Origin of the sequence: Pseudomonas sp. KK4 (assembly GCF_001984065.1) — a bacterium.
Classification (GTDB): Bacteria; Pseudomonadota; Gammaproteobacteria; order Pseudomonadales; family Pseudomonadaceae; genus Aquipseudomonas.
The window spans coordinates 1-42,172 of record NZ_LYVP01000049.1 but is presented as its reverse complement, the minus strand read 5'-3'; the positions used below and the strand labels follow the sequence as shown (position 1 = coordinate 42,172).

At 60.7% G+C, this 42,172-nt stretch carries 32 protein-coding genes; 19 read left to right on the top strand and 13 right to left on the bottom strand.

The window, feature by feature from the left end; all coding sequences use genetic code 11:
* Positions 1–169: 169 nt before the first annotated feature.
* The gene (gene acnA / locus B0W55_RS17335; protein ID WP_077047149.1) at positions 170–2,911 is read right to left on the bottom strand and encodes an aconitate hydratase AcnA; all 2,742 of its coding nucleotides are present in this window, start codon (positions 2,909–2,911) and stop codon (positions 170–172) included.
* A 224-nt stretch (positions 2,912–3,135) separates the two neighbouring features.
* Here acnA and rlmM point away from each other — a divergent pair, with 224 nt between their 5' ends.
* Both rlmM and tusA read left to right on the top strand, forming a co-directional pair.
* Positions 3,136–4,209 carry a 23S rRNA (cytidine(2498)-2'-O)-methyltransferase RlmM gene (gene rlmM, locus B0W55_RS17330; protein WP_077047148.1) on the top strand — a complete coding sequence of 358 codons (1,074 nt, stop codon included), beginning with the start codon at positions 3,136–3,138 and terminating at the stop codon, positions 4,207–4,209.
* 84 nt (positions 4,210–4,293) lie between these two features.
* Entirely contained in the window at positions 4,294–4,545 is a 252-nt protein-coding gene (gene tusA / locus B0W55_RS17325) for a sulfurtransferase TusA (RefSeq protein ID WP_077047147.1), read from the top strand.
* A 91-nt stretch (positions 4,546–4,636) separates the two neighbouring features.
* Here the strand turns inward: tusA and B0W55_RS17320 are convergent, their stop codons facing one another.
* Positions 4,637–6,043 (bottom strand): MATE family efflux transporter, encoded by a 1,407-nt coding sequence (locus B0W55_RS17320; RefSeq protein ID WP_077047146.1) that lies wholly within the window; start codon positions 6,041–6,043, stop codon positions 4,637–4,639.
* A 271-nt stretch (positions 6,044–6,314) separates the two neighbouring features.
* On the opposite strand from B0W55_RS17320, the gene pdxB reads away from it, so the two are divergent.
* Positions 6,315–7,457 (top strand): 4-phosphoerythronate dehydrogenase PdxB, encoded by a 1,143-nt coding sequence (pdxB, locus tag B0W55_RS17315; RefSeq protein WP_077047145.1) that lies wholly within the window; start codon positions 6,315–6,317, stop codon positions 7,455–7,457.
* 161 nt (positions 7,458–7,618) lie between these two features.
* On the opposite strand, the gene B0W55_RS17310 is transcribed toward pdxB, so the two are convergent.
* Positions 7,619–7,798 (bottom strand): PA1571 family protein, encoded by a 180-nt coding sequence (locus tag B0W55_RS17310; protein WP_077047144.1) that lies wholly within the window; start codon positions 7,796–7,798, stop codon positions 7,619–7,621.
* A gap of 265 nt (positions 7,799–8,063) precedes the next feature.
* Here B0W55_RS17310 and B0W55_RS17305 point away from each other — a divergent pair, with 265 nt between their 5' ends.
* Positions 8,064–9,851 carry an ABC transporter transmembrane domain-containing protein gene (locus tag B0W55_RS17305; protein ID WP_175645517.1) on the top strand — a complete coding sequence of 596 codons (1,788 nt, stop codon included), beginning with the start codon at positions 8,064–8,066 and terminating at the stop codon, positions 9,849–9,851.
* Positions 9,781–10,137 carry a Fic family protein gene (locus B0W55_RS31620; protein ID WP_371807276.1) on the top strand — a complete coding sequence of 119 codons (357 nt, stop codon included), beginning with the start codon at positions 9,781–9,783 and terminating at the stop codon, positions 10,135–10,137. Before B0W55_RS17305 ends, B0W55_RS31620 begins: the two co-directional genes overlap by 71 nt.
* Before the next feature lie 72 nt (positions 10,138–10,209).
* Here B0W55_RS31620 and B0W55_RS17295 read toward each other — a convergent pair whose 3' ends face one another.
* Positions 10,210–12,138: a transglycosylase SLT domain-containing protein gene (locus B0W55_RS17295; protein WP_077047142.1), complete on the bottom strand. Its 1,929-nt coding sequence runs from the start codon at positions 12,136–12,138 to the stop codon at positions 10,210–10,212.
* Positions 12,139–12,351: 213 nt separating this feature from the next.
* Here B0W55_RS17295 and B0W55_RS17290 point away from each other — a divergent pair, with 213 nt between their 5' ends.
* Positions 12,352–14,271: an ATP-binding cassette domain-containing protein gene (locus B0W55_RS17290; RefSeq protein WP_077047141.1), complete on the top strand. Its 1,920-nt coding sequence runs from the start codon at positions 12,352–12,354 to the stop codon at positions 14,269–14,271.
* A 197-nt stretch (positions 14,272–14,468) separates the two neighbouring features.
* On the opposite strand, the gene B0W55_RS17285 is transcribed toward B0W55_RS17290, so the two are convergent.
* On the bottom strand, positions 14,469–14,909 hold the full coding sequence (locus tag B0W55_RS17285) for a universal stress protein (RefSeq protein WP_077047140.1): 441 nt from the start codon (positions 14,907–14,909) through the stop codon (positions 14,469–14,471).
* Between the two features lie 104 nt (positions 14,910–15,013).
* Between B0W55_RS17285 and B0W55_RS17280 the strand changes: the two genes are divergently transcribed.
* The 7 genes from B0W55_RS17280 (at position 15,014) to B0W55_RS17250 (ending at position 23,646) form a co-directional block, all read left to right on the top strand.
* Positions 15,014–15,451, top strand: coding sequence for a hypothetical protein (locus B0W55_RS17280; RefSeq protein ID WP_077047139.1), 438 nt, complete (start codon positions 15,014–15,016; stop codon positions 15,449–15,451).
* A gap of 613 nt (positions 15,452–16,064) precedes the next feature.
* Positions 16,065–18,212 (top strand): fatty acid oxidation complex subunit alpha FadB, encoded by a 2,148-nt coding sequence (gene fadB, locus B0W55_RS17275; RefSeq protein ID WP_077047138.1) that lies wholly within the window; start codon positions 16,065–16,067, stop codon positions 18,210–18,212.
* A 33-nt stretch (positions 18,213–18,245) separates the two neighbouring features.
* Entirely contained in the window at positions 18,246–19,421 is a 1,176-nt protein-coding gene (gene fadA / locus B0W55_RS17270) for an acetyl-CoA C-acyltransferase FadA (RefSeq protein WP_077047137.1), read from the top strand.
* 98 nt (positions 19,422–19,519) lie between these two features.
* The gene (locus B0W55_RS17265) at positions 19,520–19,756 is read left to right on the top strand and encodes a DUF1653 domain-containing protein (protein ID WP_077047136.1); all 237 of its coding nucleotides are present in this window, start codon (positions 19,520–19,522) and stop codon (positions 19,754–19,756) included.
* Between the two features lie 114 nt (positions 19,757–19,870).
* Positions 19,871–22,498 (top strand): type I DNA topoisomerase, encoded by a 2,628-nt coding sequence (gene topA, locus B0W55_RS17260; RefSeq protein ID WP_077047135.1) that lies wholly within the window; start codon positions 19,871–19,873, stop codon positions 22,496–22,498.
* Positions 22,499–22,733: 235 nt separating this feature from the next.
* On the top strand, positions 22,734–23,258 hold the full coding sequence (locus B0W55_RS17255) for a DUF6586 family protein (protein ID WP_077047134.1): 525 nt from the start codon (positions 22,734–22,736) through the stop codon (positions 23,256–23,258).
* A 154-nt stretch (positions 23,259–23,412) separates the two neighbouring features.
* Positions 23,413–23,646 carry a hypothetical protein gene (locus tag B0W55_RS17250; RefSeq protein WP_077047151.1) on the top strand — a complete coding sequence of 78 codons (234 nt, stop codon included), beginning with the start codon at positions 23,413–23,415 and terminating at the stop codon, positions 23,644–23,646.
* 94 nt (positions 23,647–23,740) lie between these two features.
* Here B0W55_RS17250 and sulA read toward each other — a convergent pair whose 3' ends face one another.
* Positions 23,741–24,217: an SOS-induced cell division inhibitor SulA gene (gene sulA / locus B0W55_RS17245; protein ID WP_077047133.1), complete on the bottom strand. Its 477-nt coding sequence runs from the start codon at positions 24,215–24,217 to the stop codon at positions 23,741–23,743.
* A 10-nt stretch (positions 24,218–24,227) separates the two neighbouring features.
* Positions 24,228–24,836 carry a transcriptional repressor LexA gene (lexA, locus tag B0W55_RS17240; protein ID WP_077047132.1) on the bottom strand — a complete coding sequence of 203 codons (609 nt, stop codon included), beginning with the start codon at positions 24,834–24,836 and terminating at the stop codon, positions 24,228–24,230.
* A 229-nt stretch (positions 24,837–25,065) separates the two neighbouring features.
* Here lexA and B0W55_RS17235 point away from each other — a divergent pair, with 229 nt between their 5' ends.
* From B0W55_RS17235 to B0W55_RS17225, 3 genes are all read left to right on the top strand, one after another.
* On the top strand, positions 25,066–25,773 hold the full coding sequence (locus B0W55_RS17235; protein WP_077047131.1) for a TetR/AcrR family transcriptional regulator: 708 nt from the start codon (positions 25,066–25,068) through the stop codon (positions 25,771–25,773).
* 158 nt (positions 25,774–25,931) lie between these two features.
* Complete coding sequence (gene nagZ / locus B0W55_RS17230) at positions 25,932–26,942, top strand: beta-N-acetylhexosaminidase (protein ID WP_077047130.1); 1,011 nt, start codon at positions 25,932–25,934, stop codon at positions 26,940–26,942.
* A gap of 12 nt (positions 26,943–26,954) precedes the next feature.
* Positions 26,955–27,692, top strand: a complete 738-nt coding sequence (locus B0W55_RS17225; protein WP_077047129.1) for an S-methyl-5'-thioinosine phosphorylase — start codon at positions 26,955–26,957, stop codon at positions 27,690–27,692.
* A gap of 143 nt (positions 27,693–27,835) precedes the next feature.
* On the opposite strand, the gene B0W55_RS17220 is transcribed toward B0W55_RS17225, so the two are convergent.
* The 3 genes from B0W55_RS17220 to mfd are packed head-to-tail and all read right to left on the bottom strand — an operon-like array spanning position 27,836 to position 34,575.
* Positions 27,836–30,538 (bottom strand): DEAD/DEAH box helicase, encoded by a 2,703-nt coding sequence (locus tag B0W55_RS17220; protein WP_077047128.1) that lies wholly within the window; start codon positions 30,536–30,538, stop codon positions 27,836–27,838.
* A gap of 10 nt (positions 30,539–30,548) precedes the next feature.
* Complete coding sequence (locus B0W55_RS17215; protein WP_077047127.1) at positions 30,549–31,115, bottom strand: CsiV family protein; 567 nt, start codon at positions 31,113–31,115, stop codon at positions 30,549–30,551.
* 10 nt (positions 31,116–31,125) lie between these two features.
* Positions 31,126–34,575: a transcription-repair coupling factor gene (gene mfd / locus B0W55_RS17210; RefSeq protein WP_077047126.1), complete on the bottom strand. Its 3,450-nt coding sequence runs from the start codon at positions 34,573–34,575 to the stop codon at positions 31,126–31,128.
* 362 nt (positions 34,576–34,937) lie between these two features.
* Between mfd and B0W55_RS17205 the strand changes: the two genes are divergently transcribed.
* The gene (locus B0W55_RS17205) at positions 34,938–36,401 is read left to right on the top strand and encodes a glyceraldehyde-3-phosphate dehydrogenase (protein ID WP_077047125.1); all 1,464 of its coding nucleotides are present in this window, start codon (positions 34,938–34,940) and stop codon (positions 36,399–36,401) included.
* A 91-nt stretch (positions 36,402–36,492) separates the two neighbouring features.
* Here B0W55_RS17205 and B0W55_RS17200 read toward each other — a convergent pair whose 3' ends face one another.
* Entirely contained in the window at positions 36,493–37,791 is a 1,299-nt protein-coding gene (locus B0W55_RS17200) for an MFS transporter (RefSeq protein WP_077047124.1), read from the bottom strand.
* Positions 37,792–38,170: 379 nt separating this feature from the next.
* Here B0W55_RS17200 and B0W55_RS17195 point away from each other — a divergent pair, with 379 nt between their 5' ends.
* Positions 38,171–39,160 (top strand): FAD:protein FMN transferase, encoded by a 990-nt coding sequence (locus tag B0W55_RS17195; RefSeq protein ID WP_077047150.1) that lies wholly within the window; start codon positions 38,171–38,173, stop codon positions 39,158–39,160.
* A 207-nt stretch (positions 39,161–39,367) separates the two neighbouring features.
* Positions 39,368–40,762, top strand: coding sequence for a Si-specific NAD(P)(+) transhydrogenase (gene sthA / locus B0W55_RS17190; RefSeq protein WP_077047123.1), 1,395 nt, complete (start codon positions 39,368–39,370; stop codon positions 40,760–40,762).
* Between the two features lie 42 nt (positions 40,763–40,804).
* Here sthA and B0W55_RS17185 read toward each other — a convergent pair whose 3' ends face one another.
* Positions 40,805–41,527 carry a glycerophosphodiester phosphodiesterase family protein gene (locus B0W55_RS17185; RefSeq protein WP_003226579.1) on the bottom strand — a complete coding sequence of 241 codons (723 nt, stop codon included), beginning with the start codon at positions 41,525–41,527 and terminating at the stop codon, positions 40,805–40,807.
* A 14-nt stretch (positions 41,528–41,541) separates the two neighbouring features.
* Positions 41,542–42,123 (bottom strand): PilZ domain-containing protein, encoded by a 582-nt coding sequence (locus B0W55_RS17180; RefSeq protein WP_077047122.1) that lies wholly within the window; start codon positions 42,121–42,123, stop codon positions 41,542–41,544.
* Between the last annotated feature and the right edge of the window lie 49 nt (positions 42,124–42,172).

Genomic DNA, 42,172 nt, shown 5'->3' with positions numbered 1-42,172 from the left:
GTGTCAGTCAATGCATTTGTCGACTGACACGGCGCTTTCGCGAGCAAGCCCGCTCCCACAGGGATGATGTGTCGTGCATGACACCGTGTATTGAAGGGCAGGTGATTGTAGAGGGCCAATGCCCAAACAAAAACACCGCCCGAAGGCGGTGTCGTTGTCAGCGGTAGACTCAGGAAGCAATCAACTGCCGCAACACATAATGCAAGATCCCCCCCGACTTGAAGTACTCCACTTCATTGAGCGTATCGATTCGGCACAGCACCTCGATTTTCTCTTGCTGGCCGTTTTCACGGGTGATGACCAGGGTCAGGTTCATCCGGGGTGTCAGCTCAGTGCCGGTCAGGCCGAGGATATCCAGGGTCTCGGTGCCGCGCAGGTTGAGGCTCTTGCGGTTCTGGTCGAGTTTGAACTGCAACGGCAGCACGCCCATGCCCACCAGATTGGAGCGGTGAATGCGCTCGAAGCTTTCGGCGATGACCGCTTTGACCCCCAGCAGATTGGTGCCCTTGGCCGCCCAGTCGCGGCTTGAGCCGGTACCGTATTCCTGCCCGGCGATCACCACCAGCGGCGTGCCGGCGGCCTGATAGCGCATGGCGGCGTCGTAGATCGCCAGTCTCTCCCCGGTCGGGATATAGAGTGTATTGCCGCCTTCTTCGCCGCCGAGCATCTCATTGCGAATGCGGATGTTGGCGAAGGTGCCGCGCATCATCACTTCGTGATTGCCACGGCGCGAGCCGTAGGAGTTGAAGTCCCGCGGTTCCACGCCTTTTTCCCGCAGGTAGCGGCCCGCCGGGCTGTCAGCCTTGATGTTGCCGGCAGGGGAGATGTGGTCGGTGGTCACCGAATCGCCCAGCAGCGCCAGGATTCGTGCACCTTTGACATCGGTGATCACCGGCGGCGGCCCGCCGATGTCATCGAAAAACGGCGGATGCTGGATGTAGGTCGAATCCGCCTGCCACACGTAGGTCGCCGCTTGCGGTACTTCGATGGCCTGCCACTGCTCGTCGCCGGCGAACACCTCGGCATATTCCTTATGGAACATGGCGGTATTGACCTTCTCCACCGCCTCGGCGATTTCCTTGCTGCTCGGCCAGATGTCGCGCAGGTAAACCAGATTGCCGTTCTGGTCTTCGCCCAACGGCTCGCGACTGAGGTCGATGCGCACGGTGCCGGCCAACGCATAAGCCACCACCAGCGGCGGCGAGGCCAGCCAGTTGGTTTTCACCAGCGGATGAACCCGGCCTTCAAAGTTGCGGTTGCCGGACAATACCGAGGCCACGGTCAGGTCGGCTTTCTGAATGGCTTTTTCGATCGGCTCAGGTAACGGCCCGGAGTTGCCGATGCAGGTGGTGCAGCCATAACCGACCAGCGCAAAGCCCAGTGCATCCAGGTATTGCGTCAGCCCGGCTGCCTTATAGTAATCGGTGACCACTTTTGAACCGGGTGCCAGGGAACTCTTCACCCAGGGTTTGCGCTTGAGGCCTTTTTCCACGGCCTTTTTTGCCACGAGGCCCGCAGCCATCATCACACTGGGGTTGGAGGTGTTGGTGCAGGAGGTAATCGCGGCGATCACCACCGCGCCGTTTTTCAGGCGCACCGTTTGCCCTTCGAAGTCGTAATCGACTTCACCGGCCAGATCGGCATTGCCCACCGCGACGCCACCGCCGCCCTCGCTTTCCAGGCGGCCTTCTTCCTTGCTGGTGGGTTTGACTTGCAGGCCGATGAAGTCGCTGAACGCTTGCGCGACATTCGGCAGCGACACCCGGTCTTGCGGGCGCTTGGGCCCGGCGAGGCTGGCTTCGACGCTGGCCATGTCCAGCGCCAGGGTGTCGGTGAACACCGGTTCCTGGCCCGGCAGGCGCCACAGGCCCTGGGCCTTGCTGTAGGCCTCCACCAGTTTCACGGTTTCCACGGGGCGGCCGGACAGGCGCAGGTATTCCAGCGTCACCTCATCCACCGGGAAGAAGCCGCAGGTGGCGCCGTATTCGGGGGCCATGTTGGCGATGGTCGCGCGGTCCGCCAGTGGCAGGTCGGCGAGGCCGTCGCCATAGAATTCGACGAATTTGCCCACCACGCCTTTCTTGCGCAGCATCTGGGTGACGGTCAGCACCAGGTCGGTGGCGGTGATGCCTTCCTTGAGCTTGCCCGTGAGTTTGAAACCGATCACTTCCGGAATCAGCATCGACACCGGTTGGCCGAGCATCGCCGCTTCCGCCTCGATGCCGCCGACGCCCCAGCCGAGCACGCCGAGGCCATTGATCATGGTGGTGTGGGAGTCGGTGCCCACCAGGGTGTCCGGGAAGGCATAGGTGCGTCCGTCCTCGTCTTTGGTCCAGACCGTGCGGCCCAGGTATTCCAGATTCACCTGGTGGCAGATCCCGGTGCCCGGCGGCACCACGCTGAAATTGTCGAAGGCATTCTGGCCCCAGCGCAGGAAAGCGTAGCGCTCGCCATTGCGCTGCATTTCAATGTCGACGTTCTGTTCGAAGGCGCTGCTGCTGGCGAACTTGTCGACCATCACCGAGTGGTCGATCACAAGGTCCACCGGCGACAGCGGATTGATACGTTGCGGGTCGCCACCGGCCTTGGCCATCGCCGCGCGCATCGCGGCCAGGTCGACTACGGCGGGCACGCCGGTGAAGTCCTGCATCAGTACCCGCGCCGGGCGGTACTGGATCTCTCGATCGGAGCGGCGCTCCTTGAGCCAGCCGGCAATCGCCTTGAGATCGGCACCGGTGACGGTCTTTTCGTCTTCCCAGCGCAGCAGGTTTTCCAGCAGCACTTTCAGCGACATGGGCAGCTTGTCGAGGTCGCCCAGGCTTTTGGCGGCATCCGGCAGGCTGAAATAGTGGTAGGTCTTGCTATCGACTTGCAGGGTCTTGAGGGTCTTCAGGCTATCGAGGGACGGCATTGCGATCACTCCTTTGAGTCCGCATGGTTTACGGACTGAGGGGACACGGGCAGAGCATTAAAACTAGCCCTGTTTCAGGTAGCTGGCTAATAACTGGACTCTATCGCTGAGCCCGAGGTTCCGAACTCGGCTATCATGCGCCGGTTTTCGTGACAGGCTTTGCTTCAGCGCAAGCCTGGGCATCGCGCAGTGGTGAATGTCTCGCCATCTGCCCAGGAGTAAGAATGAACACCCTCTTTATGCATTGCCGGCCGGGCTTCGAAGGCGAAGTCTGTTCCGAGATTTCCGACATCGCCGCACAACTGAACGTGGCCGGTTATGCCAAGGCCAAGACCGCCAGCGCCTGCGCCGAGTTCGTCTGCAGCGAAGAAGACGGCGCCGAGCGCCTGATGCGCGGTCAGCGTTTCGAGCAGTTGATCTTCCCGCGCCAGTGGGCCCGGGGCATGTTCATCGATTTGCCGGAAACCGATCGCATCAGCGTGATCCTCGCGCACCTGGCGGACTTTCCGACCTGCGGCAGCCTGTGGCTGGAAGTGGTCGACACCAACGACGGCAAGGAACTGTCGAACTTCTGCAAAAAATTCGAAGGCCCGCTGCGCAAGGCGTTGACCGGCGCCGGCAAACTGGTGGACGACGCCGGCAAGCCGCGCCTGCTGCTGACCTTCAAAAGTGGACGTGAGGTGTTCATGGGCCTGGCCGAATCGAACAATTCGGCGATGTGGCCGATGGGCATTCCGCGCTTGAAATTCCCTCGCGAGGCGCCCAGCCGTTCGACCCTGAAACTGGAAGAGGCCTGGCATCACTTCATTCCACGGGATCAGTGGGACGAGCGCTTGCACGGCGACATGACCGGCGTCGACCTCGGGGCCGCCCCCGGTGGCTGGACCTGGCAATTGGTCAACCGCGGCATGCTGGTGACCGCCATCGACAACGGCCCGATGGCCGAAAGCCTGATGGACACCGGCCTGGTCCAGCACCTGATGGCCGACGGCTTCACCTTCAAGCCCAGGCAGCCTGTGGACTGGATGGTGTGCGACATCGTCGAGAAACCGGCGCGCAACGCCGCGATGCTCGAAGAGTGGATCGGCGAGGGACATTGCCGCGAAGCGGTGGTCAACCTCAAGTTGCCGATGAAGCAACGTTACGCCGAAGTGAAGCGCCTGCTGGAGCGGATCGCCGACGGCTTCAAGGCGCGGGGCATCAAGGTCGAGATCGGCTGCAAGCAGCTGTACCACGACCGTGAAGAAGTGACCTGCCATTTGCGGCGCCTGGATGTAAAGAAGCCGAAATCCCGCTGATCAAAACGGCCGGGCGGCGTGACGCCACAGATGACCGAATACCCGGCAATGCGCGACAATGCCGGCCAGTTTCAGGAGTAGATCATGAGTCAAATGCTTGATACGCCGGTTGACGGCACCCTCGACGCCACCGGCCTCAACTGCCCGGAGCCGGTGATGATGTTGCACCAGCACATCCGTGACCTGGCGCCCGGCGGCCTGCTCAAGGTGATCGCCACCGATCCGTCGACCCGTCGCGACATTCCCAAGTTCTGCGTGTTTCTCGACCACGAACTGGTGGCGCAGCACGAAGAGGCCGGTACTTACCTGTACTGGATTCGCAAGAAGTCCGAATAAAACCTGTAGGAACGAGCTTGCTCGCGATGGCGTCATTTCATTCAGCATGAGTGTTGAAACGTACCGCCGCCATCGCGAGCAAGCTCGGCTCCTACCGTGATTTGTTTCGGCGAATGCGTTTGCGTGCACTGCGGGTCAGGCGGATCGACAGCATCAGCGCCGCGCAACTCAAGCCCGCAATCAACCCTTCCCACAGCCCGCTCGGGCCGCTGGCCGGGCCGAACCAGTCGGTCAGTCCCAGCACATAACCCACCGGCAACCCGATGCCCCAATAGGCGAACAGCGTCAGGATCATCGTCACCCGCGTGTCCTGGTAGCCGCGCAGTGCGCCGGCGCAGATCACCTGGATGGCGTCGGAGAACTGATACAGCGCGGCGTAGACAATCAGCATCGATGCGATCTGGATCACGGCCTTGTCCGGCGTGTAGATCGAGGCGATCGGCTCGCGCAGCAACAGAATCAGGCTGGCTGAAAACGCAGCGAACACCAGCGCCGCACCGAGTCCGACCTTCGCTGCGAAGCGCGCCTGCCAGGGGTTGCCGGCGCCCAGTGCCTGCCCGACCCTGACCGTCACCGCCATGCCCAATGAATAAGGAATCATGAACAGCAGCGAGCTGATGTTCAGGGCGATCTGGTGCCCGGCGACCACCGTGGAGCCCAGGCTGCCGATCAGCAGGGCGATGACCGCGAAGATGCTGGATTCGGCAAACACCGCGATGCCGATCGGCAGGCCGATCCCCACCAGGCGTTTGATCACCGCCCACTGCGGCCACTCGAAGTGCGTCAGCACCCGGGTGCGGGCATAGAAGCGTGCGCAACCGGTCCAGCCGGCCATGCTCAGCGCCATGAACCACATCACGATGCCGCTGGCCCAGCCGCAACCGACCCCGCCCAATGCCGGCATGCCGAAATGGCCATAGATCAATGTGTAGTTCAGCGGGATGTTCAGCAACAGGCCGCACAGGCCGATGACCATGCTCGGCCGGGTGCGGCCCATGCCGTCGCTGTAGCAGCGCAGCACATAATAGAAGGCGATGCCCGGCAGGCCGAAGGCGATACCGTGCAGGTAGCCCATGCTGGGTTCGATCAACTGAGGGTCGACCTTCATCCAGTGCAGAATCGGCTCGGCGCTGAGCAACAGGCCGCTGCCGATCAGCCCGACACACAGCGCCAGCCACAAGGCCTGTCGCACCAGCGGGCCGATCTGATCAAGCTGCCGGGCGCCAAAGCGTTGGGCCACCTTGGGGGTGGTGGCCAGCAACACGCCGGACATCAACAGGTACACCGGGATCCAGATCGAGTTGCCCAGGGCCACCGAGGCCAGGTCCCGAGGGCTGACGCGGCCGGCCATCACGGCATCGACGAAGCCCATGGCCGTGGTGGCCAGTTGCGCGATCATGATCGGCAGCGCCAGCGTCAGCAGGCCTTTGAGTTCCTGGCGAACCGGTGTGGTGCGGGGGAGGTCGGTTTGGGCAGTGCTATCGGTCACGGAATTCACAGGCGAAGCGTCCAAAGGGTTTTGATGCGCAAGGCGCCGCATTCTACGCTTTGACGCAGCAGTCAGGAAAAGACTGTGTTAGCGATTTGTAATCTGCCCTCCCTCTGTAGGAGCGAGCTCGCTCGCGATGAACGTCAACGATAACGCTGGGCAACTGATGCCCCGCGGTGTTCTCAGGTTCTTCGCGAGCATGCTCGCTCCTGCAAGGGATGTGCGCTAGGCGTTATGGGCCATCTACGCCTACACTGCCGATCCGCCAAAGGAGCCTGCCATGCTGATTGTTGCCGACGAAAATATCCCCCTGCTCGATGCCTTCTTCGAAGGTTTCGGCGAAATCCGCCGGGTACCGGGTCGTTCCATCGACCGCGTTACCGTCGAACAGGCCGATGTACTGCTGGTGCGTTCAGTGACCAACGTCAACCGCGCACTGCTTGAAGGCAGCAAGGTGAAGTTTGTCGGCACCTGCACCATCGGCACCGATCACCTGGACCTGGATTACTTCGCCCAGGCCGGCATCACCTGGTCCAGCGCACCGGGCTGCAATGCCCGGGGCGTGGTCGACTATGTACTCGGCAGCCTGCTGACCCTGGCCGAAATCGAAGGTGTCGACCTGACCCGGCGCACTTACGGTGTGGTCGGTGCCGGCGAAGTCGGCGGGCGCCTGGTCAAGGTCCTGCAGGGGCTGGGCTGGACGGTTCTGGTCTGCGACCCGCCACGGCAATCCGCCGAAGTGGGCGATTACGTCAGCCTGCAAACCGTCATCGAGCAGTGCGACGTCATCAGCCTGCATACGCCGCTGACCAAGAAAGGCGCGGATTCGACCTGGCACCTGTTCGATAGAAAACAGCTGAGCGCACTCAAGCCTGGCACCTGGCTGATCAACGCCAGTCGCGGTCCGGTGGTCAACAATTCTGCATTGCGCGATGTGTTGCTCGAGCGCGAAGACCTGCAAGCGGTGCTGGATGTCTGGGAAGGCGAGCCTGAGGTCGATGTGGCGCTGGCCGAACTCTGCGTGCTGGCGACCCCGCACATTGCCGGCTACAGCCTTGATGGCAAGCAGCGCGGCACGGCGCAGATCTATCGGGCTTACTGCGATTTCCTCAATCAGCCGCCCAAGGTCAGCTTGAGTGATCTGCTGCCGGCACCGTGGCTGGCGCAGGTGAGCCTGAGTGCCGAAAGCGATCCGGCCTGGGCGCTGGCGATGCTGTGCCGGGGCGTGTATGACCCACGCCGTGACGATGCGGATTTCCGTCGGAGTCTGGTAGGCAGCGTGAGTGAGCAGCGGGCGGCGTTCGATGCGTTGCGCAAGAACTATCCGTCGCGACGGGAGATCGATGGGTTGCAGGTGCGGGTCGATGGGGATTCGTCGGTGTTGCGTCAGATTGTGTCGGCGTTGGGGGCGACGGCGATCTAGAGATCGGGTTGGCCCTTTCGCGAGCAAGCCCGCTCCCACCGTTGAAATGCGTTGTCCTGTGGGAGCGGGCTTGCTCGCGAAGGGCGGCACCACGAATCTGACAGAAAAAAGGCATAAAAAACCCGGCCCACCGGGGCCGGGTCAAGAAGACGGTGGCTATATCACTCTTGTTCGGCAGGTTTGACCAAACGCTTATCCAGGTCGCGGCACGCTTGCTGGATCATGTCTTCGGTGATCGGTACTTCGCGGCCCTGTGCGTCGATAATCGAGCAACCCAGAGACTGGTTTGGCTGCGTGCGGATCACTTCAATCTTGTCTTCGCTGCTGTTTTGCAAGGACATGGCCTGTCTCCTCATCAGGTTGTGTGCTTACTGTAGAACCGCCAGGTGACCAGGCTGTGACAGCTCCCTGCGGTCGTTTCGTGGCGGCGCTGACAGTCCACCAGAAATGACGCCATGTTGCCAGCCGGACGTTAGACCAATAGCGTCTAGACGCTGGTACTGGCGGTCATAATTAACCTGACTCATTGTGATTTACCAAGTTCCACGTTACCACGCTCTGCGGCGCTCAGCGGTCCAGGGTAAACCTATCAATCGTTTCGTCTGGATGAAGCCAATGCTTTCAATTCGCCACCGTCGCGCGATTCGACTCGCCAGCCGCTTCGTCGCGCCGTATCGCTGGCACGCGTTCGGTGCGTTGCTTGCGCTGATCCTCACGGCGGGGATCACGCTGTCCATGGGGCAGGGCATTCGTTTGCTGGTGGACCAGGGGTTCATGACCCAGTCGCCGCACCTGCTCAACCAGTCTATCGGCTTGTTCATGCTGCTGGTGCTGGGGCTGGCGTTTGGCACCTTTGCGCGTTTCTACCTGGTGTCATGGATTGGCGAACGGTGCGTGGCCGATATCCGCCGGCAGGTGTTCAACCATCTGATCTACCTGCACCCGGGCTTCTACGAAAACAACCGCAGCTCCGAGATCCAGTCACGCCTGACCGCCGACACGACGCTGTTGCAATCGGTGATCGGCTCATCGCTGTCGCTGTTCCTGCGCAATCTGCTGATGGTGATCGGCGGGATCGTCCTGCTGTTCATCACCAATCCGAAGCTCACCAGCATCGTGGTCGTCGCCTTGCCGCTGGTGATCGCGCCGATCCTGATCTTCGGCCGTCGGGTGCGCAATCTGTCGCGCCTGAGCCAGGACCGGATCGCCGACATCGGCAGCTACGTCTCGGAAACACTCGGCCAGATCAAGACCGTGCAGGCCTACAACCACCAGGCGCAGGACGAGCAGCGATTTGCCGTGACCGTGGAAGAGGCGTTCGACACCGCCCGTAAACGGATCTTCCAGCGGGCCTGGCTGATCACGCTGGTGATCGTGCTGGTGCTGGGCGCGGTGGGTGTGATGCTCTGGGTCGGTGGCATGGATGTGATTGCCGGGCGGATCAGCGCCGGAGAGCTGGCGGCGTTCGTTTTTTACAGCCTGATCGTCGGGAGTGCGTTCGGTACGTTGAGTGAGGTAATAGGCGAACTGCAGCGCGCGGCCGGCGCGGCGGAACGGATCGCCGAACTGCTGCGTGCGGAAAACATCATCGTGCCGCCTGCAAGCGACCTGGCGACGCTGCCTGCCAGGGTTCAAGGCAATCTGCAGTTGCAGGGCGTGCGTTTTTCCTACCCGTCTCGTCCTGAAAGCTACGCCGTCGACGGCCTTGATCTGACAGTCAGGGCGGGTGAAACCCTGGCGTTGGTCGGGCCGTCGGGTGCCGGCAAGTCGACGGTGTACGACCTGTTGTTGCGTTTCTATGATCCCGCCGAAGGGCGCATTCTGCTGGAGGGCGTGCCCCTGACCATGCTCGATCCACTGGATCTGCGTCGCTGCTTCGCCCTGGTCTCACAGAACCCGGCGCTGTTTTTCGGCAGCATCGAAGACAACATCCGCTACGGCAAACCGACGGCGACCCTGGCCGAGGTGCAGGAGGCGGCAAAGATTGCCTACGCCCACGAGTTTATCGAGGCCATGCCCAACGGGTACCAGACCCACCTGGGCGATGGCGGCCTTGGCTTGTCCGGTGGTCAGCGACAGCGCCTGGCCATCGCCCGGGCGCTGCTGGTGGATGCGCCCATCCTGCTGCTCGACGAAGCCACCAGCGCCCTCGACGCTCAGAGCGAACACCTGATCCAGCAAGCTCTGCCGAGCCTGATGAAAAACCGCACCACCTTGGTCATCGCCCATCGACTGGCCACAGTGAAAAACGCCGATCGGATCGCGGTGATGGATCAGGGAAAACTGGTGGCGGTGGGCACGCACCAGGAGTTGATTGCCAGCAATGCGCTGTATGCGCGGTTGGCGGCGTTGCAGTTCAGTGATCATGTTGCAGGCATTGAGCCTTGCACTTGAGGAAGCAAGGCATAGTGAACCCGCAACCGACCCAGTAACCGACCCAGTAACCGACCCAGTTGGAAAGCTGCTTTCGGTGTTGGATGCAAAGGGGCCGCTTAAAATCAGCGATTTGATGAGTGAGGTCGGGTTGGCCCACAAGCCTACTTTTCGGGGTAACTACCTGAGGCCTGCATTAGCTGCTGGTCTGGTTGAAATGACGCGTCCCGATTCGCCAAACAGTCCAGCTCAGAAATACCGCCTGACTGACCTTGGAAGGCAGGTTGTCACGCGTAAGTCGGTTTGAGCATGGCTTGCCAGACAAAAAAATGCCCGCATCCATGGATGCGGGCATTTTTGTCAATGGGTCAGGAAAACCTCACTGATCATCAAAATACCGCTCATGCCAATCCACCAACGGCTGCGGTGCATTGAGTTTCTGCCCGTAGATCACCGAGTACGACAGCACGTTCTGCACATACTGGCGGGTTTCGTCGAAGGGGATGCTTTCCACCCACACGTCGAAACTCAGGTGGTCCGCGCCGCGCAGCCATTGGCGGACACGGCCGGGGCCTGCGTTGTAGGCGGCGGAGGCGAGGACGCGGTTGCCGTTGAACTGGCTGTGGACCTGGCTCAGGTAAGCGGCGCCGAGCTGGATGTTCTTGTCCGGATCGAACAGTTGCTGCGGTGAGGCATAGGGGATGCTGAATTTGCGTGAGGTTTCCTTGGCGGTGGCCGGCATCAGTTGCATCAGGCCCGACGCGCCGACGCCGGAGCGGGCGTCGTCCATGAACGCGCTTTCCTGACGGGTGATGGCGAACACCCAGCTCGAATGCAGGCCACGGTTTTTGGCTTCACGCACCAGGGTTTCGCGATGGGCCATCGGGAAGCGGATGTCCAGGTCGTCCCAGTACTGGGCCTGGCTGATGGTACGGATCGCCGGGAAATACCATTTCAGGTCGTAGGCCAGTTTGGCCTGGGCGACCATTTCGTCGCGGTTGAAGTGCCGACTGACGTGATACCACTCGCGGCGACCGTCGACGATCTGCCCGCGGGCATGAAACTCCAGGGCCCGGCGTATGCCCGGGCTGTTGCGCACCTTGTTGATGGTGGCCTGGCTCAGGACCAGTGGCTTGTTGAGCAGCGAGTAGGGTGACTGCGAACGGTCGGCGGCCAGAAATCCATAGAAGTCGCGTTCGCGCGCCAGATTTTTGTAGAGGGTTTGCGCTTCCGGATTTTGTGGCTGCGCCAGTTCCAGACTGCGGGCCTGCCAGTAGCGCCAGCGGTTGGTGGTCGCCAGATCCTGGGGCAGGCGGCGGGTCAGCTGATAGGCGTCGTCCCAGCGAGCCAGGCGCAGCAGCAGGCGTAGGCGCCACTCCGAGACGGTGTTGTCGCGCAGTTCCGGATCGTACTTGGTCATTACGTCCAGGGCACGGCTGTCGAAACGGCGGGCGAGGGTCAGGCCGATTTCCCGAGCGATCGCCACTTTCTCGTCGCGTGAGAAATGCATGCTGCTGGCGTAGCCGTCGAGCATTTCCATGGCCTTGTCCGGGTCCTGGCGCGCGAGGCGGCGCAGGCCCAGGCTGACCACGTCCGACATCGCTTCGTCTGCCGGGGTGAAACGAGACGGTTGGTTGAGCAGTTCGGGTTTCTGCGCGACATCGATCAACAGGCGGCCGCGAGGGGCGAGGGTGGTCAAACCGTTGACCAGGCTGTTGGCCAGCGGATAGTTGCGCGCCTGGGCGGCGAGTTTGGCGCGCTCCCAGCGTTTCTGTTCGGTCAACTGGCCTTCGGCGGCCCACATGCCGAACAGCGTGTCACAGGCTTCGGGTTGGGATTTACCCGTCAGCCAGAGCTTGTTGGCGTTGGCGTAGCCTTCGGACTTGAGGTTGTGGCTGATCTGATACTGCGCGTTCAGGCAGTCCAGTTCGGTGAAATTCATTTTCGGGTCGTAGTATTTGACGAAGGTCGCCCAATCGCCGCGGTCCGACAGCCAGCGCAACCAGCGCAGTTTCATCCAGTTGGCCTGGGGCAGGTCACCGTGTTCGGCGAGGAATTTTTCGATCTCGGCATTGCTGGCGGTTTTCAGCCGCGCAGTCAGCTCGTCATACGCCAGGTAGGGCTCCAGCGGATAATCGGCCAACGCCTGGCTGTAACGGAAATAGGGGCCGGAATCGCCCTTGGCCAAGGCGCGCTTGGCTTCATCGTAATACTGGCGTTGAGTGGACAGGTCCACTGCCTGGGCGGATTGAACGGCAGCGGCAGAGAGGAGAAAACAGGACAAAAGCTTGAAAAGGCGACTGCGCATGAGACGTCCGGACAGATAAACCATGACAAGTGCTGGCGATGCCCACACTGAATTATCCGTAGCTTAGCCTTTTGCCAGCAACGGGCGAAAGGTTTGCGGGCCTGTCTGCATCAGTTCGCAACATTTGTCAGGCAGCGTGCTGCAACAGTGAAATTGCCGGCCTGCTGCAGCCTCGATTCAGGTAGAATGCGCGCCCGGTTTTTGGAGAAGCTCATGACCCTGCTCAAATTCACTGAAGTGTCCCTTGCCTTCGGCGCGATGCCGTTGTTGGACAAGGTGTCCTGGCAGATTGCCCGTGGAGAGCGGGTGTGCATCATCGGCCGCAACGGCACTGGCAAGTCCAGCATGATGAAGCTCGTCAAGGGCGACCAGAAGCCCGATGACGGCGCCGTCTGGCGCGCGCCCGGGCTCAAGATCGGCGAATTGCCGCAGGAACTCCCGGTAGCCGACGAGCGGACGGTATTCGACGTCGTGGCCGAAGGCCTGGACGGTGTCGGAGCGCTGCTGGCCGAATATCACCACCTGAGCCAGAACATCGTCACCGACGCCGATCTGGACAAGCTGATGCATGTCCAGCACGACCTCGAAGCCCGAGATGGCTGGCGCTTGCAGACCTTGGTCGACAGCACCCTCAGTCGCCTGCAACTGCCGGCCGACAAGACCCTCGCCGAACTGTCCGGCGGCTGGCGTCGCCGCGTCCTGCTGGCCCAGGCCCTGGTGTCGGAGCCGGATCTGCTGCTGCTCGACGAACCGACCAACCACTTGGACATCGGTGCCATCGCCTGGCTCGAAGAGGCGCTGAAGGATTTCCAGGGCGCCGTACTGTTCATCACTCACGACCGTTCCTTCCTGCAAAATCTCGCGACCCGCATCCTGGAACTCGATCGCGGTGGGCTGATCGACTGGAACGGCGACTACGCCAGTTTCCTCGTGCACAAAGAAGCCGAACTGGCCGCCGAAGCCACCGCCAACGCGCTGTTCGACAAGCGCCTGGCCCAGGAAGAAGTGTGGATTCGTCAGGGCATCAAGGCCCGACGTACCCGTAACGAAGGTCGCGTACGTGCATTGAAAGCCCTGCGTGTCGAGCGCAGCGAGCGTCGTGAACGCACCGGCAAGGCCAACATTCAACTGGAAACCGCCGATAAGTCCGGCAAGCAAGTCATGGTGCTCGAGAATGTGAGCTTTGCTCACCCGGGCGGGCCGTTCCTGATCAAGGACTTCTCCATGGTGTTGCAGCGCGGCGACCGTATCGGTCTGCTGGGCGCCAACGGCACCGGCAAGACCACCCTGCTCAAACTGATGCTCAGCGGCCTGCAGCCCACCAGCGGCAAGGTGGCAGAGGGCACGAAGATCGACGTGGCCTACTTCGACCAGTTGCGCCATCAGCTGGATCTGGAAAAGACCGTGATCGATAACGTCGCCGAAGGTCGCGATTTCATCGACATCGACGGCCAGAGCCGCCACGTGCTGAGCTACCTCGGTGACTTCCTCTTCAGCCCGCAGCGTGCCCGGACTCCGGTCAAGGCGCTGTCCGGCGGTGAGCGGGCGCGTCTGCTGCTGGCCAAGCTGTTCAGCAAGCCGGCAAACCTGCTGGTCCTCGACGAACCGACCAACGACCTCGATGTGGAAACCCTGGAGCTGCTGGAAGAGGTCTTGCTGACCTTCAACGGCACCGTACTGATGGTCAGCCACGACCGGGCATTCCTCGACAACGTAGTGACCAGCACCCTGGTATTCGAAGGCGAAGGCCAGGTTCGCGAATACGTCGGTGGTTATCAGGACTGGTTGCGTCAGGGCGGTTCGCCGCGTTTGCTGGGCGTCACCGAGAGCAAGTCCGGCAAGGCCGACCTGAACTCGGCTGTGGTCAAGGCCGAGCCGGCGCCGGTGGCGGCCGCCGTTGAAGCTCCTGTGGCGAAGAAGAAGCTCAGCTACAAGCTGCAGCGTGAGCTGGAAGCGTTGCCAGGGCAGATCGAAGCCATGGAACAGCAGATTGCCGGGGTGGAAGCGCAGATGGCAGATGCCGGTTTCTACCTGCGTCCTGCTACTGAAACTGCAGCAGTGATTGCTCAGTTGGCACAGCTGCAGGCTGAGCTCGATGTGATGGTCGAGCGTTGGGCCGAGCTGGATGCCTGATTGATCCTGCTGTAAAAAAAGCCCGGCGTTCATCACTGAACGCCGGGCTTTTCATATGCATCTGGATCTGATCGATCACCTGCCTGTAGGCGCGAGCTTGCTCGCGATGGTCGCCAACGATAACGCTGGTTGCCTGATAACCCGCGGCGGTCTCGGGTTTATCGCGAGCAAGCTCGCTCCTACAGGTTTTGGGGGCGTCAGTTTTTGCTTTGCAGGCGCACCGCAAGTACGTCGCAAGGCGCGCCGTGCAGCACGTCATTGGCGGTCGAGCCCAGCAGCAGTGCCAGGCCGTGCCGGCCGTGGCTGCCGACCACGATCATGTCGCAACCTTGCTCCTTGGCCAAATGGTGAATCTCCTGGCGTGGCTGGCCGTAGGTCAGGTGGCTGTATTCCCTGGAGAGCTCCGGATACTTCACGATCAACCGGTCAAGGCGTTCCTTGGCCTGATCGAACTGCTGTTGTTGCAGTTGTGACAGGTCCATCGGCACATCACCGCCAAAGGCCATGGCCATGGGCTCGACGATGTGCACCAGGGACAATTTCGCGCCGTTGCTCACTGAAAGCTCACGAGCGCGGTGGATGACAGGGTCGCACTCTTCGGTCAGATCTACAGCGACCAGAATATGGTGGTAGGGCATGAGGTGCTCCTCCTGAGGAACGCAATATTGGTAAGTATGGCTGGTTTCAAGCGCATTGGTTCCAAAGTGATCGAATGCGCTCATTCAAAATCGGGAGTACAGATATGACGGTCTGGATAGTGGTGTCAATCCTGCTGGTGGTACTCAGCCCCCTGGCGTGGTTGCGACCGTCGCGTCACCAGAGCGGCCGCATGGCCCTGCGCATGGAGGCGCGCCGCATCGGCCTGGCCATGCAACTGGCGCCTCAGGAGTGGCCGCACTGGCTCGGCCAGGAGCCACCCAACCCTTGCGCGCAGTTCCACCGGCCGCGCCGAGGCACGCAGCCGGCGTGCTGGAGCTACTGGCAGAAATCACCGGGGCTGTGGGTGAATCAGTGGCAGGAGCCTTGCGAGGACCGCGCGCTGCTCGAACATTTCGAAAAATTGCCAGGCAACGTCTACAAGGTCGAGGCCGACAAGCAGATGATCGCCCTGTACTGGGGCGAGAAGGGCGAGGCCGAGGTCTTGCAACACATCGACACCACCCTCAAAGCGCTGGCCTGATAAACGTCCCCCTGTAGGAGCGAGCATGCTCGCGATGGACGTCAACGATGACGCGGGAAGCCTGACACCCCGTGGCGCTCGAGGGTTTCATCGCGAGCATGCTCGCTCCTACAGGTTTCTTCGCAGGCAATAAAAAGCCCGACAACATCATCGGGCGGGTTGGCCAGGCAGGCCGGTAATTCGGTTTGGGGCTGAATCTTACGCCTGGCATTCGCCAGGCGCGTGCAAATTTTTCCTGAGGTTCCGCCAGCGTAGCTCGTTAAACACGAACTGCGACAAATTAGGGCGAATTTTCTAATGATTAATCCTATGAATGTCCGCTCATGCAACCGCGTGTTGCTGGCCTTCGTCCTACAGAAATGACCGCAAAGTCGCATTTCAACCCGTATTTTGGGCGATTGACAATTGTCGGAAATTCCGTGAAGGTGGCGTACCCAAATCAAACGGGCGTATGAATTGAGCGTTTGTATTTCAGATCGCTCCTACAGAATCCCGACTATCGCGTTGGCGGGTGTGCCGGGTGGATTGGCGTAGCATTGACGATTGCGTCCTGCCAGCCGTTCGCCTGCGTCCGACGTGTACTGTTCAGCTTCCATATCGTGGAGATCAGTTGATGATTTACGAAGGTAAAGCCATCACGGTTAAGGCTCTTGAAAGTGGCATCGTCGAACTGAAGTTCGACCTCAAGGGTGAGTCCGTCAACAAGTTCAACCGTCTAACCCTGAACGAACTGCGTCAGGCCGTGGACACCATCAAGGCAGATGCTTCGATCAAGGGTGTGATCGTCAGCAGTGGCAAGGACGTGTTCATCGTCGGCGCCGACATCACCGAATTTGTCGACAACTTCAAGCTGCCCGATGCAGAGCTTGTTGCTGGCAACCTCGAAGCCAACAGGATTTTCAGCGATTTCGAAGACCTCAACGTCCCGACTGTCGCCGCGATCAATGGCATCGCGCTGGGTGGCGGCCTGGAAATGTGCCTGGCCGCGGACTACCGCGTCATGTCCACCAAGGCCAAGATCGGCCTGCCTGAAGTCAAGCTGGGCATCTACCCAGGCTTTGGCGGTACCGTGCGTCTGCCGCGCCTGATCGGTGTCGACAACGCCATCGAGTGGATCGCCGCCGGCAAGGAAAACCGTCCTGAAGACGCGCTGAAAGTCGGCGCTGTCGATGCGGTCGTGGCACCTGAGAAGCTGCAGGAAGCTGCACTGGAACTGATCAAGCGCGCCATCGGCGGCGAGTTCGACTACAAGGCCAAGCGCCAGCCGAAGCTGGAAAAGCTCAAACTGAACGCCATCGAACAAATGATGGCTTTCGAAACCGCCAAAGGTTTCGTGGCCGGTCAGGCGGGTCCTAACTACCCGGCGCCGGTCGAAGCGATCAAGACCATCCAGAAAGCGGCGAACTTCGGTCGCGACAAGGCGCTGGAAGTCGAAGCTGCAGGTTTCGTCAAACTGGCCAAGACCTCTGCCGCGCAGAGCCTGATCGGTCTGTTCCTGAACGATCAGGAACTGAAGAAAAAGGCCAAGGCCTACGACGAAATCGCCAAGGACGTGAAGCAGGCCGCTGTACTGGGCGCCGGCATCATGGGTGGCGGTATCGCTTATCAGTCGGCGTCCAAAGGTACGCCGATCCTGATGAAGGACATCAACGAGCACGGTATCGAGCAGGGCCTGGCCGAAGCCGCCAAGCTGCTGGTTGGCCGCGTTGAGAAAGGCCGCATGACCGCCGCTAAAATGGCTGAAGTGCTCAACGGCATTCGTCCGACCCTGTCCTACGGCGACTTCGGTCACGTGGATCTGGTGGTCGAAGCAGTCGTCGAGAATCCGAAGGTCAAGCAAGCCGTGCTGGCTGAAGTCGAAGACCAGGTCAAAGAGGACACCATCCTCGCGTCCAACACCTCGACCATTTCCATCAGCCTGCTGGCCAAGGCCCTCAAGCGTCCGGAAAACTTCGTCGGCATGCACTTCTTCAACCCGGTGCACATGATGCCGCTGGTGGAAGTGATCCGTGGCGAGAAGTCCAGCGAACTGGCCGTCGCCACCACCGTTGCCTACGCCAAGAAAATGGGCAAGAACCCGATCGTGGTCAACGACTGCCCGGGCTTCCTGGTCAACCGCGTGCTGTTCCCGTACTTCGGCGGTTTCGCCAAGCTGGTCAGCGCTGGCGTGGACTTCGTGCGCATCGACAAGGTCATGGAAAAGTTCGGCTGGCCGATGGGCCCGGCGTACCTGATGGACGTGGTCGGCATCGACACCGGTCACCACGGTCGTGACGTCATGGCTGAAGGCTTCCCGGACCGCATGAAGGACGACCGTCGTTCGGCCGTTGACGTGCTCTACGAAGCCAAGCGCCTGGGCCAGAAGAACGGCAAGGGCTTCTACGCCTACGAGACCGACAAGAAGGGCAAGCAGAAGAAAGTCGCCGATCCGTCGGTGCTGGAAGTGCTCAAGCCAATCGTCTTTGAACAGCGCGAAGTCACTGACGAAGACATCATCAACTGGATGATGATCCCGCTGTGCCTGGAAACCGTGCGTTGCCTGGAAGACGGCATCGTCGAAACCGCCGCCGAAGCCGACATGGGTCTGGTCTACGGTATCGGTTTCCCTCCATTCCGTGGCGGTGCGCTGCGCTACATCGATTCGATCGGTGTGGCAGAGTTCGTTGCCCTGGCTGACCAGTACGCTGATTTGGGCGCGCTGTACCACCCGACCGCAAAACTGCGTGAAATGGCCAAAACCGGCCAACGGTTCTTCGGTTAAGCGTCCAAACGACTAGAGCGAGAGTGAAATTTTATGAGCTTGAATCCTAGAGACGTCGTGATTGTCGACTTCGGTCGTACTCCGATGGGCCGCTCCAAGGGCGGCATGCACCGCAACACCCGCGCCGAAGACATGTCGGCGCACCTGATCAGCAAACTGCTGGAACGCAACGTCAAGGTCGACCCGAACGAAGTCGAAGACGTGATCTGGGGCTGTGTGAACCAGACCCTGGAGCAGGGCTGGAACATCGCCCGCATGGCGTCGCTGATGACCCAGATCCCGCACACTTCGGCCGGCCAGACCGTCAGCCGCCTGTGTGGCTCGTCCATGAGTGCGCTGCACACTGCCGCGCAAGCGATCATGACCGGCAACGGTGACGTGTTCGTCGTCGGCGGCGTCGAGCACATGGGCCACGTGAGCATGATGCACGGTGTCGACCCGAACCCGCACATGTCACTGTACGCGGCGAAAGCCTCGGGCATGATGGGCCTGACCGCGGAAATGCTGGGCAAGATGCACGGCATCACCCGCGAGCAGCAGGACGCCTTTGGCGTGCGTTCCCACCAGCTCGCCCACAAGGCGACCGTGGAAGGCAAGTTCAAGGATGAAATCATCCCGATGCAGGGCTACGACGAGAACGGTTTCCTGAAACTGTTCGACTACGACGAAACCATTCGTCCGGAAACCACCCTGGAAAGCCTGGCGACTCTGAAGCCGGCGTTCAATCCAAAGGGCGGTACCGTGACTGCCGGTACTTCGTCGCAGATCACTGATGGTGCTTCGTGCATGATCGTGATGTCGGCGCAGCGTGCACAGGACCTGGGCATCCAGCCGATGGCAGTGATCCGCTCCATGGCAGTGGCAGGTGTGGACCCGGCGATCATGGGCTATGGTCCAGTACCGGCCACACAAAAAGCACTGAAGCGCGCGGGCCTGGGCATCAACGATATCGACTTCTTCGAGCTCAACGAAGCTTTCGCCGCACAGGCCTTGCCAGTGTTGAAAGATTTGAAAGTGCTCGACAAGATGAACGAGAAGGTTAACCTGCACGGCGGCGCGATCGCCCTGGGTCACCCGTTCGGTTGCTCCGGTGCGCGTATCTCCGGCACTTTGCTCAATGTGATGAAGCAAAATGGCGGTACCTTCGGGGTAGCCACCATGTGCATTGGTCTCGGCCAAGGCATCTCCACCGTCTTCGAACGCGTTTAAACGTTTCGTCGATGGAAGCCGGGGCCAAGTGCCCCGGTTTTTGTTTTTCCGGATTTATTTTGTTTTTATTTTGAAAAAATTTCAGCGGGGGCCAAAGCATGCCGATACAACCTGGGCTCTACGAACATTACAAAGGTCCGCAGTACCGCGTATTCAGTGTCGCGCGGCATTCGGAAACCGAAGAAGAAGTGGTCTTCTACCAAGCCCTGTATGGCGATTACGGCTTTTGGGTACGTCCCTTGAGCATGTTCCTGGAGTCAGTCGAGGTTGACGGCGAACAGGTGCCACGCTTTGCTTTGGTGCAGGCCGAAGAGAGCCTTTTTACCAAGCCATAAGCTGAGTGCGCGCCAAACCCTGCGCTTGACCTCACCTTGTAGCCACTATATATAGCGGTGCCGCGTCAGGCGCCAACCGCCTTTCACTTCTAGAATTCAGGAATTTTCTGATCCATGGGCAAATCGCTGGTCATTGTGGAATCCCCGGCTAAGGCCAAGACCATCAACAAGTATTTGGGCAACGAATACGTGGTGAAGTCGAGTATCGGCCATATCCGAGACCTGCCCACCAGCGGTTCGGCTAGCGCCAGCAAAGAGCCAGCCGCCAAGCGCGGCAAGGCGGCTGCGGGCGAAGCGCCGGCATTGTCGCCCAAAGAAAAGGCGCGCAAGCAGTTGGTGGCTCGCATGGGGGTCGATCCCGATCATGGCTGGAAAGCCAAGTACGAGATCCTTCCGGGCAAGGAAAAGGTCATCGAAGAGCTGCGCCGGCTCGCCAAGGATGCTGACACCATCTATCTCGCAACCGACTTGGATCGCGAGGGGGAAGCCATTGCCTGGCACCTGCGCGAAGCCATCGGTGGTGACGACAGCCGCTACAAGCGCGTGGTGTTCAACGAAATCACCAAGAAGGCGATTCAGGAAGCCTTCTCCAAGCCAGGCCAGCTGGACATCGACCGTGTCAACGCCCAGCAGGCCCGTCGCTTCCTCGACCGCGTCGTGGGCTACATGGTGTCGCCGCTGCTGTGGGCAAAGATCGCCCGTGGCCTGTCCGCCGGTCGCGTGCAATCGGTTGCCGTGAAGCTGGTGGTCGAGCGTGAGCGTGAGATTCGCGCGTTCATCCCCGAAGAGTACTGGGAAGTGCACGCCGACCTGGGCACCGCCAAGGGCGCGACCGTGCGTTTCGACGTCGCTCGCGAGAAGGGCGAGGCGTTCAAGCCGCTGAACGAAGCCCAGGCCATGGCCGCGCTGGAAAAACTCAAGGCTTCCAGCTACAGCATCGTCAAGCGTGAAGACAAACCGACCAGCAGCAAGCCGTCGGCGCCGTTCATTACTTCCACCCTGCAGCAGGCAGCGAGCAACCGCCTGGGCTTCGGCGTGAAGAAAACCATGATGATGGCCCAGCGTCTGTATGAAGCTGGCTACATCACCTATATGCGTACCGACTCCACCAACCTCTCGGCCGATGCCGTGGCGATGGCGCGTACCTATATTGAAGGCGAGTTCGGCAAGAAGTACCTGCCGGAAACCCCGAACGTCTACAGCAGCAAGGAAGGCGCACAAGAGGCTCACGAAGCGATTCGTCCGTCCGACGCCAACACCGAGCCGAGCAAGCTGTCGGGCATGGAGCGCGACGCAGAGCGGCTCTATGAGCTGATCTGGCGCCAGTTCCTCGCTTGCCAGATGCTGCCTGCGCAGTACCTGTCGACCACGGTCACCGTCGGTGCCGGCGACTTCGAGCTGCGCGCCAAGGGCCGTATCCTCAAGTTTGACGGTTACACCCGCGTCATGCCGCAAATCGCCAAGCCCGGTGATGACGATGTTCTGCCGGACATGGCCCAGGGCGATGTGATGAAGCTCATCAAGCTTGATCCGACCCAGCACTTCACCAAGCCGCCGGCGCGTTATTCGGAAGCGAGTCTGGTCAAGGAGATGGAAAAGCGCGGCATCGGTCGTCCTTCGACCTACGCGGCGATCATTTCGACCATCCAGGACCGCGGTTACGTGGCGCTGCACAACCGTCGTTTCTACTCTGAAAAGATGGGCGATATCGTCACCGAGCGTCTGGCTGAAAGTTTCTCCAACCTGATGGACTACGGCTTCACCGCCGGCATGGAAGAGCATCTCGATGACGTGGCCCAGGGCGAGCGCGACTGGAAAAACGTACTCGACGAGTTCTACGGCGACTTCAAGAAGAAACTCGAAGTGGCGGAGAGCCCGGACAGCGGCATGCGTGCCAACCAGCCGGTCATGACCGACATTCCGTGCACCACCTGTGGCCGTCCGATGCAGATCCGTACGGCGTCCACCGGCGTGTTCCTTGGTTGCTCGGGCTACAGCCTGCCGCCGAAAGAACGCTGCAAGGCGACCGTCAACCTGGTACCGGGCGATGAAATCGCCGCAGACGACGAGGGTGAGTCGGAATCGCTGGTCTTGCGCGGCAAGCATCGTTGCCCGATCTGCAGCACGGCGATGGACGCCTACCTGCTGGACGAGAAGCGCAAGTTGCATATCTGCGGCAACAACCCCGATTGCGACGGCTACGAAATCGAAGAGGGCGTTTATCGCATCAAAGGCTATGAAGGTCCGAGCCTGGAGTGCGACAAGTGTGGCAGCGAGATGCAGCTCAAGACCGGCCGTTTCGGCAAGTTCTTCGGTTGCACCAATCCAACCTGCAAGAACACCCGCAAACTGCTGAAGAGCGGTGACGCGGCACCGCCGAAGATGGACCCGGTGAAGATGCCTGAGCTGAAATGCGAAAAGGTCAACGACACCTACATCCTGCGTGACGGTGCTTCGGGTCTGTTCCTGGCCGCCAGCCAGTTCCCGAAAAACCGCGAGACCCGTGCTCCGCTGGTGCTGGAAATCATCCCGCACAAGGACGAGATCGATCCGAAGTACCACTTCCTGTGTGAAGCGCCGAAGAAAGATCCGGATGGTTTGCCCGCTGTGATCCGTTACAGCCGCAAGACCAAGGAGCAATACGTGCAGACGGAAGTCGACGGTAAGCCGACGGGTTGGAAAGCGTTTTACGACGGTGGCAAGTGGACCGTTGAAGACAAGCGTCCGGCAGCCAAGTCTTAACAGTCGCTGTACACGAAAAGGCCGCATTCAACGATGCGGCCTTTTTTTGCGCTTTAACCTGAGCGAGTTCACTCGCGATGGTCGTCAACGATAACGCGAGAAACCTGACACCGCGCAGTGTTTACGGGCTCATCGCGAGCGAGCTCGCGTTTACAGGGGGCTTGCGGTCGCCTCGGCTGATCCACGACACTGTCTGACCTGCGTGAAGCATCATTTCGTTGTGGAGGCTGCCGTCATGGCCCACGAACTCTATACCCGTACCAACCAGAAGATTTATTTCGCCGGCCTGTCACTCGAAGCGCTTGCCCGGGCTGAAGAGGGACGGGCGATGAATTCCCTGGCGCTGATTCAGGCCGGTCGCGAATCGGCGTTGTTTCACCTGTACGGCGCCTTGCTGGGGCTGTGCCATGAAATCGCCGGTTTCTATCGCCTGCCTCAGGCCAATGCCTCCCGGGCGGAATCTCTGCTGACGCGCGAAGTGCTGGAGAGTATCGCCATTCCGGAAATGGCCGAAATGGTCGAGCTGGCGAATAACCCGGAAACCTGGCTGGCCAAGCTGCTGGCGGCCCATGCCGCGCTGTTCCAGCCGCCACGTGCGCCGCACAAACCCAAGGGTGACGTGACGCAACCGTTGATCGTGGCGGTGAACCTGGATGAAGAAGAGGCGCCTCAGGAGTTGAGTCGCGAAGAACTGGAGAGCTGGCGGCAGAACCTCAAAAGCCTGGCGATTCGCTTCCGTGACGGCTTGAACGAGTGCTGAAGGGCTGAAAGCTTTGGCGGGCAGCACGCAAGGCTGCCCATGCAAGGAAGCAAGCTGTCGGATGTTTCTCTTCGTGATGGCATCTGGTCAAGATCCCGAGCGAAGCCCGGTTGATGCCTATATAATCCCCGCCTTTCTTGGAGAACAAACCTTTATGCCAACGTCCTTTTTAGAAATTGTCGAGTTACCAGACGGCCGAATCGAGCTGCGCAGGGCTGAGGACGAGGGTTCTCTGGTTACTTTGGATTTCTCCGAGGACGCCAAGGCTTTCCTGCAAGGTCAGCACGTCGAGGTCGCCAAAGCGATGTTGAGTGTGGGTGTACAGATGGCCGGACGCCTGGTTGAAGGCGAGCTCGATAAGGAAGAGGGCTCGCGGGTTCTTCACTGATCCCCGTCCGTCTGTTATTTCGAGTAGTGCCATGAGATTGGCCTCTCATCCTTGAAGAAGCCCTGCATTGGCCGACATCTGCCGTGCTTGTCAGTTATCCCAGTCGAATGTTCAGGCTTTGTGCGTCCCCGATCCGGGCGGCGTTGATGAGCTGTTGACGCGACGCCGAGTTCAGGGGGTTGAGCCAGCTCACGACCGTATGGCTGCGGCCCAGACGAAGGGCTTCGCACGTCAGTTGTTGCGCGCTCTGGGTTGCCGTTGGTTGCAGCAGCAGAATGCGTTCGCGGTTGAGGCCGGCATCCCTCAGCCAGGCCTGGGTCAGGCTGGCGGGTGGGGCGATCAAGGTCAGCCAGCGCGCATCCTGGTCCTGGCTCAGCTCCCTGAGGATCGGTGCCAGAAGGTTCAGGCAGTTCCCGGCTGCACCACGTAGAGACAACTCGCTAAAGACCTCGGGTTCGGCGCTCCAGGGCGACTCGACCACTTCGTTCAGGATCGGCGCCAGAGGCTGCGCCAGGAATGCCTCGAACAGTAATGGCAGTTGGGCTTGCTGTGATGTTTGCGGGAACTGCATAAAGCCTCCTTTAGCGGCGAATGACGCCGACACTCAAGCCTTCGATCACCAGTTCCTGATCTTTAAGGTTCACTTCGATAGGGGCGAACTCAGGGTTCTCGGCGATCAGCCAGACCTTGCTGCCGTCACGCTTGAAGCGTTTGACGGTCACTTCATCACCGATCCGTGCCACCACGATCTGGCCGTTACGGGCCTCGCGGGTGGTGTGCACTGCCAGCAGGTCGCCGTCGAAAATCCCCACGTCCTTCATGCTCATGCCATGCACGCGCAACAGGTAGTCGGCGCGTGGATGAAAAAAGGAAGGATTGATGTTGCAGGACTCTTCGACATGTTGTTGGGCGAGGATCGGTGCGCCAGCGGCGACGCGACCAATGATCGGCAGGGTGGAATCGTCAGCCTTGGCTTCGAAGCCCGGGATGCGAATGCCGCGGGATGCGCCCGGGGTCATTTCGATCGCGCCCTTGCGAGCCAGCGCCTTCAGGTGTTCCTCCGCCGCATTGGGCGATTTGAAACCCAGTTCCTGAGCGATCTCCGCACGGGTCGGTGGGTAGCCGTTGTCTTCCAGGCAGCGTTTGATGAAAGCCAGAATCTCGGCTTGGCGTGGCGTCAGCTTTAGCATATTGATCGCTCTGTTTTTTTATACAGTGACTGGGATTATATACAGTGAAACGGTCTTGGCAATGCCCGTTTTTTTGCTGCCCGCCGGACGGTCGATCAGTGCGCTGATTGAAGCTTTGCGGTTGTGTGGTTAAATGTCTGACCGACCATTCCCGAAACGAACCGGCAGACTTGACAAGGCACAGGCTGAAACGTATGTTTCAAACAAGTGTTTGTCAGGCGGAGTAGCCATGGCCCAGTCGGAAACCGTTGAACGCATTCTCGATGCTGCCGAGCAGCTGTTCGCGGAAAAAGGTTTCGCCGAAACCTCGTTGCGTCTGATCACCAGCAAGGCCGGTGTCAACCTGGCAGCGGTGAACTATCACTTCGGATCGAAGAAGGCGTTGATCCAAGCGGTGTTTTCGCGTTTTCTCGGTCCGTTCTGCATCAGCCTCGATAAAGAGCTGGAGCGGCGCCAGGCCAAGCCCGAAGTCAAGCCAAGCCTCGAGGAACTGCTGGAAATCCTCGTCGAACAGGCCTTGGTGGTTCAGCCCCGCAGCGGCAACGACCTGTCCATCTTCATGCGTTTGCTTGGCCTGGCCTTCAGTCAGAGCCAGGGACACCTGCGTCGTTATCTCGAAGACATGTACGGCAAGGTGTTCCGCCGCTACATGATGCTGGTCAACGAAGCCGCACCGCGCATTCCTCCGATCGAGCTGTTCTGGCGCGTGCACTTCATGCTTGGCGCCGCGGCGTTCAGCATGTCCGGGATCAAGGCCTTGCGGGCGATTGCCGAAACCGACTTCGGGGTAAACACCTCGATCGAACAGGTCATGCGTCTGATGGTGCCTTTCCTCGCCGCTGGCATGCGTGCCGAGTCCGGTGTCACCGACACGGCCATGGCGGCGGCGCAATTGCGTCCGCGCAGCAAGTCGACACCGGTCGCCGCCAAGGTTTGACCGCACACGGGTGGGCGCGGCAGCTGACATCCGTTAAGCTAGCCGCCCATGCCGACTCTCGTTCTGAATCCGTTTCCCATTGATATCTCCGACCTGCCGGGCACTGCCTGCGGTGGCGAATCCTTGTGGGTCGGATTCATCGCTATAAAGGAATCCCTATGACTGCTGGCCTGCAAGGCTCGTTGATGGTGGACGTCGCCGGTACCTGGCTGACGGCCGAAGATCGCCAATTGTTGCGCCAACCCGAAGTGGGCGGTCTGATCATTTTTGCCCGCAATATCGAGCACCCGCGCCAGGTCCGCGAGTTGAGCGCGGCGATTCGTGCCATTCGCCCCGATCTTCTGCTGGCGGTGGACCAGGAAGGTGGGCGGGTTCAGCGCCTTCGCCAGGGTTTCGTGCGCCTGCCGGCTATGCGCGCCATTGCCGACAATCAAAATGCCGAGTACCTGGCCGAGCAATGTGGCTGGATCATGGCCACCGAAGTGCTGGCTGTCGGTCTGGACCTGAGTTTTGCCCCGGTGCTGGACCTCGACTACCAGCGCAGCGCTGTGGTGGGGACCCGCTCCTTTGAAGGCGATCCCGAGCGTGCCGCGCTGTTGGCCGGTGCATTCATCCGTGGCATGAACAGCGCTGGCATGGCGGCGACCGGCAAGCATTTCCCCGGTCACGGCTGGGCCGAGGCGGATTCCCACGTGGCAATCCCGAACGATGAACGTAGCCTGGACGAAATCCGCGTCAACGATTTGGTGCCTTTCGCCAAATTGAGCAAGCAACTGGCCGCCGTCATGCCGGCTCATGTGATCTACCCGCAAGTCGATACCCAGCCCGCCGGGTTCTCCCGTCGCTGGCTGCAGGACATTCTGCGCGGCGAGTTGCAATTCGACGGGGTGATTTTCAGCGATGACCTGTCCATGGCCGGCGCGCATGTGGTGGGCGACGCCGCCAGTCGCATTGAGGCCGCGCTCACAGCCGGTTGCGACATGGGCCTGGTGTGCAACGACCGTGGGGCCGCCGAACTGGCCCTGAGCGCCGCCCAGCGATTGAAGGTCAAGCCATCGGCACGCATCGCACGGATGCGCGGCCAGTCGTTTGCCAGCACCGAATACCGTCAAGACCCGCGCTGGCTGGCTGCCATTGGCGCGCTCAAAGACGCTCAATTGATTGATTAAGGACAGTTCGTTATGACGGTTTACGCGATTATCGGTGGTACCGGCCTGACTCAGCTCGAAGGCCTGAGCATCCGTCAGTCACTGGCGGTCGACACCCCCTACGGCGCGCCTTCGGCCGACGTGCAGATCGGCGAATACGCCGGCAAGGAAGTGCTGTTCCTTGCCCGTCACGGCCATCCGCACCGTTTCCCGCCGCATCAGGTGAACTACCGTGCCAACCTCTGGGCGTTGAAGCAGGCTGGGGCTGAGGCGATTCTGGCAGTCAATGCCGTAGGCGGGATTCACGCCGCGATGGGCACCGGGCATTTCTGCGTGCCGCATCAATTGATCGACTACACCAGTGGCCGCGAGCACACCTATTTCGCTGACGACCTGGATCAGGTCACCCACATCGATTTCAGTTACCCGTACAGCGAGCCACTGCGTCAGCAACTGATCGCGGCACTGGCCGCTGAAGGTGTGGGTTACAGCAGCCAAGGCGTGTATGCCTGCACCCAGGGGCCACGCCTGGAAACCGTGGCTGAAATCGCCCGCCTGGAGCGTGACGGTTGCGATATCGTCGGCATGACCGGCATGCCCGAAGCGGCACTGGCCCGTGAGCTGGAACTGGATTATGCCTGTCTGGCGTTGGTGGTGAACCCGGCGGCAGGCAAGTCGACGGCGGTGATTACCATGGCCGAGATCGAGCAGGCATTGCACGATGGGATGGGCAAGGTGAAATCGACGCTGGCGCGGGTGCTCATGGGCTGAGTTCGGCTCAAGCCCGAGTGGACTTCATCGCGGGCAAGCCTCGCTCCTACAGGCTTCGAGTCGATCACCAATGTTGCAAATCGACTCAAGACCTGTGGGAGCGGGCTTGCTCGCGAAAGCGCTTTGACAGGGACCCACCAGGCTCAACGCTTCTCCAGCTTCTCCAGCTTATCCGGCAACGGCGCAAACAACGCCTCGATATCATCATTCTGCAGCTTCCAGTCCCCCGCCTGACGTCCATCCAGCACCCCAGCCGCCAAGTCAGACTTTTCTTTCTGCAGATGCTGAATCTTCTCTTCCACCGTACCTCGGGCGATCAGCTTGTAGACGAACACCGGTTTCTCCTGGCCGATGCGATACGCGCGATCGGTTGCCTGGTTTTCCGTCGCCGGGTTCCACCACGGGTCGTAGTGAATCACGGTATCGGCTTCGGTCAGGTTGAGGCCGACGCCACCGGCCTTCAGGCTGATCAGAAAAATCTGACGTTTGCCGCTCTGGAAATCCTTCACCGGCGTGCGGCGGTCGCGGGTCTGCCCGGTGAGCAGTGCGTAGGCGACGCCGCGTTTGTTCAGTTCGTCCTCGATCAGCGACAACATTGAGGTGAACTGCGAGAACAGCAGGATGCGCCGGCCTTCTTCAAACAACTCTTCGAGCATTTCCATCAGGCTGTCGAGCTTGCCTGAGGTGCTGCCGCGAGCGGGAAGGGCAGCATCGTTGACCAGGCGCAAATCGCAGCACACCTGACGCAGTTTCAGCAGCGCCTCGAGGATGATGATCTGGCTGCGGGCCACGCCTTTGCGGGTGATCTCGTCGCGGACTTTCTTGTCCATGGCCAGGCGCATGGTTTCGTACACGTCGCGCTGGGCTTCGTTGAGTTCGACCCAATGAATGATTTCGGTTTTCGGCGGCAGCTCGGTGGCCACCTGCTCTTTGGTCCGACGCAGCAGGAAGGGTTTGATCCGACCGTTGAGGTGCTGAAGTCTTACCTCGCTGGTGCGCTTTTCAATCGGCACCCGGTAATCGCGGTTGAAGCTTTTCACGTCGCCGAGCCAGCCCGGCAGCAGGAAGTGGAACAGCGACCACAACTCTCCCAGGTGATTCTCCAGCGGCGTGCCACTCAGGCACAGGCGCTGGCGGGCATTCAGCTCGCGGGCGGCCTGGGCGGCCTTGCTGTTGGGGTTCTTGATGTACTGCGCCTCGTCCAGCACCAGCACGTGCAGCGGCTGTGCAGCCAGGCGCTCGACATCCTTGGGCAGCAACGCGTAGGTGGTCAGGATCAGGTCGTAGTCGGCCAGGTGCTCGAAGTGCTTTTTGCGACTGGCGCCGTACAGCGCCAGCACTTTGAGTTGCGGGGTGAAGTGCGCCGCTTCGTCGAGCCAGTTGGGAATCAGGCTGGTGGGCATCACCACCATGCACGGCCGGTCGAGGCGCCCGGCGTTCTTTTCTGTCAGAACGTGCGCCAGGGTCTGCAGGGTTTTACCCAGGCCCATGTCGTCCGCGAGAATCCCGCCCACCTCCAGCTGCCGCAGCGACTGCATCCAGCTCAAACCTTCCAGCTGATAGGGGCGCAGTGTCGCGTTCAAGCCTTCCGGCACGGTGGCGGTGTAGTCCTTGATGTCGCGCAGTCGCTGGGCAAAGGTACGGATCTGCTCGCCGCCTTCCCAGAGCAGTGGCAGATCTTCCAGCGGGTTCAGGCGGGTAGCGTCAGCCTTGCTCAAGCGCAGTGTGGTTTCGCCGGGCTCTTGCAGATAGAACTCGCCGAGTGTCGCCAGTACCGGCTTCAGGCGGCCGAAGGGCAGGGCGACTTGCAGCGGACCGTGCTCGGAGTTCGGGCGATTGGGAATGTTCACCAGGATCAGTTCGTCGTCGCGACGGCGGGCCAGGCGCTCGGGGTTGAGGATCTCGGTATGCGAGCGCATCAGGTTCAGCAGAATCGGCAGCAGGCTCAGGCGCTCGCCGTTGACGATGATCCCCAGCTCCAGATCAAACCAGTCGCGCTCCGGCGCCTGCTCGACCGTGGCGTACCAGTCGTCCACGGCTGTCAGGTCGAAGCCGAAGTCCTCGTTGATCTGCAACTCCCAACCCTGGCTGCGCAGCTTTGGCAGTTCATTCAAGGTGAAGGTCAGCCAGGCACTGTCATTGACCATTTCGAACAGTTCGCCGGCGCTTTCGGGCAACGCCTTGCTTTGCCGGGTGGCGATCTTGAAACCGAGGATTCGCAGCTGTTCCCTGTAGGACTGTTCCACGTCCGGGTGACGTTTTATCCGCAGTGTCTGTGTTTCCTGGCGAATCAGGATGTCGGAATTTTTCTGTCCTGAAACGTATTCGTCCAGATAGCTGAAGGACAGCGCCGCACGGTGCTGTATGTATCGTTGCATGCGTCCGTTGCGCGGTTCAAACGCACTGAACTCGATGCTCGCCAGCCACAGGCGCGGCACCGGTTGCACATTGTCCACCATGACTTGCGGTGGCGCCTTCGGGCTGCGGTTTTCCAGCACGGCCTGGAGTTTTTCCAGCAGTTCGGCGTCTTTGGCGGCGGCGGGGTAGTCGAGGGTCTCCTGCACTTGCAACAAGACGGCTGCGCAATGCTTGCAGTTGCTGTGTACCGGGCAGGAGCAGGTGGCATCGATCATCAGCAAAGTGCCTTTGGCCGACTCTCGCAGGCGAATGGTCTGACGGTAAACGTTACCGCCAGAGCCTTCGCACGCGGCGACGATGGTTGCATTGCCGACTTCGACGATCCTGACGCGGTTTTCCAGTGCGTAGCGCCGCCCGCGTTCCAGGCTCTGTTCCTTGAATCGGCTGACCCAGGAGGGTGCCAGGGGTTTGCTCAGGGTCGCGGACATAAGGATTCAATCAGTCCGGAATTTCTTCGGGGACTGGCCGAGGCGCAGGGGCGGTCAGCGAGGTGATCTTGATCAACATACCGAGGTGGCCGGCATCGAGGAAGTTCAACTGCCCGTTTTTGGTATGGCTTTCGGTCTTCAGGCGCTCGCTGGCGGTGACCAGGCCATCCTCATTGATCTGGTTGACCCAGAAGTCGGCGTCCACGTCGGTGAAGCGCCCCAGTTTCATGCTCAACGTGCCCTCGATGGGGAATTGGCCGAATTGCTCCTTGCCGTCGCTGATCGCAATTTTGGTGGCTTGCTCGCCAAGGTTCTGCTGCCAGGCCTTGTGCAGCAACACGGTGTATTCATTGCTGGCGGTAAGCTTTTCCACTTCGCCGTTGAGGCTTGGCGTGCGCAGGCTGTCAGGGCTGATGTGCTGGGCGCCGGCAGCCCAGTCTTCCGGCGCTGCCCGGCTGACAATTGCCGGCACGGCATTCTGCCGCACCAGAATCATTTCAATCTGATACAGGTCATCAGCAAAGACTGATGGGGTGACCAAGGCCAGCAACAGGGTCAGTGAGCGAAACAGGCGCATGCGGCGTCCTTCAAGCAGTTTTCGGGATGAGGCGCTCGAACAGCGCCTCTACTGTATTAAAGCGCTCTTCCGGGCGCTCCATCGGGACCATGAACTTGAATATCGTGGCGCCTTCGAATTTGTAGCGTTTGGGCTGGCTCTGGATCAGTTTGATCAGGGTCAGCGGGTCGACCGGGGTTTGCGTCGCGAACTCCACGCGACCGCCTTGCGGACCGCCATCGACCTTCTTGATGCCCAGCAATTCGGCCTGCAATTTCAAGGCGGTGATGCGCATCAGGTTCTTGGTCGGTTCCGGCAGCAGGCCGAAACGGTCGATCATTTCCACCTGCAGATCCTTCAAGCCTTCCTCGTCGGTGGCCGACGCGATGCGCTTGTAGAGGATCAGCCGTGCGTGAACGTCCGGCAGGTAATCTTCGGGAATCAGCGCCGGAACGCGCAGGTTGACTTCCGGACCGCCGCCCAAGGGTTGGTCGAGGTTTGGCTGTTCGCCCTTGCGGATCGACTTCACGGCGCGTTCGAGCATTTCCATGTACAGCGTGAACCCGACAGCCTGGATCTGGCCGCTTTGACCGTCGCCCAGCAATTCGCCGGCGCCGCGGATTTCCAGGTCGTTGGTGGCGAGCACGAAGCCTGCACCGAGGTCCTGGGTATTGGCGATCGCTTCCAGGCGCTTTTCCGCGTCTGCGGTGATTTGCTGGCGCGGCGGCGTCAACAGGTAGGCATAAGCCTGGTGGTGACTGCGCCCGACACGGCCGCGCAACTGGTGCAGCTGCGCCAGGCCGAACTTGTCAGCGCGCTCGATGATGATGGTGTTGGCGCTCGGCACGTCGATGCCGGTCTCGATGATGGTCGAGGCGATCAGCACGTTGAAACGCTTGTGATAGAAGTCACTCATCACCTGTTCGAGCTCGCGTTCGCGCATCTGTCCGTGGCCGATGCCGATCCGCGCTTCCGGCACCAGTTCGGCGAGGTCGGCGGCGCATTTCTCGATGGTCTTCACATCGTTATGCAGGTAGTAGACCTGGCCGCCACGCAGCAACTCACGCAGCAGGGCTTCCTTGACCGTGCTCTTGTTCTGCTCCATGACGAAGGTGCGCACCGACAGGCGACGCGCGGGCGGCGTGGCGATGATCGACAGGTCGCGCATGCCCGACACTGCCATGTTCAGCGTGCGCGGAATCGGCGTGGCGGTCAGGGTAAGGATGTCGACTTCACTGCGCAGGGCCTTGAGCTGTTCTTTCTGGCGCACACCGAAGCGGTGCTCTTCGTCGATGATCACCAGGCCCAGGTTTTTGATTTTCACATCGTCCTGCAGCAGCTTGTGGGTGCCGATGACGATGTCGATCTTGCCTTCAGCCAGATCCGCGACCGCAGCGTTGACTTCCTTGGTCGACTTGAAGCGGCTCATCACTTCCACGGTCACCGGCCAGTCGGCGAAGCGGTCGCGGAAGCTGTTGTAGTGTTGCTGGGCCAGCAGCGTGGTGGGCACCAGAATCGCCACCTGCTTGCCGCCGTGCACGGCGATGAAGGCCGCGCGCATGGCCACTTCGGTCTTGCCGAAGCCCACGTCGCCGCAGACCAGGCGATCCATCGGCTTGGGCGCGAGCATGTCTTCGCGCACGGCTTCGATGGTGGTTTGCTGGTCGGGCGTTTCTTCGAACGGGAAACCGGCGCTGAAGGTGGCGTAGTCGGCTTTCGGGTCGGCGAAGGCATAACCTTCGCGGGCCGCGCGACGGGCATAAATGTCGAGCAATTCCGCGGCCACGTCGCGCACTTGTTCGGCGGCCTTGCGCTTGGCTTTCTGCCAGGTCTCGGAGCCCAGGCGATGCAGCGGGGCCAAGGCATCGTCGCTGCCGGTGTAGCGGGCGATCAGGTGCAGGTTGGCCACCGGCACGTAGAGCTTGGCGCCCTCGGCGTATTCCAGGGCGAGAAACTCGGCGGCCTGGTTGTCGATTTCCAGCGTCGCCAGGCCCAGGTAACGGCCGACACCGTGGTCGATGTGCACCACCGGCGCGCCTTCACGCAGCTCGGTGAGGTTCTTGATCACCGCGTCGTTGTTGGCATCGGCGCGTTTCTCGCGGCGACGGCGTTGCATCACGCGCTGGCCGAACAGCGGGCTTTCGGCCACCAGGGCCAGGGCCGGATCGTCCAGCAGCAAGCCTTCATCCAGTGGTGCGATAGTGATCGCCAGACGGTCTTTGCCAGCGACAAAATCGGGCCAGCTGTCGACGGTCTTCGGCCGCAGTTTCAGGCGTTCGAGCAGTTCCAGCAGCACTTCGCGCCGGCCCGCGGATTCGGCGGTGAACAACACGCGCCCCGGGAACTGGTCGAGGAACTCCGAGAGCGCCGCCAGCGGTTGGGTGGCCTTGGCTTCAATGGCCAGGTTCGGCAGTTCCCGCGCGGGGAAGCGCTCGCGACCGCTGCCGGCTTCCACGTCCTGTTGGCTGGCGACGACTCGCGGCCAGTTCTTCAGGCGTGCGAAGCAGTCTTCCACGGGCAGGAACAACTCGGCGGGGGGCAATAAAGGACGGGACGGATCGACGCGACGTTCTTCATAGCGACTGCGCACGTCGTTCCAGAAGTTTTCCGCCGCCTGCTCGATGCCCGGCAGCGAGAACACCTGGGTGTCCTGAGGCAGGTAATCGAACAGCGTCGAGGTTTCCTCGAAGAACAGCGGCAGGTAGTACTCGATGCCGGCCGGGGTGATTCCGCTGCTCAAGTCCTGGAAGATCGGGCAGCGGCGGAAGTCGACGTCGAAGCGCTCGCGGAAGCGCGCCTTGAAACGGGTCACGGCTTCCTTTTGCAGGGGGAATTCCTTCGCCGGCAGCAGCTTGACCGAGTCGACCTTGTCGATGGAGCGCTGGTTCTCCGGATCGAAGGTGCGCAGGGTTTCGATTTCGTCGTCGAACAGGTCGATGCGATACGGCAGCTTGCTGCCCATCGGGAACAGGTCGATCAGCGAGCCGCGCACGGTGAATTCACCATGCTCGTACACGGTGTCGACGTAGCGATAACCGGTGGCCTCCAGGCGAGTGCGCATTTGCTCGACATCGAGCTTCTGGCCGACATCGAGCACCAGGCTGCTGCCGAGCAGGAACCTGGTCGGTGCCAAGCGGTGCAGGGCGGTGGTGATCGGCACCACCAGCACACCGTGACTTAGCTCCGGCAAGCGATACAGCGCGGAGATGCGCTGGGAAATGATGTCCTGGTGCGGCGAGAACAGATCGTAGGGCAGGGTTTCCCAGTCGGGGAAATGCAGTACGGGCAATTCCGGGGCGAAGAAACTCAGCTCCTGTTCCAGCCGTTCGGCACTTTGGCTGTCGGCGGTCAGCAGCAGGGTAAAGCGCTTGGCAGCGCTGGCAGCCTCGGCGATGGCCAGGCTCAGGGAAGCACCGGGCAGGTTGCCCCAATGCTGTTTACCTGCCGCGGCAGGGAGATGCGGTAGACGCAGAACGGGCACGGAAGGTTGAGCTCCAAGCGTTGCGACAAAGTCGGTAATTGTAACGGTCTCGGGTGCCGGCTGTCAGTTGCAGATGTGTCTATTACGCGGCTTGAGCGAAATGTAGTGGTAAAGACAAAATCCTGCGATTTTTTACCGAAATTTGCTGATTATGTAGTGGCAAAACCAACCGGTGTTACGGATGGTTACGGACAAGTGCGCGCGTTACTCAAAAAATTGACGATGCTGGAAGCCCCGGTTTTACTGGGCTTCAGCGCAGCGTAATTTTTTTGGAGAGAAATTTGTTACGGGGAGTACGACAAGCGCGCATTGCTACGTGGGGCACTCGGCGGCATAATGTAGCCCCTTTTTTCTGCCCCTACATGTGGAAGGTTCCCGTGACTCAGAAGCCCGACCAGTGTCTTGGTGAATGGATCGACCGTGAAGCACTCGCAGAAGCGATGATTCCGCTTATCGGTCAGCTCTACCGCAATAACAACGTGGTGAGCTCGATCTATGGCCGCAGCCTGATCAATCGTTCAGTCATTGCGATTCTCAAAGCTCACCGCTTTGCTCGTCACCGTCAGTCCGACGACAGCGAACTGTCCGTCCACGAAACATTCCCGCTACTCAAGGCGATGAGCGAGCTCAAGCTCGGCGCCGCTTCGGTGGACCTGGGCAAGCTGGCGGCCAAATTCAAGGCCGAAGGCAATGGCCGCACTGCCGAGCAGTTCGTCCGTGAAGAACTGGCCGATGTCGTTGGTCAGCAGAACGCTTGCGCCCGCAAAGGCACCGACGTTGTCCTCTACGGCTTCGGTCGTATCGGCCGTCTGCTGGCGCGCATCCTGATCGAGAAAACCGGTGGTGGCGACGGCCTGCGTCTGCGCGCCATCGTCGTGCGCAAAGGCGCCGAGAACGACCTGGTCAAGCGTGCCAGCCTGCTGCGTCGCGACTCGGTTCATGGCCCGTTCGATGGCACCATCACCATCGATGAAGCCAACAACACCATCACCGCCAACGGTAACCTGATCCAGGTGATCTACGCCAAGAGCCCGGCCGAAGTCGACTACACCCAGTACGGCATCGAAAACGCGCTGATCGTCGACAACACCGGTGTATGGCGTGACGCCGACGGTCTGGGCCAGCACCTGGCATGCCCGGGCGCTGCCCGCGTGATCCTCACTGCACCTGGCAAGGGCGCGCTGAAGAACATCGTTCACGGCATCAACCACGGCGAAATCACCGCCGACGACAAGATCATCTCGGCGGCTTCCTGCACCACCAACGCCATCGTGCCGGTGCTCAAGGCAGTCAACGACAAGTTCGGCATCGTCAACGGCCACGTCGAAACCGTTCACTCGTTCACCAACGACCAGAACCTGATCGACAACTTCCACAAGGGCAGCCGTCGTGGCCGCGCCGCACCACTGAACATGGTGATCACCGAGACCGGTGCCGCCACTGCAGCCGCCAAGGCGCTGCCAGTGCTCAAGGGCAAGCTGACCGGTAACGCGATCCGCGTTCCTACGCCGAACGTGTCGATGGCCATCCTGAACCTGAACCTGGAAAAGGCCACCACCCGCGACGAAATCAACGAGTACCTGCGCCAGATGGCCATGCACTCGGATCTGCACAAGCAGATCGACTACGTCAGCTCCCAGGAAGTGGTTTCCACTGACTTCGTAGGTTCGCGTCACGCTGGCGTGGTGGATGCCGAGGCAACCATCACCCAGGATAACCGCGTTGTTCTGTACGTCTGGTACGACAACGAATTCGGTTACAGCTGCCAGGTGGTTCGCGTGATGGAAGACATGGCCGGTGTAAACCCGCCAGCATTCCCGCGCTAAGCTTCAGCCGCTCATGAAAACGCCCCGACCTTGGTCGGGGCGTTTTTTTTGTGCGGGTGTTTTATCCGGGCTTGCCCGCGATGGCGGCCTATCAGGCGCCGCGAACCACCGCGGCTTGCGCTGTGCGCAGTTCATGGCGGTTACCCCGGAACAGCACCAGCGTCGCAATCAAACCCAGCACCGCCGCCGCGCTCAGCCAGATGCCCGGTGCCGCTTTGTTATCCAGCACATGGATCAGGTAGGTGCAGGCTGCCGGCGTGAAACCGCCAAACGTCGCTGTCGCCAGGCTATAGGCCAGTGAGAATCCGGTGGTACGCACTTCCACTGGCATGATCTCGGTCAGGGCCACCACCATGGCGCCGTTGTACGAGCCATAGAGGAACGACAACCACAACTCGACGAGCAGCAAATGGCTGAAGCTTGGGTTGGCCACCAACCATGACAGCGCCGGGTAGGCGGTGAGGATCGCCAGAATGGTCGCGACCAGTAGTAGGGGTTTGCGCCCGATTTTGTCGGAAACCGAACCCATCACTGGCAGCCAGAAGAAGTTCGACAGACCGATGCATACCGTGACCAGCAACGCATCCATGTCCGACAAATGCAGCTCGGCCTTGCCGAAGGTCGGGGTATAAGCGGTGATCAGGTAGAACGACACGGTGGTCATCACCACCAGTGCCATGCCGGCAATGACGAGGCCGAAATTCTGACTGATCGAACGGACGATATCGCGCAGGGTAGGGCGGTGTTTGCGCGCCTGGAACTCCGGCGTTTCCTCCAGGGAGCGACGAATCACGAAGATGACCGGCACGATCATGCAGCCGATCAGGAACGGCACGCGCCAGCCCCAATCGCCCATTTGCTCAGGGCTCAGCCAGTGGTTCAAACCGACCCCCAGCAACCCGGCGAACACCACGGCGGCCTGCTGACTGGCGGACTGCCAGCTGACGAAGAAGCCTTTACGACCCGGCGTGGAAATTTCCGCCAGGTACACCGACACGCCACCGAGCTCCACACCCGCCGAGAAGCCTTGCAGTAAGCGACCGAACAGGACGATCAGCGGTGCGGCGACGCCGAGGGTGGCGTAACCGGGCACGCAGGCAATCAACACCGTACCGGCAGCCATCAGGGCCAGGGTGATGATGAGCCCCTGTCGGCGGCCGTGGCGATCGATATAGGCCCCGAGGAAAATTGCCCCCAAGGGACGCATCAGGAAACCGGCGCCGAAGGTCGCCAGCGACAACATCAATGAGGCGAACGCGCTATCGGCAGGGAAGAAGGTTTTGGCGATGGCCGTGGCGTAAAAGCCGTAGACCATGAAGTCGAACATCTCGAGGAAATTACCGCTGACAACGCGAAAAATCGCCTTGCCTTTGCCCGTTTCAGAGGACATTTGGACGTACTCGCTTTTGGCTGACTGGTCGGAAATCCCTGATTCAGAAGCATCTCTCCCTGTCGCCGGGAACTTGGCGTTCCGTTGCAACACTTTGAAACAATATGACTGAGGGGATGGATAGGCAACAATTAATTAGCTTGCTGCTTAAACGATCTGGCCATTAACCGGCCTCGGTTGGTGTCTGGAAGGAATTAGTACCGGCAGATCCAATGCGGGAGCGGGCTTGCTTGCGAAAGCGGCGTGTCAGTCAATATGAGATTGCCTGACACGCCGCTTTCGCGAGCAAGCCCGCTCCCACCGTTCTATCGCATAATGGCGGATCTTGTCGGTGTGTCAGGGGATGCCGGATTTGTTGAAGTTGCTGCGGTTCGGTCTAATGAGTTTGATCACCCTATTGTCCGCCTGCGGCAACGGCGATTCGTTGGAGAACATCACCGGCCCGACCATGGGCAGTACGTATTCGATCAAATATGTGCGCCAGGCCGGATTGCCGGCGGCGGCAGGAGTCCAGGTCGAGGTGGAAACGATCCTCGCTGAAGTCGACCGGCAACTCTCCACCTATCGCAGCGACTCCGATATCGATCGCTTCAACCAGTTGCCGGCCAACCGCTGTCAGGCAATGCCGCCGTCGGTCCTGGAACTGGTCCGCGTCGGCGAGCAATTGTCGGAGCAAAGCGATGGCTCCTACGATTTGACGGTGGAGCCGCTGCTCAATCTTTGGGGGTTCGGTCCCCAGGCCCGCGACGAAAAAGTCCCCAGCGCCGTAGCGCTTGCCGAAGTACGGCAGCGAGTCGGGCACGGCCATCTGCGCATCGAGGGTAATCAGCTGTGCAAGGATGCCGCCGTCGAAGTCGATTTCAACAGCATCGCGGCGGGCTACGCGGTCGATTTGATCGCCGCAAGGCTCGAAGCGCTGGGCATCCACAACTACCTCGCCGAGGCGACCGGGGAACTCAAGGCAGCCGGCAGCAAACTCGACGGTTCACCCTGGCGCATCGCCCTGGAAGAGCCCCGTGACGACCGACAGGTGGCCGAACGCATCGTCACCATCGACGGTTACGGCCTGTCCACCTCCGGCGACTACCGCAATTATTTCGAACAGGGTGGCCAGCGTTATTCCCACACTTTCGATGCCCGCACCGGCGCGCCGGTCGCCCATGCGCTGGCGTCGGTCACGGTGATTCATCCTTCGGCGATGATGGCCGATGGCTTATCGACGCTGTTGCTGATTCTCGGCCCCGAGCGTGGCTGGGATTATGCGCAAAAGCACGATATCGCAGCATTTTTTGTGATGCGTGCCGATACAGGTTTCGTCACACGCACCAGTCAGGCTTTTGAGCGCCTCGGCGCTGGAAAAGCCGAATGATTGCGGCGATTCGAGCATTGAAGACTGGCGTTGTAGTGCAGGCAAAACTAGCCTACGACGCGACCAAGGGTTAATGTGCGCGGCGTTGACGCTTCTATAGACTGTGTCCGGGTTCTGCACTGACCCCAAATTGTTCCTTCACGCCACAGATGGGCGTGATTTAGCCGCAGGTGCCGAGGGTGCCGCGGCCTGTTCTGAGGAGTACGCATGGCTGTCTACAACTACGACGTGGTGGTGTTGGGTTCCGGCCCGGCGGGAGAAGGCGCGGCAATGAACGCCGCCAAGGCAGGGCGCAAGGTGGCGATGGTCGATAGCCGTCGTCAGGTCGGCGGCAACTGCACCCACTTGGGTACCATCCCGTCCAAGGCCCTGCGTCACTCGGTCCGGCAGATCATGCAGTTCAATACCAACCCGATGTTCCGGGCCATTGGTGAGCCGCGCTGGTTCTCGTTCCCGGACGTGCTCAAAAGCGCCGAGAAAGTCATCTCCAAACAAGTCGCATCGCGCACCGGCTACTACGCCCGCAACCGCGTCGATGTGTTCTTCGGCACCGGCAGCTTCGCCGACGAGCAAACCATCGAAGTGGTCTGCGCCAACGGTGTGGTCGAGAAACTGGTGGCCAAGCACATCATCATCGCCACCGGCTCACGGCCGTATCGCCCGGCCGATATCGATTTCCACCACCCGCGTATCTACGATAGCGACACCATCCTCAGCCTTGGCCATACCCCGCGCAAACTCATCGTTTACGGCGCAGGCGTGATCGGTTGCGAATACGCTTCGATCTTCAGTGGTCTGGGGGTTCTGGTGGAGCTGGTGGACAACCGTGGTCAGTTGCTGAGCTTCCTCGACTCGGAAATCTCCCAGGCGTTGAGCTATCACTTCAGCAACAACAACATCACCGTTCGCCACAACGAAGAGTACGACCGGGTCGAAGGCGTGGACAACGGCGTGATCCTGCACCTCAAGTCCGGCAAGAAGATCAAGGCCGATGCCTTGCTCTGGTGCAACGGCCGCACCGGCAACACCGATCAGTTGGGTCTGGAAAACATCGGCGTCAAGGTCAACAGCCGTGGCCAGATCGAAGTCGACGAGGCTTACCGCACCGGCATCCAGAACATCTACGGCGCCGGCGACGTGATCGGCTGGCCGAGCCTGGCCAGTGCCGCCCATGACCAGGGCCGTTCGGCCGCTGGCAGCATCGTCGATAACGGCAGCTGGCGCTTCGTCAATGACGTACCGACCGGGATCTACACCATTCCGGAGATCAGCTCAATCGGCAAGAACGAGCAGGAACTGACCCAGGCCAAGGTGCCGTACGAAGTGGGCAAGGCCTTCTTCAAGAGCATGGCCCGTGCGCAGATCGCCGGCGAGCCGCAAGGCATGCTGAAGATCCTGTTCCACCGCGAAACCCTGGAAGTGCTGGGCGTGCACTGCTTCGGCTACCAGGCCTCGGAGATCGTGCACATCGGCCAGGCGATCATGAACCAGCCGGGCGAGCTCAACACCCTGAAGTACTTCGTCAACACCACGTTCAACTACCCGACCATGGCCGAAGCCTATCGGGTAGCGGCTTACGATGGTCTCAACCGGCTTTTTTGAGCGGCTCCGGCCGGTGGCCTGAGCCGGCCGGGGAGACCGATTTCAGCAATTCTCGAGGGTGGCAGTGGCCAAACCGGGAAAGTCTGTAATCAGGCTGTCAACGCCGAAGTCGGCGAGTCTGCGCATCAGCGCAGGCTCGTTGACGGTCCACACCGACACATGCAGCCCCTGACGCTGCGCCTTCTGCAGGCGTTCCGGCGTGCACAGGGTCCAGTTCAGCGCCAGAATCTCGCAACCATAGCTTGCCGCGACCTTCAACGGGTCGAGCCAGGCGTATTCGGCCACCAATCCGCGCGATACGTCCGGCACCAGATCCAGCGCGGCTTTCAACACTTCCCGTGAGCTCGAGGTGATCGTCACCTTGTCCAGCAGGCCATGGCGCTGGGCCATTTCACGGATCGCCAGCACAGTGGTCGCAGCACGGGTGCGCGAAGCGCTTTTGACTTCCAGTTGCCAGTGCTCGAAGTCGCATTTCTCGAACAATTCTTCCAGCGTTGGGATCGGGCACGGCTTGATCCAGCCCGGCCCGCCCTTGCGCGCGTCGTAGGTCACCAGCTCGGCAGCGGTGTGCTCGACGACCTTGCCCCGCCGGTCGGTGGTGCGCTTGAGCGTCGGGTCGTGGATGACCATCAGCTCGCCGTCCTTGGACAGGTGCAGGTCCAGTTCGCAACGGCGAACGCCGTGCTTGAGGCATTCCTGAAAACTGGTCAGGGTGTTTTCCGGTGCTTCGCCCTTGGCGCCGCGGTGGCCGTAGATGAGGGTCACGGTTCTTCCTTAAATTAATTGCCTGATTCGAGTAGTTCGCGGGCCTGGCGTCGTTCCTGGGCCTGCTTTTGCAAGATGTGCCGGGCCAGCAGTTGGCGCTGGGCATCGGTCAGGTGTTCGAACTCGGTGCCGACGTCGTAACCCTCACCCTTGCGATCACAGTGGGTGACGCGCGCGCGCAGCAACAGACCAAGGGCCTGGGGCATCAGCACCAGCTTGACTGACAGGCGCGCGTTGACGGCAATCGGCGTAGGGTGCTGAAAGTCGACGCCTCCCTCGGAGATGATCACCGGCTGCGGTTCGCCGATCTGCCCCAGCACCGTGATGGCGATCACCTGACTGAGCAGATCGATGCGTTTGTTCTGGGATTTGAGGAAGGCCGCGATGTTGCGGTCGCGCTCGCTGATCTGGCGCAACAGGTGCTGCGACTCGAATTCACTGAGGTGCAATTCGCTGAGCAGGTTGAAGAGTGGGGAAGCATCCTGCAACACTTCCTGGCCTGCGGCTTCGGGAGCGGACAGGGGCCGAATTTCCAGTGCGATCGTGTCCTCGATACGGTAGTATTCGCGGCGATCTTCTTCATCTAATGTCGACATGGCGAACCCATGGTAGCGGCGGTGGTCTGAGTGTAAAGCTGGTTATCGA

What these genes read in the sequence shown, in the direction of transcription:
- acnA (WP_077047149.1), bottom strand. Translation starts at nt 2,911, where the DNA reads ATGCCGTCCCTCGATAGCCTGAAGACCCTCAAGACCCTGCAAGTCGAT.
- rlmM (WP_077047148.1), top strand. Translation starts at nt 3,136, where the DNA reads ATGAACACCCTCTTTATGCATTGCCGGCCGGGCTTCGAAGGCGAAGTC.
- tusA (WP_077047147.1), top strand. Translation starts at nt 4,294, where the DNA reads ATGAGTCAAATGCTTGATACGCCGGTTGACGGCACCCTCGACGCCACC.
- pdxB (WP_077047145.1), top strand. Translation starts at nt 6,315, where the DNA reads ATGCTGATTGTTGCCGACGAAAATATCCCCCTGCTCGATGCCTTCTTC.
- B0W55_RS17310 (WP_077047144.1), bottom strand. Translation starts at nt 7,798, where the DNA reads ATGTCCTTGCAAAACAGCAGCGAAGACAAGATTGAAGTGATCCGCACG.
- B0W55_RS17305 (WP_175645517.1), top strand. Translation starts at nt 8,064, where the DNA reads ATGAAGCCAATGCTTTCAATTCGCCACCGTCGCGCGATTCGACTCGCC.
- B0W55_RS31620 (WP_371807276.1), top strand. Translation starts at nt 9,781, where the DNA reads ATGCGCTGTATGCGCGGTTGGCGGCGTTGCAGTTCAGTGATCATGTTG.
- B0W55_RS17295 (WP_077047142.1), bottom strand. Translation starts at nt 12,138, where the DNA reads ATGCGCAGTCGCCTTTTCAAGCTTTTGTCCTGTTTTCTCCTCTCTGCC.
- B0W55_RS17290 (WP_077047141.1), top strand. Translation starts at nt 12,352, where the DNA reads ATGACCCTGCTCAAATTCACTGAAGTGTCCCTTGCCTTCGGCGCGATG.
- B0W55_RS17285 (WP_077047140.1), bottom strand. Translation starts at nt 14,909, where the DNA reads ATGCCCTACCACCATATTCTGGTCGCTGTAGATCTGACCGAAGAGTGC.
- B0W55_RS17280 (WP_077047139.1), top strand. Translation starts at nt 15,014, where the DNA reads ATGACGGTCTGGATAGTGGTGTCAATCCTGCTGGTGGTACTCAGCCCC.
- fadB (WP_077047138.1), top strand. Translation starts at nt 16,065, where the DNA reads ATGATTTACGAAGGTAAAGCCATCACGGTTAAGGCTCTTGAAAGTGGC.
- fadA (WP_077047137.1), top strand. Translation starts at nt 18,246, where the DNA reads ATGAGCTTGAATCCTAGAGACGTCGTGATTGTCGACTTCGGTCGTACT.
- B0W55_RS17265 (WP_077047136.1), top strand. Translation starts at nt 19,520, where the DNA reads ATGCCGATACAACCTGGGCTCTACGAACATTACAAAGGTCCGCAGTAC.
- topA (WP_077047135.1), top strand. Translation starts at nt 19,871, where the DNA reads ATGGGCAAATCGCTGGTCATTGTGGAATCCCCGGCTAAGGCCAAGACC.
- B0W55_RS17255 (WP_077047134.1), top strand. Translation starts at nt 22,734, where the DNA reads ATGGCCCACGAACTCTATACCCGTACCAACCAGAAGATTTATTTCGCC.
- B0W55_RS17250 (WP_077047151.1), top strand. Translation starts at nt 23,413, where the DNA reads ATGCCAACGTCCTTTTTAGAAATTGTCGAGTTACCAGACGGCCGAATC.
- sulA (WP_077047133.1), bottom strand. Translation starts at nt 24,217, where the DNA reads ATGCAGTTCCCGCAAACATCACAGCAAGCCCAACTGCCATTACTGTTC.
- lexA (WP_077047132.1), bottom strand. Translation starts at nt 24,836, where the DNA reads ATGCTAAAGCTGACGCCACGCCAAGCCGAGATTCTGGCTTTCATCAAA.
- B0W55_RS17235 (WP_077047131.1), top strand. Translation starts at nt 25,066, where the DNA reads ATGGCCCAGTCGGAAACCGTTGAACGCATTCTCGATGCTGCCGAGCAG.
- nagZ (WP_077047130.1), top strand. Translation starts at nt 25,932, where the DNA reads ATGACTGCTGGCCTGCAAGGCTCGTTGATGGTGGACGTCGCCGGTACC.
- B0W55_RS17225 (WP_077047129.1), top strand. Translation starts at nt 26,955, where the DNA reads ATGACGGTTTACGCGATTATCGGTGGTACCGGCCTGACTCAGCTCGAA.
- B0W55_RS17220 (WP_077047128.1), bottom strand. Translation starts at nt 30,538, where the DNA reads ATGTCCGCGACCCTGAGCAAACCCCTGGCACCCTCCTGGGTCAGCCGA.
- B0W55_RS17215 (WP_077047127.1), bottom strand. Translation starts at nt 31,115, where the DNA reads ATGCGCCTGTTTCGCTCACTGACCCTGTTGCTGGCCTTGGTCACCCCA.
- B0W55_RS17205 (WP_077047125.1), top strand. Translation starts at nt 34,938, where the DNA reads ATGTGGAAGGTTCCCGTGACTCAGAAGCCCGACCAGTGTCTTGGTGAA.
- B0W55_RS17200 (WP_077047124.1), bottom strand. Translation starts at nt 37,791, where the DNA reads ATGTCCTCTGAAACGGGCAAAGGCAAGGCGATTTTTCGCGTTGTCAGC.
- B0W55_RS17195 (WP_077047150.1), top strand. Translation starts at nt 38,171, where the DNA reads ATGAGTTTGATCACCCTATTGTCCGCCTGCGGCAACGGCGATTCGTTG.
- sthA (WP_077047123.1), top strand. Translation starts at nt 39,368, where the DNA reads ATGGCTGTCTACAACTACGACGTGGTGGTGTTGGGTTCCGGCCCGGCG.
- B0W55_RS17180 (WP_077047122.1), bottom strand. Translation starts at nt 42,123, where the DNA reads ATGTCGACATTAGATGAAGAAGATCGCCGCGAATACTACCGTATCGAG.